The sequence below is a fragment of the Bacillus sp. SM2101 genome (assembly GCF_018588585.1).
Taxonomy (GTDB): Bacteria; Bacillota; Bacilli; order Bacillales; family SM2101; genus Nanhaiella; species Nanhaiella sioensis.
On the sequence record NZ_JAEUFG010000014.1, the window covers coordinates 57,672 to 112,301 of the forward strand.

Annotated in this window: 50 protein-coding genes and 1 pseudogene; 35 read left to right on the forward strand and 16 right to left on the reverse strand. The window is 31.4% G+C overall.

The genetic code is table 11. The features are described 5' to 3' along the window. The first annotated feature begins 394 nt into the window (after positions 1 to 394). The 3 genes from JM172_RS14765 to JM172_RS14775 all read left to right on the forward strand — a co-directional run bounded on the left by JM172_RS14765 (position 395) and on the right by JM172_RS14775 (position 3,488). Positions 395 to 643, forward strand: a complete 249-nt coding sequence (locus JM172_RS14765; RefSeq protein WP_214483135.1) for a hypothetical protein — start codon at positions 395 to 397, stop codon at positions 641 to 643. 1,092 nt (positions 644 to 1,735) lie between these two features. Next, a complete protein-coding gene (locus tag JM172_RS14770; protein ID WP_214483136.1) occupies positions 1,736 to 2,269 on the forward strand; it encodes a GNAT family N-acetyltransferase in 534 nt (177 codons plus the stop codon). Positions 2,270 to 2,936: 667 nt separating this feature from the next. After that, the gene (locus tag JM172_RS14775; protein WP_214483137.1) at positions 2,937 to 3,488 is read left to right on the forward strand and encodes a dihydrofolate reductase family protein; all 552 of its coding nucleotides are present in this window, start codon (positions 2,937 to 2,939) and stop codon (positions 3,486 to 3,488) included. Positions 3,489 to 4,032: 544 nt separating this feature from the next. Here JM172_RS14775 and JM172_RS14780 read toward each other — a convergent pair. Beyond that, positions 4,033 to 4,437, reverse strand: a complete 405-nt coding sequence (locus JM172_RS14780; RefSeq protein ID WP_214483138.1) for an NUDIX hydrolase — start codon at positions 4,435 to 4,437, stop codon at positions 4,033 to 4,035. A 266-nt stretch (positions 4,438 to 4,703) separates the two neighbouring features. Between JM172_RS14780 and JM172_RS14785 the strand changes: the two genes are divergently transcribed. From JM172_RS14785 to JM172_RS14800, 4 genes are all read left to right on the forward strand, one after another. Then, positions 4,704 to 4,904, forward strand: coding sequence for a hypothetical protein (locus JM172_RS14785; protein WP_214483139.1), 201 nt, complete (start codon positions 4,704 to 4,706; stop codon positions 4,902 to 4,904). A gap of 39 nt (positions 4,905 to 4,943) precedes the next feature. Then, positions 4,944 to 5,387 carry a hypothetical protein gene (locus JM172_RS14790; RefSeq protein WP_214483140.1) on the forward strand — a complete coding sequence of 148 codons (444 nt, stop codon included), beginning with the start codon at positions 4,944 to 4,946 and terminating at the stop codon, positions 5,385 to 5,387. 252 nt (positions 5,388 to 5,639) lie between these two features. Continuing rightward, positions 5,640 to 6,914 carry a DUF3238 domain-containing protein gene (locus JM172_RS14795; protein WP_214483141.1) on the forward strand — a complete coding sequence of 425 codons (1,275 nt, stop codon included), beginning with the start codon at positions 5,640 to 5,642 and terminating at the stop codon, positions 6,912 to 6,914. 309 nt (positions 6,915 to 7,223) lie between these two features. Continuing rightward, positions 7,224 to 7,646, forward strand: coding sequence for a hypothetical protein (locus JM172_RS14800; protein WP_214483142.1), 423 nt, complete (start codon positions 7,224 to 7,226; stop codon positions 7,644 to 7,646). Positions 7,647 to 8,058: 412 nt separating this feature from the next. Here JM172_RS14800 and JM172_RS14805 read toward each other — a convergent pair whose 3' ends face one another. Continuing rightward, positions 8,059 to 8,697 carry a hypothetical protein gene (locus tag JM172_RS14805; protein WP_214483143.1) on the reverse strand — a complete coding sequence of 213 codons (639 nt, stop codon included), beginning with the start codon at positions 8,695 to 8,697 and terminating at the stop codon, positions 8,059 to 8,061. Between the two features lie 1,720 nt (positions 8,698 to 10,417). On the opposite strand from JM172_RS14805, the gene JM172_RS14810 reads away from it, so the two are divergent. Together JM172_RS14810 and JM172_RS14815 are read left to right on the forward strand one after the other, a co-directional pair. Next, the gene (locus JM172_RS14810) at positions 10,418 to 11,299 is read left to right on the forward strand and encodes an ABC transporter ATP-binding protein (protein WP_352223568.1); all 882 of its coding nucleotides are present in this window, start codon (positions 10,418 to 10,420) and stop codon (positions 11,297 to 11,299) included. Beyond that, positions 11,296 to 12,495, forward strand: a complete 1,200-nt coding sequence (locus JM172_RS14815; protein WP_214483145.1) for an ABC transporter permease — start codon at positions 11,296 to 11,298, stop codon at positions 12,493 to 12,495. Before JM172_RS14810 ends, JM172_RS14815 begins: the two co-directional genes overlap by 4 nt. Before the next feature lie 725 nt (positions 12,496 to 13,220). On the opposite strand, the gene JM172_RS14820 is transcribed toward JM172_RS14815, so the two are convergent. Next, positions 13,221 to 13,694: a hypothetical protein gene (locus tag JM172_RS14820; RefSeq protein ID WP_214483146.1), complete on the reverse strand. Its 474-nt coding sequence runs from the start codon at positions 13,692 to 13,694 to the stop codon at positions 13,221 to 13,223. A 699-nt stretch (positions 13,695 to 14,393) separates the two neighbouring features. On the opposite strand from JM172_RS14820, the gene JM172_RS14825 reads away from it, so the two are divergent. From JM172_RS14825 to JM172_RS14840, 4 genes are all read left to right on the forward strand, one after another. Next, on the forward strand, positions 14,394 to 14,918 hold the full coding sequence (locus JM172_RS14825; protein ID WP_214483147.1) for a GNAT family N-acetyltransferase: 525 nt from the start codon (positions 14,394 to 14,396) through the stop codon (positions 14,916 to 14,918). A gap of 685 nt (positions 14,919 to 15,603) precedes the next feature. After that, complete coding sequence (locus JM172_RS14830; protein WP_214483148.1) at positions 15,604 to 17,688, forward strand: CAP domain-containing protein; 2,085 nt, start codon at positions 15,604 to 15,606, stop codon at positions 17,686 to 17,688. Between the two features lie 884 nt (positions 17,689 to 18,572). Next, positions 18,573 to 19,382 (forward strand): aminoglycoside phosphotransferase family protein, encoded by an 810-nt coding sequence (locus JM172_RS14835; RefSeq protein WP_214483149.1) that lies wholly within the window; start codon positions 18,573 to 18,575, stop codon positions 19,380 to 19,382. A 149-nt stretch (positions 19,383 to 19,531) separates the two neighbouring features. Continuing rightward, complete coding sequence (locus tag JM172_RS14840; protein ID WP_214483150.1) at positions 19,532 to 20,068, forward strand: ATP-binding protein; 537 nt, start codon at positions 19,532 to 19,534, stop codon at positions 20,066 to 20,068. Between the two features lie 429 nt (positions 20,069 to 20,497). On the opposite strand, the gene JM172_RS14845 is transcribed toward JM172_RS14840, so the two are convergent. Both JM172_RS14845 and JM172_RS14850 read right to left on the reverse strand, forming a co-directional pair. Then, positions 20,498 to 20,950, reverse strand: a complete 453-nt coding sequence (locus tag JM172_RS14845; RefSeq protein WP_214483151.1) for a GNAT family N-acetyltransferase — start codon at positions 20,948 to 20,950, stop codon at positions 20,498 to 20,500. Between the two features lie 234 nt (positions 20,951 to 21,184). Further along, a complete protein-coding gene (locus tag JM172_RS14850; RefSeq protein ID WP_214483152.1) occupies positions 21,185 to 22,504 on the reverse strand; it encodes an MATE family efflux transporter in 1,320 nt (439 codons plus the stop codon). A gap of 94 nt (positions 22,505 to 22,598) precedes the next feature. On the opposite strand from JM172_RS14850, the gene JM172_RS14855 reads away from it, so the two are divergent. The 3 genes from JM172_RS14855 to JM172_RS14865 all read left to right on the forward strand — a co-directional run bounded on the left by JM172_RS14855 (position 22,599) and on the right by JM172_RS14865 (position 24,361). Beyond that, a complete protein-coding gene (locus tag JM172_RS14855) occupies positions 22,599 to 23,330 on the forward strand; it encodes a MerR family transcriptional regulator (protein WP_214483153.1) in 732 nt (243 codons plus the stop codon). A 459-nt stretch (positions 23,331 to 23,789) separates the two neighbouring features. Further along, on the forward strand, positions 23,790 to 23,966 hold the full coding sequence (locus tag JM172_RS14860; RefSeq protein ID WP_250886682.1) for a helix-turn-helix transcriptional regulator: 177 nt from the start codon (positions 23,790 to 23,792) through the stop codon (positions 23,964 to 23,966). A gap of 2 nt (positions 23,967 to 23,968) precedes the next feature. Beyond that, positions 23,969 to 24,361, forward strand: a complete 393-nt coding sequence (locus JM172_RS14865) for a hypothetical protein (RefSeq protein ID WP_214483155.1) — start codon at positions 23,969 to 23,971, stop codon at positions 24,359 to 24,361. A gap of 500 nt (positions 24,362 to 24,861) precedes the next feature. On the opposite strand, the gene JM172_RS14870 is transcribed toward JM172_RS14865, so the two are convergent. Next, positions 24,862 to 25,200 carry a hypothetical protein gene (locus JM172_RS14870; RefSeq protein ID WP_214483156.1) on the reverse strand — a complete coding sequence of 113 codons (339 nt, stop codon included), beginning with the start codon at positions 25,198 to 25,200 and terminating at the stop codon, positions 24,862 to 24,864. Positions 25,201 to 25,698: 498 nt separating this feature from the next. On the opposite strand from JM172_RS14870, the gene JM172_RS14875 reads away from it, so the two are divergent. Next, a complete protein-coding gene (locus tag JM172_RS14875; RefSeq protein WP_214483157.1) occupies positions 25,699 to 26,154 on the forward strand; it encodes a DinB family protein in 456 nt (151 codons plus the stop codon). A 424-nt stretch (positions 26,155 to 26,578) separates the two neighbouring features. On the opposite strand, the gene JM172_RS14880 is transcribed toward JM172_RS14875, so the two are convergent. The 3 genes from JM172_RS14880 to JM172_RS14890 all read right to left on the reverse strand — a co-directional run bounded on the left by JM172_RS14880 (position 26,579) and on the right by JM172_RS14890 (position 29,369). Further along, complete coding sequence (locus JM172_RS14880) at positions 26,579 to 27,613, reverse strand: acyltransferase family protein (RefSeq protein ID WP_214483158.1); 1,035 nt, start codon at positions 27,611 to 27,613, stop codon at positions 26,579 to 26,581. A 660-nt stretch (positions 27,614 to 28,273) separates the two neighbouring features. Beyond that, positions 28,274 to 28,948, reverse strand: coding sequence for an SOS response-associated peptidase (locus tag JM172_RS14885; protein WP_214483159.1), 675 nt, complete (start codon positions 28,946 to 28,948; stop codon positions 28,274 to 28,276). A gap of 238 nt (positions 28,949 to 29,186) precedes the next feature. Next, entirely contained in the window at positions 29,187 to 29,369 is a 183-nt protein-coding gene (locus JM172_RS14890) for an aspartyl-phosphate phosphatase Spo0E family protein (protein ID WP_250886683.1), read from the reverse strand. A gap of 395 nt (positions 29,370 to 29,764) precedes the next feature. Here JM172_RS14890 and JM172_RS14895 point away from each other — a divergent pair, with 395 nt between their 5' ends. The 8 genes and pseudogenes from JM172_RS14895 (at position 29,765) to JM172_RS14930 (ending at position 37,831) form a co-directional block, all read left to right on the forward strand. Continuing rightward, the gene (locus tag JM172_RS14895; protein WP_214483161.1) at positions 29,765 to 30,145 is read left to right on the forward strand and encodes a hypothetical protein; all 381 of its coding nucleotides are present in this window, start codon (positions 29,765 to 29,767) and stop codon (positions 30,143 to 30,145) included. Positions 30,146 to 30,504: 359 nt separating this feature from the next. Further along, positions 30,505 to 30,810: a YciI family protein gene (locus JM172_RS14900; RefSeq protein ID WP_352223585.1), complete on the forward strand. Its 306-nt coding sequence runs from the start codon at positions 30,505 to 30,507 to the stop codon at positions 30,808 to 30,810. A 365-nt stretch (positions 30,811 to 31,175) separates the two neighbouring features. After that, a pseudogene (locus tag JM172_RS14905) lies at positions 31,176 to 31,592 on the forward strand (HXXEE domain-containing protein). A 462-nt stretch (positions 31,593 to 32,054) separates the two neighbouring features. After that, positions 32,055 to 34,004: a phospholipase D-like domain-containing protein gene (locus JM172_RS14910; protein ID WP_214483162.1), complete on the forward strand. Its 1,950-nt coding sequence runs from the start codon at positions 32,055 to 32,057 to the stop codon at positions 34,002 to 34,004. 407 nt (positions 34,005 to 34,411) lie between these two features. After that, a complete protein-coding gene (locus JM172_RS14915; RefSeq protein WP_214483163.1) occupies positions 34,412 to 35,104 on the forward strand; it encodes an aspartate/glutamate racemase family protein in 693 nt (230 codons plus the stop codon). Between the two features lie 305 nt (positions 35,105 to 35,409). After that, positions 35,410 to 35,955 (forward strand): GNAT family N-acetyltransferase, encoded by a 546-nt coding sequence (locus JM172_RS14920; protein ID WP_214483164.1) that lies wholly within the window; start codon positions 35,410 to 35,412, stop codon positions 35,953 to 35,955. A gap of 425 nt (positions 35,956 to 36,380) precedes the next feature. Next, on the forward strand, positions 36,381 to 36,893 hold the full coding sequence (locus JM172_RS14925) for a sigma-70 family RNA polymerase sigma factor (protein WP_250886685.1): 513 nt from the start codon (positions 36,381 to 36,383) through the stop codon (positions 36,891 to 36,893). 5 nt (positions 36,894 to 36,898) lie between these two features. Beyond that, the gene (locus JM172_RS14930; RefSeq protein ID WP_214483165.1) at positions 36,899 to 37,831 is read left to right on the forward strand and encodes a DUF4179 domain-containing protein; all 933 of its coding nucleotides are present in this window, start codon (positions 36,899 to 36,901) and stop codon (positions 37,829 to 37,831) included. Between the two features lie 126 nt (positions 37,832 to 37,957). Here the strand turns inward: JM172_RS14930 and JM172_RS14935 are convergent, their stop codons facing one another. From JM172_RS14935 to JM172_RS14950, 4 genes are all read right to left on the reverse strand, one after another. Continuing rightward, the gene (locus JM172_RS14935; protein WP_214483166.1) at positions 37,958 to 38,311 is read right to left on the reverse strand and encodes a hypothetical protein; all 354 of its coding nucleotides are present in this window, start codon (positions 38,309 to 38,311) and stop codon (positions 37,958 to 37,960) included. A 639-nt stretch (positions 38,312 to 38,950) separates the two neighbouring features. After that, positions 38,951 to 39,838, reverse strand: a complete 888-nt coding sequence (locus tag JM172_RS14940; protein ID WP_214483167.1) for an alpha/beta fold hydrolase — start codon at positions 39,836 to 39,838, stop codon at positions 38,951 to 38,953. Between the two features lie 505 nt (positions 39,839 to 40,343). Continuing rightward, positions 40,344 to 40,856: a DIP1984 family protein gene (locus JM172_RS14945; RefSeq protein ID WP_214483168.1), complete on the reverse strand. Its 513-nt coding sequence runs from the start codon at positions 40,854 to 40,856 to the stop codon at positions 40,344 to 40,346. A 301-nt stretch (positions 40,857 to 41,157) separates the two neighbouring features. Beyond that, a complete protein-coding gene (locus JM172_RS14950; protein WP_214483169.1) occupies positions 41,158 to 41,469 on the reverse strand; it encodes a winged helix-turn-helix transcriptional regulator in 312 nt (103 codons plus the stop codon). Between the two features lie 267 nt (positions 41,470 to 41,736). Between JM172_RS14950 and JM172_RS14955 the strand changes: the two genes are divergently transcribed. From JM172_RS14955 to JM172_RS14970, 4 genes are all read left to right on the forward strand, one after another. Further along, entirely contained in the window at positions 41,737 to 42,348 is a 612-nt protein-coding gene (locus JM172_RS14955; protein ID WP_214483170.1) for an NAD(P)H-dependent oxidoreductase, read from the forward strand. Between the two features lie 808 nt (positions 42,349 to 43,156). Next, entirely contained in the window at positions 43,157 to 43,345 is a 189-nt protein-coding gene (locus JM172_RS14960) for a hypothetical protein (RefSeq protein ID WP_214483171.1), read from the forward strand. Positions 43,346 to 44,111: 766 nt separating this feature from the next. Beyond that, positions 44,112 to 45,065, forward strand: a complete 954-nt coding sequence (gene sph, locus JM172_RS14965) for a sphingomyelin phosphodiesterase (protein ID WP_214483172.1) — start codon at positions 44,112 to 44,114, stop codon at positions 45,063 to 45,065. Positions 45,066 to 45,522: 457 nt separating this feature from the next. Further along, a complete protein-coding gene (locus JM172_RS14970; protein WP_214483173.1) occupies positions 45,523 to 45,933 on the forward strand; it encodes a GNAT family N-acetyltransferase in 411 nt (136 codons plus the stop codon). A 332-nt stretch (positions 45,934 to 46,265) separates the two neighbouring features. On the opposite strand, the gene JM172_RS14975 is transcribed toward JM172_RS14970, so the two are convergent. Together JM172_RS14975 and JM172_RS14980 are read right to left on the reverse strand one after the other, a co-directional pair. Next, on the reverse strand, positions 46,266 to 47,138 hold the full coding sequence (locus JM172_RS14975) for a DUF4367 domain-containing protein (protein WP_214483174.1): 873 nt from the start codon (positions 47,136 to 47,138) through the stop codon (positions 46,266 to 46,268). Continuing rightward, positions 47,131 to 47,655, reverse strand: coding sequence for a sigma-70 family RNA polymerase sigma factor (locus JM172_RS14980; RefSeq protein WP_214483186.1), 525 nt, complete (start codon positions 47,653 to 47,655; stop codon positions 47,131 to 47,133). The genes JM172_RS14975 and JM172_RS14980 overlap by 8 nt, the downstream gene beginning before the upstream one ends. Before the next feature lie 658 nt (positions 47,656 to 48,313). Here JM172_RS14980 and JM172_RS14985 point away from each other — a divergent pair. The 3 genes from JM172_RS14985 (at position 48,314) to JM172_RS14995 (ending at position 50,339) form a co-directional block, all read left to right on the forward strand. Beyond that, positions 48,314 to 48,646, forward strand: a complete 333-nt coding sequence (locus tag JM172_RS14985) for a hypothetical protein (protein ID WP_214483175.1) — start codon at positions 48,314 to 48,316, stop codon at positions 48,644 to 48,646. Between the two features lie 289 nt (positions 48,647 to 48,935). Further along, on the forward strand, positions 48,936 to 49,481 hold the full coding sequence (locus tag JM172_RS14990; RefSeq protein WP_214483176.1) for a GNAT family N-acetyltransferase: 546 nt from the start codon (positions 48,936 to 48,938) through the stop codon (positions 49,479 to 49,481). 303 nt (positions 49,482 to 49,784) lie between these two features. Continuing rightward, positions 49,785 to 50,339 (forward strand): GNAT family N-acetyltransferase, encoded by a 555-nt coding sequence (locus tag JM172_RS14995; RefSeq protein WP_214483177.1) that lies wholly within the window; start codon positions 49,785 to 49,787, stop codon positions 50,337 to 50,339. Between the two features lie 337 nt (positions 50,340 to 50,676). Here the strand turns inward: JM172_RS14995 and JM172_RS15000 are convergent, their stop codons facing one another. Then, complete coding sequence (locus JM172_RS15000; protein WP_214483178.1) at positions 50,677 to 51,198, reverse strand: DinB family protein; 522 nt, start codon at positions 51,196 to 51,198, stop codon at positions 50,677 to 50,679. Positions 51,199 to 51,655: 457 nt separating this feature from the next. On the opposite strand from JM172_RS15000, the gene JM172_RS15005 reads away from it, so the two are divergent. From JM172_RS15005 to JM172_RS15015, 3 genes are all read left to right on the forward strand, one after another. Beyond that, entirely contained in the window at positions 51,656 to 53,014 is a 1,359-nt protein-coding gene (locus tag JM172_RS15005; protein WP_214483179.1) for an erythromycin esterase family protein, read from the forward strand. A 116-nt stretch (positions 53,015 to 53,130) separates the two neighbouring features. Beyond that, positions 53,131 to 53,373: an RNA chaperone Hfq gene (gene hfq / locus JM172_RS15010; protein ID WP_214483180.1), complete on the forward strand. Its 243-nt coding sequence runs from the start codon at positions 53,131 to 53,133 to the stop codon at positions 53,371 to 53,373. Between the two features lie 846 nt (positions 53,374 to 54,219). Then, entirely contained in the window at positions 54,220 to 54,435 is a 216-nt protein-coding gene (locus JM172_RS15015; RefSeq protein WP_214483181.1) for a hypothetical protein, read from the forward strand. Positions 54,436 to 54,630: the final 195 nt, after the last annotated feature.

The window sequence follows — 54,630 nt, forward strand, 5'->3', positions numbered from 1 at the left end:
TAGTTTGTTATACATAAGGAACTAATCAAGATGATTGAAATAACACATATCGTTATGAATGAAGATACTCGGGAATTAACATGTAGAGAAAAATGTAGTCAATGAAAAAATATAAGTTAGATTGAAATATAAACTTTTGTATCACGTTGAATATTATAAATAAATACCCTTCAATTATTATCAATATATTCATATAAACGTAAGAAAAGCATAGCATTTTAAAGAATACTACATACTAATCTCCCTAAATCATCTCTCAAGACAAAATCACACTTTTCAGTATTTTGGTATGATAATAGTAACCAAATTTCCCCTTTATGCACTTATATATAGCATATTTTGCCTAGTAAAACGGTACTTTTTGGTAGCGTTTTACTACTATTTTAAGGCTAAAGTGGATAAGGTGAGAGAAGGGAGAGGAATTAAAATAAAGAATATTAAACAGTATGATAAAATTTCTGGTGAACTTTTAAAAGCTCTTGGATATGTAGATGAAACTCTAAATAACAGAGGTAACAAATCAATCGACGAAATAAGAAAAGCAGAGTATCTTTTAGATAGAATCCAACAAGATTTATCAATAATGGAATTAGCTCTTAATAGAAGAAAAAAAATCACTAACCAAGGTAGAATTGCTAAATGAGGTGACAAAGTTGAGTAACAATATTAAAAAGCCTGAGCTAAAAGGTTGGCTTTTTTGGGTCATAGCTTTAACACTTGTAGTTGTGATTACGGGATCATTAAAATAAGTAAAACCCTAGGGGAAGAAAAATATCAGGGTTTTACTTATTTTTATTTACTTCATTAAAACTTTACATCCTCCCAGATCATTTTCTAACTTCCATCAAATGATTGTGTGCACTAGTCTTCTTACAACCCTCCAAGTCGGATTGCATAGGTTTAGCAAAATGTTATCAAAAGAATTAACATGAGCTAATATTTATACTAACGTCATTCTCTCTGTTTTACGTTAACTGAAAGAGCACTTAATATCTATTCCCATCAATCTGTCTAAAAGCACATTCAACGCCAAAAAAAATAATAGGATCTCCTTAAGATGTAGTCATGATATTGTTATCTAAGTTTGGCTTCAAATAGTTTGAAGAATGGAGGAATGAACTTATCAATTTTGCCTGATGTTTGAATATTACACTTAACAACAACCTTAAATAATATTTCAGTAATAGATACAAAAATAATAGTTACTACTGATACAATTCTACTATAAGCTAATACCATCTAATAGATATAAATTAGCATATATAACTTATCAAAATGTACATACAGCAACAGTGATGGATTCAAAAACGTATTCTGTATTTGGAACAGTTCAAGAAGGTTCTAGTCAACGCTTTACATCAAATGGGTTAGTATCGTATATTGGAAAAAGTACCGAGGGTTCTGAGTCACCCGTTTTTTTTTTGAGATAATCCCATAGCTATAAGATTCACAACACTGAGAGGGTTCTTTTCCTGTAAACACAAAAAATGAAGCACTTTAAGCTGAAGGATTAATAACTTGTAAATATGTAAGCAATCGTCTTAGGGTCTTTATTGTCGATATTGTTAAAAAAATACGTATAAACTTATTATTCATTTTTTGAGCTTGGAAGATGAATAACCTTAGTATAAAACATTAATAGTTATAGCATATTGATTAATGGAATTCATTAGGAGAGTTATTATAAAAACGAGAGAAATTCTGAAGAAAACTAAAAGAAAGGTACAAAATTACCATGTCAAAAATAAGCAACCTTGAATTTACACCACTAGAAACAAAAAACTTATATTTAAAATTATTAACTCTAGATGACGCAGCAGATGTTTATAAACATTTCAGAGACGAAAATATTACAAAATACATGGATATTGAACCATGCAAGGATTTAAAAGAAGCTAAAGAAATAATTCAGTTTCATATTGATGATTCTGGATGTCGATGGGGTATACATACCAAGAGTAATAATGAATTCGTAGGAACTTGTGGGTTTCATTATTTAAGACAGTCTCATAATATACTTATTGCTGAAATTGGATTTGATTTATCTAGTGATTATTGGGGAAAAGGGATAATGTTTGAGGTGTTGCAGGAAATAATTAAATATGGATTTGAATATATGAAGTTAGATGTGATTGATGCTACAGTGGAACAACAGAATGAAAGATCACAACGATTGATGAATAAATTAGGCTTTATAAAAGCACCAAAATTACAAGATAATCTAATCTACTTTTATCTGAACAAGGAAGACATATTTATTACAAAATAATGACACATAAACGATAAATAGTCCGTTATTTTCTAAATACTATTAATTGGTGTTAATTCGAAAACGAGAATATATGTTTAATGGGATAATAGGTTTACATAATTGAAATAAATCCATCCCAAGCAGGTGGTAGCACCTAAAATGATTATAAAGTAGCTACTTATTGTTCCACTTTCCCCATCATATTCTTTTTTGTTCTTTCCAAATTATATGTCTTTAATTTTTGGTAGGGCTTTCTTATTTAGTGGTGCAATAAACTATTGGGCATATAAAAAAAAGAAAGGTATGTCAGCCGGAAGCTTATGGGACGATGAAAAACTAGACCCTTTTTTATATTTAAAACACAATACCTATTGAGAAGATTTTTTGTACTGATGGCCAAGTTAAAATTAATTCCAAATGACGCATATCTGCATTAAGGATATGCGTCATTTTTATTTTTAGAGCGATATAGTTAAATAACTGTATAGTTTAAACTGATAATAGTTAAAAGAATTGTTATTAAGAGCAAAGTTGTTGAATAAGATTTTTTAGAAGACAGTAAAAAGTGTTCTACGTAGTTTGAAAATGAGCATCTCATTGAGGCTTTCTAGAAACCACATGAACTGAAATAGAGAGTATGGTCGTGGATCTAGAAGGAAATTTATGCTTTTGGGGGTATGACAAAATGGCTGAAGTAATTTATCATGTTGCAGTGTCATTAGATAACTTTATTGCTGATCAAGGGATGTTAACGGGGAATCTTGAGGAAACTCTGTTTTTATTTGAAGGAGATCATGTCCCTGATTTTCTAACAGATATTCAACAATTTGAATCATTATTGATGGGTGGAAAAACATATGAATTTGGATTTAAATTTGGAAATAAACCGGGTGAACCTAGCTATAAGGGCATAAAACATTACATTTTTTCAAGCTCTTTGCAGTTTGAATCCAATGAGGAAGTCGAGCTTATCAAAGAAGATTCTATTGACTTTATCAAGGATCTAAAGCAGCAAGAGAACTGCAAAATTTGGCTATGTGGAGGTGGGGAATTAGCGGGATCGTTGCTTAAACATCAACTCATTGATCAATTAGTACTAAAGATTAATCCTATTATAGTTGGCGAAGGAATTTCATTGTTCGGGAACATTAAGCCTTGTTTTAAATTAGAATTAGTGGATATGAAACAATATTCTAATGGAATTATTAAACCTACTTACAATATTATTTATACTTAAAAAACTTACTGTATCATAACCATTTAATTACTATAAGAGTGATTAAATAATTTTACAGACTCTAGTCGGGATAATTATAATGTTAGCGTTGGCTGTGGTACATGTTCTGGATCTGTTGGTAGCCTAGCACAACAATTAACTCCAGCAAGTGTATATGATGGATATCCATTTTGATGGAAATAAATAAAGTATTAGAGTTTGATTAAAAGCTGATGGACCACATAAGGTAACATTGTATCTATAGGAATGAATGTTGACAACAGACTGGCAGTATTCTTATGATAAACGATTTACTACAATGACGGAGTGAAGCTATTGGTCTTGTATCTGGGGACTAAAAATGGAACAAATGTGATCTTATAAGTAATAAGATCTATCATATGTAGCAAAAGTATTATTAAAATCGTAGGTGAACAATACCTGCGATTTTTGTTTGAACAGGTCTGAATCCAGCCCTTTAATCGAAGGACATAAAATTTATTCACAATAAACAACTTAACTTATGAAAGCCCTACAAATTAGTAGGGCTAAATAGTACTAATTATTAAAATGCACGACTAGCTACATGTCCTTGAAAGTTCAAAGTGTCTGTCACTCGTATTCGTTGAATCTCGCTTAACTCAGATAAAGGGAACCATTTATGCTCAGAGTGCTCAGAGCTGAGTATAATCTTGGCATCCTGTGGAATAGAACAACGGAAAATTGCAGCCTGGGTATTTACTATACTATGGTAATAAACTCCTGTTAATACAGCATCTTCAACATCTACTCCAAGCTCTTCTCTACATTCACGGAATAATGCTTGATGAATAGTTTCTCCAGGCTCAACACTCCCGCCTGGTAAGCTCCACCCTTTATTCCCATATGTTCGCTTTAATAGGAGAACATTACCTTCCGAATTAAATATTATTGCATGAGAACCAAATCTAAAAGTATCATTGAAAGCCATGTTTTTCCCCCGTCGTAAGTCTTCGTTAGATTTTTACTAGTTATCTATTCTACACAAGTACTGTATAATCCTTTGCTTATCAATAACAGCAAACCTTGTGAAAAGAATAAATAAATTATTACTACTTCTTCAATATTTTTATGGCCATTTTTGTAACATTTACATAACCTCATCCGTATTACATATATAAAATGCTATTTCATTAACAAATGGCGGAGCAGGATCGTAACGCAACATTAAACTAAAACAAGGTAGGAGTTGAAATGATGCCTTTGTGGTTATTTGTCGTAGGTATATTTGGTGGGTTACTATGCTTAGGTTTTATTATTGATTCTAGGGCTAAGAAAAAGAATAGAAGATTTGAACCAGAAGAGGGAATAAAAAATGCTTCGAGTTCTCAGCAAATCTATACTGAACAATATCTTGACCAAGAAAGAAAAAATACAGGATACGATAATTTACATTAAACATAAATATAAAACTGCTCTAAGTTGAGGGGAAAATATTTGAAAAAGACAAGTATGACATTATTAATGATGTTAGTAGTATTAACATCTTGTTCTAAGGAAGAAATTATAACATATGAATACACATTTAGCGGAGAAGGGGAATATTGGAAAGGTACATTTATTACAGCTGGTACACAAATTTGGGGAGATGATAAGGGACAGCTCACTTATAATTATGAAGATAATGAAGAGTTTATGTTGGAGTATATTGGAGAAACTAATGAAATTTTACAAATAGAGTCTCTAGAGTATAGCTATACAACATCTTCGGGAGGTCATAATAGTAGAAGAACGTTTACAGAGCCACCAACTGAGCATATATTTACTTCATCTAGCTCTTCAAAAGGTGGTGCAAAAGTTCAAGAGAATGAAATAATACAAGTTACTGTAAAATGGGATCAGCTTGAAGAAGAATTTGTACTAATTGCTGACAATAATTAACCTTTTTTATGAAGGAGTAGCTTTGTATCAAAATAAAATACGTAACTAAAGTTCATTTTGTATGTGGTTTTATATTGATCACAATGTTATGTGAAAGAATGTATAGTTGTCATGCATCCAACACAAAATATATTTACTACAATCCTTTTTTATATAATGACTGACATTCGCTTTCTCCCTTATTTCAAAGCACTCATATACGGGTGCTTTTTATACTTTGACGAGAATACTATTTACATGGAGGTATAGCACATGGAAAAAATGATAGCATTTGTTGCAGCTTTGGTTTTTTTTCCAGCTCTTACTTATTCAGAAGACGACATACTAGCTCAAGAAAAATTTAATAATATTATAAAGGTTGAGAGTATTATTGAATCAATAAATTCAATTACCATATATTGGCATGACTATGAACATGTAAATAATATTTACAGAGATGGGGTGAAATTACACACTGGAAGTGATAATGAAATTATTGATACTAACTTAAAACCTGGATATATATATACATATATAATAGAAGCTTTAGATTCCAAAGGAAAAATATTGGATGTTGTAAAAATACAAACATCTACAGAACCGCCCGACAAAAATATCGATGATTCATTGGGAGATATGGTTGTAACAACAATCGGAAAAAATTCATATATCGCGATTGATTGGGAAGATATTCAAAACATAACAAGCTATGAAATATTTAGAAATGATGAACACCTTACTACAGTAATGAAAAGTGAATTTACAGATCATAATATTACCTTAGATGAAGAGTACACATATAAAATTGTTGGCGCAAGAAAAGTCAAAAAGGATAAAAGAGATAAAATAGACAAAGGTATAAATAACAATAGGCTTCAGAACAAACAAAAAGAAGAATTGTATATAGAAGAATTTGAAATAAGTAAACACGTTGGTGCTATAAGAAATCACATTGTTGGAGAAAGTAAAGCTGTCAAAGACCAAGACATGACTAAGCGATGGGAATTAAGGTATACGACCTTTCTTAAAGATAAATGGGTTAAGAATCCAAACGGGCTTTCAAAATACAAATGGTTTTCTGGTGATAACAGAGGGTATAGTGCTACTAGTTTAAGTTACAGAACAAGAACACATGTAAATATTTGCTTTTGTTCAGCAGCTGAATCAGTTACGTTAGAAAGATACGTTGGTACAACTCATGGATACGATGTAAACAAAAAACTCATTGACAGTGATACAGCATCTGAAGCTGGAATAGTATTAATTAATGTTGATATAGATTCAGCTAAAATAAAATTTGATGTAGATCACGGTGTTGGTAATCCATTAGTAGCTTCTCTAGATGTAAATTATGAATTAGTGGGTGAATTTTATAGTAATGGGAACTACAAACTTTCTGGAGAACATGACCAAGCTCCTCATCATGAGGTATATTTAAAAAGAAGCAACAGCTCTTCTTGGGAAACAGTGTACAAAGCAGCAAGTAAAGGCATTGAACGGCTTGCTCCACCATTTATTAATAAAAAATGGAGTAAATCAAACTTTTAATAACCTTTAACATAGTATCTCTATGTTTGGTAAAGTAAAAATAAAAAGTAAAATGCAGACTTCTTAATTATTGATACAAGTTTTTGTCGTAGTGATTGTTGTTTCGTTCTAAAATATAACCACTGTAAAATTAGCGGACCTTTTCTATGTTAAAAGTAAGAGGGTTTGCAAAAAACTCCTTTTGTAGTAAAAACCTTACGACAAGAGCCTCGGTATATATCCTGCACAGTTTTGATGTAAATTAAGGTGGAGTTTAGCAAGAAATATTTGAAACAACCTCACTAATTAAATTGTAATGGAGGGATGAGTATGTTACAAAAATTCTTAGTATCAGTTTTTTCAGCTATTGTAATAAGTCTAATTCTAGCAATCTATAGTTATACTCCACAATTAGAAAGGTTATCAAAATCAAGTTATGCTTCTTTTTCAGGTTTAGTGAGCCTTTACTTGATTTACATAACTCCTTTGTTTATTATTATTGGAGTTCCAGTATCTATCATTATTGAGAAAATTAATGAAATAAAATTAATTAGGTCTACAGCTGATAATTACTTTTATAATATTGGGCTATATACGTTGGCTGGTGGTATAGTTGGGAATATGCTCTTTTTATTTATTTCAGTTAATGACATGATTAACTATTTGCCATTGATTTTCTTCTGTCTTTTTTCATCAATTGTTTTTTATCACATCTCTTTGTTTATTCGTAAATTACTTAATCCAAAATACTAACTAGTAAGATAATTTTTTGATCTTCAAATACCTCCCCCTTAATTTCAATTCCAATTTAGCTTAATACATACCGAGATCTATACAGTCATAAAAACTAGCACAACGTATCTGTCTAGAACGGTTAAAAATGTTAACAAGCAAAATTATAGGAGCGGTAAGCCTTTCAATAAAATTTTCCGATTCCACATGATAGATATTTTTCAAAAAAAGAATCTGCAAAGCAATTTAACCCTTGTATTTAGTAATTGTAATGGGAAGTCGAGATAAAAGAATGATTTATTAGAATAAGATATAACTATAACTGTATACTGCTGTGTTTGTTAGTTGAATGACGTTAATAACAATATTTAATAATAAACCTCTTAAAAAGAGATCGAGAAAATAATAACTCGATCTCTAAGTGTACATTTAATTATTCGGAGTCATATTGAAACCCTAGTATTTGATACGTGAAGCTGAAGTTTTCTACAGCTCGAAGGTCATCAAATTCCATCATCCATGAGCCGTTACTTGTATGCTTCATGTGTTCATCATATTGTTGACCATTTATTGTATAGTGAATGATTACATAATCAGATATAAAACCTTGATTTAACCAAATCGCTCCAGCATTAGGGTTAGCTCTACTCCAACGAATATCCTCATATCCGTAATCAGTATAATCATCAGCAATAATTGACTCCATATTAGATAATGCCAATTCATTGCCTTCTTCATCTACTGCTGTCACATAATAGTATTTTGTTTCATTAGCATAAATGCCATTTGAGTCAGTGAAATCAGTTGCTGATGAAACTTCTGCTAGGAGTGTACCAGCATCACCAAGATTGAAATCCGAGTTAGTACTTGAGTAAATATTGTAGTGATCTATATCTAACGTATTACTTTCCCAGGTTAGTGCGATTTCTGATGGTTCTTCTTTTAAAGAGGTCGATAACTCAATATGATTTTCACGTATTGTTGATTCTGCGAAGGAGTGGTGTATTACAAGATTAGAAAAGAAAAGAATTACTGTTGCTAGAATACTTGTTTTCTTAATACTAGATTTCAACATAAGCCCTCCTAAAGTTTTTAACTACTACCGGTATTGTAGTTTACATATTTTAACTTAGATTATTTTGGAATAAATGTAAAATTACATAAAGTGGTATATTTTTTGGATGAAACGTTTACATTACTCATTTTCTCAGTTGTCCTATCATTATCTTAGAAATACATTTAATTGTAACTATAGAATGCATGATAAGGTTCAAATAAAGCATGCTAAAAACTCCATTGCTATATTTAAATCAAAGTATAAGGCGAGGTGATTTAAGTTAACGTACTTTAGTAGTATATGAAAGAGAGTCATAGTGGTCTAGATATATAAGCAATTTTCTTCAATGATAAATGTCCATTCAATTTGTCATTCGAAGAAATATTTATTATTTAAATAAATATATTTATATGTAGTGTTAAAATAGAGAGTATTCAATAGAATTTAGTATAATAATCTCTTAAAATCGCTTCTTATGCTGAAATCACAATAATCATTATTTTGGTACAATGATATCAGGAATTCAATTCCTAGAGTTGGATCTCATATACATCTCTTTTTGGAAAACGCTCTTGACGAACGGCGTTTTCCTTTTTTTTGATACAGAAGAATGAGGCCACTCCCTAAATCACCGCAAGCCAACATCATGCTTCATCTTATTTTAGTTTCATACATTTTAGCATCTGAATTGCTTAATTATTCTGTAGATATTAAAGCTTTCATAAGCAGGATGTCTTTTTTTATAACTATTTCTTCAAGACTGAGGTGGACAACGTATGAAAAAGGAGGAAGATGAAAGAAAAGATTAATAGTGCGCTAAAACTTGGATATTTAGCTCTACCTTATAACAGGGCAGGAAATTCAATTTACGCAATTAACTGAATATCTTTTGGAAAGAATTTAACAATATTTATCAATGACACTGTAAACTCATAATAAAATAAATATAACTAACAGAGGTAGAGAATAAACAAAAAACATGACAATGTTTAGTTACTAAATTAAAAATACAAAACTTGCGGGTTGCTACAGAATAACATTAGTATTATTAGTATTGGACCATTTTAATAGGTAAACCATGTACATAAAAACAAACAGTGTATAAAAGATCAAATATATAACACCTTGTAAACTACAACGTAATTTATTAATTATGTATGTTAGTTCAATATATATTTAAGGCTTAACTGATCAATTCAATCATGATTAGTCAAGCCTTTTTGTGATGGTGTACTTTATTAATTAGCTCCTATTTTCGCATTTCTTCACAGATGTATACGCCTCATCTCTCCATCAAAATAAGTCAATTTTCTCTAATTGCTTCAATCATCCTATACAACCAAATCTTTAAAACTAGTCACAGAGAAATCCTTTTTCCAAAGTGTGCAAGGAGAATACTATTGAATTAAGTTTTATTATCTTAAATGACTAAATTGTCATTTTAGAGTCACTGGAGAGTCATTTTAGAAAAGTATATTTAAGTTGTACCACAAATTAAGAGTGATTTTGCAAATGGACTGTAGATAGCAAATTGGATAACGAAAAGTGAAATAGTGGCTGAGGAGACTCAAGAAGGGGTGAGGAAAAAGGAGTCTAAAAATCATCAACCTTTTGATTTAATACGATATTGATTCTTGTCTGATGATAGGTATAAATTATGTATTAATTTACTCTAATTATTTTATATACTTGCTATTATTCTATTAAATTCTTTGTTTATCAAAAAATAAAAGGGGTGGTTTTCTTGAATTTAACAATTGAAAATGTGACGAAACAGTTTGGAGATAAGCTGGCAGTTAATGATGTTTCATTTGAATTAACTGCTGGTGTTTACGGATTTTTAGGTGCAAATGGTGCAGGTAAAACAACATTAATGCGCATGCTCGTGACACTGATCAAACCAACTGCTGGACGTATTTTATTTGATGGAAAAGATGTTGAGGTGTTAGGTGATGAGTATCGAGATGTACTCGGATATTTGCCCCAGTACATTGGATTATATAAAAACTTTTCCGCTGAAAAATATTTAATGTATATCTCAGCATTAAAAGGAATTAAACAACAAGCTGCTAAGAAAAAAATTGATGAATTGTTAGAGGTTGTTAACTTAACTGAACATAGGAAAAGAAAAATTGGGAAGTTTTCTGGAGGAATGAAGCAAAGACTTGGAATTGCTCAAGCATTATTAAACGATCCAAAGGTGTTAGTTGTTGATGAACCAACGGCAGGACTAGATCCGAAGGAACGGATAAGATTCCGAAATCTATTGTCTACTATTTCAAAAGATCGAATCGTTCTGTTATCAACACACATCGTCTCAGATATTGAGTTTATCGCAAAAGAAATAATAGTGTTTAAAGCTGGTCAGCTCATCCAAAAGGATAAGCCTGAAGAACTGCTGCAAAAAATAAGAGGATTTATTTGGACAGTTAATGTTTCAGAGGAAGAAGTACAAGCTTTTCAAGAAAATTATAAGGTTAGTAATATTATTCGTAATCAAAATGAAGTAGGTCTAAGAGTTATTTCTGAAAGCAAGCCTGATGAAAGAGCTTTTGAAGCATCACCTAACCTAGAAGATCTATATTTATACTATTTTGATGAGGAGGTTGCAAAATGAAGCAATTAGTCAAATTTGAGCTATATAAAATATTTAGACAAAAGGGTCTTTATGTCGGCATGTTACTAGTAGTTGCCCTTTTAACTATGAGTTCCTTAATGGTAGATAGACCTATCTCTTATCCAATGAGTAGTCATAATATAGTTGATGTAACGGGCGAAATTGAAGCAGTATCGAAAAAATGGGAGGGGAAGTTAACAGAAGGAAAATTAGAAGAAGCAAGAAATTTAGAACAATCTATATTTGAAAAATATGATAAGTTGCAAAAAGAGGCAGCAAACACATTTCCATATAAAGAAGTTGAAGTACCTGCTGAAGAGGCTGCAGAATACTTTATTCTAGACCAAATTAGATTAACTAATGATTTTGTCTATGATAGTCTTAACAGAATGGATGAGCTTGATAGTGACTTAGAATCATTAAATAAGGGTGGTGTGTCTTATAAAAATGCTTTGTTAGAAAAGCATATGTGGAATGAGCTAAAAATAAATACATTCGAGTATAATGAAGGGGCGAAGAATGCTATTTGGTTTTTAAAATCGTCAGCTCCTATTATTATTGGCATCTTAATGTTAATGGCCCTAGCTCCTATGTTTGTAAGTGAAAGCTCTTCAAGAATGGACCAGGTTGTATATAGCTCAAAATATGGGCGCAGAAAAGGTGTGACTGCGAAAATATTAGCTTCTATGATTTTTGTATTCATAATATTTGTGTTCTGGGTTACCTTTGGTATTTTAACTAATATATATGTATATGGAAGTAACGGTTGGGATTCACCTATACAGCTACTTGGACTTTGGGGAACAGATGGGTATGCTCTATCCCCTTATAACCTAACTGGTATAGAATATATTTTGGTACAGACGGTTATTATGTTACTAGTAGCGTTTGTATTTATGGCTGTATTACTAACAGTGTCTGCGCTATCAAAAAATGTATTGGTTTCATTTATTATAAGCGCAACAATCTTTTTATTACCAATAGTTCCATTAAATGGTGTTTTGTTTTGGTATTTACAACAGTATAGCTTCACAAACTTTATGAGCGCTCCAGAATTTACTAGTCCTTTTCATGCGATAAATCTATTTGGAGTACCAGTCTTAGAGCCATTTGTAAATTATCCATTAATTGTATTACTAGGTGTTATGTTTATAATGGTTCTATACAAAACAATTAAAAAGAAACAAGTCTCTTAATATGTTAAAAGAATGATTGAATTAATAACACTGAATTTACTTTAATGCTAATCACAATGAATAGAGCATAAAAAATAGGGTGAAATATACGAACTAACCCTATTAATTCGAGACAATGGAAAAATCCTACGCTACCTGTTCCTAATATATAACAAGGGTCAGGTAGTTTTATTTTCCTGAAGTCGAATTAAATTATGAAATTATTACAATTTTTATCCCTTTTTGAGTTACGCTCAAGGATGAGAGTATAAGCCCTTACAGTAGAGTGGAGGGATTCAATGCTGGTGTTGCTTAAGTAGTTGTCGTATAGAAAAAATGCATCAAATAATGCTATTTCTTGGCACAATGATGGATACTTTTTGGTTAATTGTCTAACACTGCAAGGACGCAAAGTATGAGTTGCTGTGCAATTAGATTTAGAAGATCCAGATTTAACAGTAATTAAGCAGGTACACTCACAAAACTGCATAGAAGCATATTTCTTGGAAACTGAAAACAATAATAAACATCATTATTATACGGAGGAATAGGACGCATAAATCAACAGGAACCAGATAGACTTTCACTACACTATAATTCTTATTCATCCGAGCTAAGATTAAAGTATCTTCAGTAGTAATCTTGAAAGAAATATTTACTATTGTTGCTTTATTTTAGCTACACCACTTGATTTTTTCCTTTAAAAGTAGATGTTACATAGCCTCTACCAATCTTCCAGGTCACTATTAATCTTTCTTGTCCCTAGCAATATCTAGTAGTATTTCAAATTTTCTTGTTTCGGAAATGTCTTCATCTAAGATTACATACCCTAAATGTATTTCTTGATCAAACCAGAAATACATTATTTCATGTTGGTTATGCTCTTCTTCTAGGTTATCGTTATGTCCTAAGTTTTTTATCGTTGATTCAGAAGGTAGACTGTTAATAAAATTAACTTCCTTTTCCTTCTTAATTAGAGATATAAGAGAATCAGTTTGCTTGTTTGTTAACTTAGTTTCATCAGTAATCCAAACAGCATCAAATTCTGATTTAATATCTTCTTCGTAAGTAATAAAGGTTGTAGAGTGTTGTCCTTCTCCACCATTAGTGGGAATTTCACCTATTATAGCAATAGTAATGACCTCTTTTGTAGAACTTAGCGTATTATTACATCCTACTGTTAATAGAGGAAAAACTAACATTAATAAAACTTTTTTCATAGGTTACCTCCATTTTCATCTTTATTATATACAAAAAAATCCATTTAAGAACTTAGTTTGATGCTATTGAAATATCCTATTTAATTATTGAAAGGAAGTATATCTCTTGACAATTTTCTTTCTCAATTATTGTGTAACAATGTGCATTTTGAACACTTCTTAGTTTTGCTAAAGATAAATTTTTTCAACTGAAACAGACTCCTCGAATTGAAGTTTTGGAGGTTTAGCGATTAAAAAAATTCAATATTTTCCAAATCTATTGGTATGTTCAGTTTCATAACATAAGGATTTAATACCATTTCACTATTCGCACTTGTTCTTTTTAAGGAAAGGCTCTTTTCGTAAACATTGTTGCTAATGTTACATTTTAGTACCAAAAAATGGCTTTATATTGTTGGTCATCGTTGTTTAGAAGAAAAGATGCCACGAACTTTAGTTGTACGGTGTATTTATTAATACGATAACAACAATTAATGCGAAAACAGCTTAAGGAAAAGATTTAGGTGTTTGGGAGGGAGAGTTATTTAAAGTTTAGCAACCTTTTTACTTTCTGTTCAGATTATGGAACAAGGAGGTATAATACGATATACCTATTTTACTAACAAAATATCTAAATTTTAAAAACGAAATTTTTGAACGCGTTGTTCTGGATTTGATATACTTAATTCTACAATAGTGTTGAAGAATAGAGGTGTGCTAGTGAAAACTTATTTCATCAAGTTAACTGAACCTAATAATAGCTTAGTAGAAGTGTTTAATCGGTGGGGAAACGATCCTACTTTGGTACCATTGACTCGCCCTAATCAAAACAAGTTCGAATTGGAAAGTCAGAGTAGTATAACTATTGAAAACATAATTCAACGGTTAGAACACGAACAAATCTATCTGATATATCAGGATGATCTGTTAATCGGCGAAATGAACTATATGGTCGACCCTGCCCACCTTTACAAAAAAGAGTCGGGTACTGCTTGGGTAGGGATTACAATTGGTGAGTCCGAAGGACGGGGTAAAGGGATTGGATATGAAGCGATAAAATTTTCAGAGGATAAAATTAGGGAGGAAGGTCTTAGGCGTATTGAATTAGGAGTATTTGAATTTAATAAACAGGCACTGAAATTGTATCAGAAACTGGGCTACAATGAAATCGGTCGTATTAAAGATTTTACATATTGGCAAGAAAAAATGTGGAATGATATCCGCATGGAGAAATGGATAAATTAATTTTAATGTATGGCTCTTTTCGTAAATATTGTTGCTATTGTTATCAATTTAATACCAAAAAAGTGTTTTTTTTATATTGGTAATCATCATTGTACAGTAGAAAAGTTGCCACGAACTCTAGTGGTTCGTGCTTAGCTCTTATTACGAAAAGCAACAATTAATGCGAAAACAGCCTAACTAATTCATCATCATGCTTCGGAAAAGACAGTACTATGCAATCAGACTTTCGAATATGCAAATAAAGATATTCTTGACGAATGTTTGTAAAATACAAAGTAGGTTATATGAAATGGCGCTTCTCGGCAACAAATTAGAAAAGCGTCTTTCTTTATACTTGAACTATATTATTGAAATTTTAGTAACTATAATGGATATTGGTGTACAAAAAATTAAACTGTTAAAAGATCTTAATTAGGATTCCCCCATGATAGATTTTCTTTCCGCTATTCTTCCTGCAGAGTGTTTTTGTCATTCTTCACTATCTCTTGGCATTTAATATGATGCAAATTTCCTAAGTGTAAACCGAAACTTTCTACCCGTTAAAAGAGCTCGATAAAAACCGATAGAAGTATTGTATTATTTTGTGACTGAGTTGTTGAGATTATTTACTCTTAGCTACTAACCTATCATATATTCTCTTAACTCAATAGTCATCATTAAAAAATATAGAAAAGGAGAAAATTAAATGTCTATCAATTCAAGATCTTATTATAAGTTCCTAGCGGGATCTATATCTGCTGCATTGGTAGCAACTGCAGTCGTCCCTGCAGATGCTAATGCTGAAAGTATTTTTCCTGATTTAAGCCCCAATGACCAATTTTATAATGAGATTACAAATCTTGTAGAAAAAGGTGTCATCAAAGGTTACGAAGACGGAACTTTTAAACCACATGTTGAATTAACTCGTGGTCAAGCAGCAAAATTATTCAAAAACATACTTAACTTAGAGGTGCCAGAAGAACTTGATTCTTTCGAAGATGTGTCCAGTTCAAATGACAAGGAATTGAAAGAAGCTGTTGCTGCAGTTAGATCAGTTGGAATATTTATCGGAAGCAATGGTAAATTTAATGCTGGGGATACATTAACTAGAGCACAAATGGCTACGATCCTTGTTCGAGCATTTGGTTTATCAACAAATGATGAAGTAGAAGTCACACTATCAGATCTTCAACAAATTAATGAATCTCATAGAGGTAATGTAGCAATCTTATTCCAAAATGGAGTAACAATTGGAAAGAGTGACGGCACTTACGATGGAAACGGTAGTGTTACCCGTTCGAACTTCGCAGGATTCTTATATCGTGCATTTAATCAAGAAGTTGGTCAAGTTGATGAAGAAGTCGATCCAACAAAAGAAGAAGGTCAATCTCATTCATATGTAGCAAGTGTAAGTGCGGATAACCTAAAAAAGATTGAAATTTCGTTCAATGAGGATATAAACATAGGATCCTTAACAAATTCAACTGTCAAAGTATTAAATGAGGCTAACAAAGAATTAAAGGTTGTGGAACTCACAGTTGTAGATGGTAACAAGGTAGCGGTCATACTTGAAACTGGAGAATTAGAATTTAGTGACGAAGTTACTGTTGTACTTGACGGTATAAAAACGGTTGATAACAACAATGTTGAATATGAACAAGAATTAACAGTCAGAGATGTTACCATTCCAGAGTTGTTAGATGTAAAAGTATTAAATGCTAAGCAAATTGAACTTTCTTTCAATGAGCCTGTTTCATTCTCACAATCTAACTACTCTGCATTATCGGAAATTACGATTGATGGCAAAAAAATAACCGCAAAAGCAACACCTAACCATGCAACAAACACAGTAATCTTAGAATTATCAGAAAGGTTAAATACCAAAGATTTTGAACTGAAAATATCAAACATTGAAGACTTTAACGATTATCAAATGTCTCCTCAAGATGTGAAAGTCGAAGTTGATGATGATATATTAATACCTGAAGAAAATGAAACCCAGAATTCAGGAGATGACGATAGTCAGAATCCAAGAGATGACGATACCCAGAATCCAGGAGACGACGATACAGAAGGTCCAGGAAATGGTGATACCCAGGATCCAGGAGATGATGATACCCAGGATCCAGGAGATGATGATACCCAGGATCCAGGAGATGATGATACCCAGGATCCAGGAGATGATGACACTCAGAATCCAGGAGATGATGATACCCAGGATCCAGGAGATGATGATACCCAGGGTCCAGGAGATAATGATACCCAGGATCCAGGAGATGATGATACCCAGGGCCCAGGAGATGATGACACTCAGAATCCAGGAGATGATGATACCCAGAATTCGGAAGACGATGGTACCCAGGATCCAGGAGATGACGATAGCGATGAGGTAAGAGCTGAATTTGTCAATGAAGTTGTGAATCTAGTTAATATAGAGCGAGAAGCTGAAGGACTAGATCCTCTCACATTATCTGATGAGGTGACTGATGTGGCGCAGGTTAAGGCTAAAGATATGCGCGATAATAATTATTTCGATCATGTCTCACCAACTTACGGTGAACCAGGTGATATGTTAATAAATTTCGGTGTTAATTATCGTATGTCAGGGGAAAATATTGCTGCAGGTCACACTACTCCAGAAGATGTAGTTGAAGGCTGGATGAATAGCGAGGGCCATAGAGAAAACATTTTACGTCCTGCATTTACCGAAATTGGAATTGGGTATATAGAAGGAAATGAAGATAATGAATACTCTACATATTGGGTGCAAATGTTTATTTTGCCTTTTTAATTAGAGATTTTAAATTAGGGATAGATTGAGCAAATCTTTTTTTGCTCAACTATTCTTTTTTTATGTCACACCTAATAGAAACAGGCAGTAAGCTCCTTGAATCGTCAGATAACCTTGCCAGGAAAGCAAGCAGATGCTTCTACCAGTCAAGGATTATTTATGGAAGATCTTTTAATCTCGTATGGGTTGATGCCTCACAAATCCCCCCTAATCGAGTTAGATAGTTCTTAACATTATGGAGCAAATATGAAATTAAGATATGCGTCTTTTTTTTATTGTTAAATTGAAAATGATTAGATCAATATCAACTTATGTGGTGTTAATTGAGGAAGGCTATAGTTTTAACTCATCGTGAAGAAGCTTTGTTCTAAAATGAAACAACTATTTTTGACTCAGTCTTAATAATTTGTACTGGGTTATAAGTATTTAAAAACTGGGAATTAAACGGTAGATTTTTCGTATAGAAATCAGAGTGTCTCATTAACAGTATTCCCATATCCCATAGATACATTTTTATTTCTACAAACTTATATAAGAAGGAAACTTTATATTTCATAGAGAATTAATTTTAGATGAAGTTCAATGTTGTGGAAGAATAGCTGTAATTAATAAACTAATGTGAATTTTATCGTTTAATTTGTCGTTCTTTACTAGGTCTGTAGCACAAAAATCGGTGTTTTAACAAGAGTACCTTAGCTTTTTAACTATATTTGTTTTCTTACTCTAATTTGTTATTTTATCAACAAAAGTGATAATATGTTGCAATATTTAACATAATACTAGTTAACCGATAACACCAAAATATTGGATTGTAACAATAATAGATCAACGAATATAAAAGTCAGTAATAAACAAATTTTAGAAATGATAATGGGGTAGAATGGATGATTAAAGGCAAACTAATTGGGCGTGGAAACACTGCTGATATATATTCTCTAGGAGACAACCAAGTTATAAAGCTGTTTAAGAATGATATTCCGCTTGAAATGATTGAACGAGAGTTTACAATGAATCGTATTATACAACCGACGAAGTTATCTATTCCAAAAGTATTTAAAATTATTCAAATCGACAATCTCTATGGCATTGTGTATGAATATATAGAGGGTCCTTCATTATTTGAACAAGTCTTATCCAATCCTTCAATGGATAAAGAAACTGCTCAAACTATTAGCGATCTACATGTTGATATACATAATACAACAATTTCAGAAGAAGCTCCCTCGCAAAAGTTGATATATGAGCGAAATATTCAACAATCAAACATATTGTCAAATATAATGAAAGAGCAAATAATAGATTATTTACACAAACTTCATGATGGAAATTTCCTTTGCCATGGTGACTTTCATCCTGGCAATGTCATCACTTCATCAAATGGACTAGTAATTATTGATTGGATGACTGCTATGAGAGGAAATCAGGCAGCCGATGTAGCTCGTACTATATTAATCCTTAAATTTGGCATTATACCAGACAGTATACCCGAAAGGATCAGAGAAAGTTTTAACAGAGTTCGTTGTACATTATTAGACGAATACACAAATCGTTATCTTCACAAGTCAAATATGACAATAGAGCAAATTGAACAGTGGTTTCTTCCAGTGGCAGCAGCGCGATTAGTAGAAAGGCTTCCTATGGAGGAGAAAAGTGCACTATTAAAATATATTAAAAACCTACTTAAAATATTGTGAATTTTGTTTGACTATAAATTTAGCTACTAAACGAGAAACTGAAAATGTTATCCCACAAACTAGCGCTTTTCTTGATCAAATATAGACGCTTATTTCACCTTAAATAAAGAGAAGTAGGTAAATTCACATAAAGGAATAGAGGATAAATCATGAAAAGAAAAATTCATATTTTGGGAGCTTCTGGGTCAGGAACTTCGACACTTGGTTCTTCATTATCAAAAGTTTTACCACATATACACCTTGATACAGATGATTACTTTTGGAAAACCAAATTCACAAAACAAAGGCAAGTTCCTGAAAGAAGAAGGATGCTTCAGAAAGATCTATTGCAAAATGAAAGCTGGATGCTATCAGGTGCTGTGTGTGGTTGGGGAGATATGTTTATAAACTATTTTGATCTCGTAATATTTATATGGATCCCGCAAGATATAAGGCTTGAAAGACTTAAGAAAAGAGAGTTTCAGAGATATGGAAATGAGATATTAGCTGGTGGGTGTAAATATGAACAATCTAAAACATTCTTAGAATGGGCTTCTTTATATGATAGTGCAGGACTAGAAGTTAGAAGCAAAACTTTACATGAACATTGGATGGCAGAATTATCTTGTCCAATATTAAAAATTGAGGGAGATTGTTCAGTCAATGAACGAGTTAATCTTGTATATGATTATCTAAAATCTAACTAAATTAAAAGATGCTTTTCTTCAATAGAAATATGAGTATTCCTCAACAATATTCCGCAATTATCTATTAAATCTAATTGTAAATAATTTTTTTGTGCATTTCTTAGAGTCAAAAAACAGTTCTTCCTACTTTATACAAATACATATAACCCCGACAAAAACCTTAGAGCGGGGTTATATAGGATTGAAATACTTTATTGTAGACGAAAAATGTATTCACTTATTAGGTTAAGGTACGTTACTTAAATGGTGATGCTCCTTAACTTGGGCTGTTTTCGCATTGATTACGATTATTGCTTTTCGTTCTAATATATCAACAAGTATAAACATAGCGTTCGTGGTATCTTTGCTACTTTTACAATTATTAAGGTTGCATAAAAATCTTATGTCCATTTTCATAAAAATAGCAACAAAGTTTTACGAAAAAAAGCATTAACTTTTGATATATTTTTTCATGTAAACACGGTTATCATCACGATTATACTCAGCCCATCCTAAATAAAGGTAGTAAGAAACATTCTCAGTCAATAATACATGTGTTGCTAACCGTATTTCCATATAGCCTCTGCTTTTTGCTTCTGATTCAGCGAATTCCAAGAGGCTTCGTCCTAAACCTTTTCCCTGAAAGTTAGGGTGTACCGCCACATTCGCTATAGTAGCATATTCATCTTCAAACATTAAAACCAAGCCACCAATTACCTCATTATTGGATTCAGCTACCCATACCGGAAATGCTGCTATCTCCTCTTCATAATCAACAACCATGGGTGGAAGTTTTTCTGTGAATCTATTCAAATACACTGAATAAGCTGCATCCATACAGCTTTTTAGACCTTTTGCATCGACAGCCTTAGCTTTTCTTATGATCCACTTACTTCTATTCATATTATTATCTCCTTACTGTAAATTGTTTGTGTTTTATCATAGACTAATAAAATGCTTTGAAGATGCATAATTGGTTTCTATTTATATACAAAAGCCTGACACTTTGATAGTGTTCCCTCTATCTTTTATTTATTTCCCTAATATTCCAATTCTCTAGTTTTTGACCATATATAAGAATATTTGAAATGGTTTTTTAATGGTTGATAATTTCAAGAAAGTTGTAAACATTTATGGTTACTGTTCCACATTTAACTGTGATAGGTCTAACTTTTGAAAGTAATAGATAAAACCTATAGTTAATAATATTTCTGGAATTAATAACCCCAGTGTAATTCCTGTCACCTTAAATAACCAAATCATAGTATAACTAAATATTGGAATTAAAATGAACGTTCTTATAACAGCAATTGTTAATGATTCTAAAGGTCGATTTATTGATGTGAAATAAATAGATGATTGTATTCCTACATTGGATAATACAGCTGCAAAACCAACTCCTAAATATAACATGAAAGCCACCTTAATTAACTCAGCATTATCTAAGAAAAAAGGTAATCCAAACCATGTAATTGGAATAAGACCCACATACAAAATAAATGCATATAGTGTGCTTCTTTTCAAGGAGAAAATGAAAAGTCTTTTCAAATCAATGTATTTTTTCTCGCCCATCAACCTTGAGGTTATGGGCTGTAATCCTGTTTGCGATCCTAAATATATCTTTGTTATAAATAATGTAAATATGGCTGAGGCTGCGTATGCTTCAAGATATTCATCTGGTAGGAATCTTAAAATCGATATATTAACAACATAAATCATGATTGATTCGATAAAGACACTCAAAAAGTCACTACTTCCGTTGTATAACACTCTCTTAAGTGCTTTGATGTTCTTCTTTGGAAAACTAATATTTATTGTTTTTGATTTAAATAATAGATAAAAGATATTTGCAATTAAATGGTAGCTGTGACTAATAAGAGTAGAGATAGCTAGTCCAATTACACCCTGATTGAAAACTACAACAAAGATGATATTTAAAGCAACATTCATTACTAATGTTATAATATTAACTTTAAAATTAAATTTGGGACTTCCATCGTTCATCACTAGGCTATCTAAAACTACTGACAACATTTGTGGAAAAAAGGCAATGGATAGATATTTCAAATATTCTGTAGCTATAATATGATACTCACCAGACGCACCCAATAAACTTGCAACTTTACTTGCATTAATAGATGTGAAAATTGATAATGATGCTGCTATAGCCGAGAAAATGATGATGATAAAGCTTGCAGTTTGGTTAGCCTTTTCAAATTCTTGTTTTCCGATAAGTAATCCAATATAGGAACCTAATCCAGAAGTAAACATAAATGCGAAGGCAAATATGAAGAATAACATTGGATTTATTAATGTTATCGAAGCGAGAACTGCTGAACTGATAAAAGTTGCTGCTATAATGTGATCAGCGCTTGATGCAAGTGCCATGACCAATTTTGTCGTTATTACCCTATGGGAATACTCTTTGTAAATTTTAGTAAATTCTATTTTATTCATTTTTTTCACCTCAAATAAAACCTTAAGGTGTTGACCAAGTCAACAGTCAATGATAATTATATGTTAAAATATCCCAACGGAGGTAGGCTTTCGTATGCATAAAAGATATAGAATGGGCCAAATAAGCAGATATATAGGAATTAGTAAAGATACGATCAGGCATTGGCAGAAAAAAGGGATTCTTGATATTAACAAGGATGATAATAATTACAATGTTTTTACAGATGAAGACTTTTTCAAAACCTTTAAAATTAATTTATATCGAGAATTGGGGATGAGAATTTCAGATATTAAGGAACTGTTAGATAAAGAAGATATTGATGAAAAAATAGACATCATTGGTAATTACATTAAAGAAATAGACAATGAAATAGAAAAATTGAGTTATCAAAGAAATGTGTTAAAGCGTGCAATAGACTTGCCAACTACTAGAAAATATCATTTTGAAATTATTAAGAAGACATTTAAGTTGAAGAAGGTGCATACAAATATTCCTCCGAAATTCTCAGATGGGGAATTTATGAAGGATAAGCAAATTTTCATAACCAATTTAGGAACAAAGTCTTTAGAGAATCATGATATGTATATTGAAGTAACTAAGAATGCAGACGTTGTCTATACGGATGCCACTTTTATACATTTTTTCTATCCTAGAGAAAAGCTTGAGGAGGGTAACAAATTCACTGAACGAATTATGCAGTTTGCATTGACAAAAAATCTTCAGTTAATGGGGGAAATTATAGAAATACATGATCTAAAACAGCTTTTAATCAATGATTTTGATTATATAGAATTCTATATTGCAGTAAGAGATAGTGGTGATTGATACTACTATTTATTGTAATGATGTAAACTAAACCGTTCAACAAAATGGCTCGGTTCCAGTAATAATACTTAGAGTGCAAAATTAGGTGGAGTGATTTAGTCTGAGAGAGAAAAAGCTTTTGTAAATCTTTTAGGAGCATTACTTTGTTTTATAGTATTTCTTTTTGGAATGATTTTCTCTACGCAATTTAAACTAATGTTTGTACTAGGGGTTTTGGGATTCAGGATTTTTATTTTTTTCAAGAATCTTTAAATAGAGCATTCAATGTGGCAGTTAATAACTTTTTAAATGGGTGTGGCTTATGAGCCTCATCTTGTCAGTATTTACATGATTAAAAGCCCTTAACAGTTTTATTTATGTAAAGCTAGATTGACTTATATTCAAATTCAATGTAAAGTAAACTTGACGTAAAGTTAACTTTACATTGAGGGTGGTTGTGTGAAAAATAATATTAGGGAAATGCGTTCAAAACATAATTTTACTCAAGATGAATTGGCAGAACGACTAGATGTATCAAGACAAACGATTATTTCACTAGAAAAAGGGCGATACAATCCTTCAATTACTTTAGCCTTCAAGCTATCAAGAGTTTTCAACAGCAAAATTGAAGATATTTTTATTTATGAGGAGGAATAAGGATGATAAGTAATAAAAAGTCAAAAGAATATCGAATTATCTATATATGTTCAGGTTTTTTATTGATTATATTAGGTATTTATTTAAACTATGAAGACATAGTAAAAGGTGAATTTCCTGATGCAATAATGTTACTTGCATTGGGAATAAATCAGTTGCTTCTAGGATATTTATCACCTCATATTTTTCTTAAAGATGAACGGGCAAAAGAAATAATAGGGAAATCAATGACCATAAACTACTTTGTTCTATTCGCATCAATATTAGTTTTATTTCTAGCTACAGGTTCTTTTGGATTTTTAACCTTAGATGCAACAGAGGTGCTAATTTTACTTTTTTGCATCATGATAATTACTATTCCAGGAACAATGGTGATCTATTCGAAAATCATTTAGTTCATTTATTTGTAAACACAGAACGATTCTTTTATTTGTAAATCGTTCTAGTTTTTATCCAATCCTTCTAATCCGCTATGTTAGTGTTTTGCAGAGCGTATAATATTAATTTAGTCGTTAATGATATAGTTTGGTTTGCTATTATTGGGGGGAGTAATTAATGAGTGAAAATGTTAGGAAAGATTGTGAAATTTATCAATTTTGTGCTGAGAAATGGATCACTTCATAAGAAGAACTGAGCAATAAGTTGTTCTGGTTAGAATATACATACTCACCTTTGGGCAGATTTGCGCTTCATTGATAAGGCTAAATTGTGGCAAGTGTCTACTTCTTCCAATGGTTATTAGGAAACTTAATGATTATTTGAGGGTATTAAAGGATACAAACAATCATATTTCTTTCATTTAATTTACACAATGGAGTAAAAAGTACATTATAAATAAGAAAACCTCTCAATTTATTACTGAGAGGTATCCTTTATTAACCATGGAAATAGATTATTATTCAACTCTTGTATTTGGATCACCGATGGATAATCCATATTCTAACCTACAAGGTTCATTATCAGGAGTGTTTATGCAAGTGGCTGAAATTTCACGCACATGATTACCAGCTAAAACAGTAGCATCAATGCCATTTAGTGTTACCGAAGTTGAGTCGATAAGACCTGTCATCGTAATTTCTACTTCACAACCTTCTGAAAGGGCTTCTACATATATAGAAACTGGCTGAGCGAAATCCATTGTTTTGAACAACGTGGATGTTGGGTTTGTGTTTTTATCTAGACTTAACAATTTAAAATTATATGCTATATTTACAGGATTTCTGAAAATTGTCAAATATATCACCTCCTTATCATTAATAGAATATGAATGAAAATTCAAGATGCTTGTACAAATGACTTGATTAATTCAATTGTTTTATCCAATATAAGTGAGAGGCTAAGAGTCTATGTAGAAGCAAAGGCTGAATTTAAAGTTGGAAAAATATGAAGGATGCACAAGATATTTGTTTACATCTTACACGTTAGAATCAAATAGGAAATAAATATAAGGTGGTAGGTGTATTTTACACATAAGGAATGCATCTTTAAGCAGAAGTGATTCGAATAGAATTCCATATAAGCTGAGGAACAAATATTTACACTTAATAGATTTACTAGAGAAACAAAATACGTGACAAAATGTTTTTCTTAGCAATGTTTTTTTTCAGCAGTAAATTCCGATACTTATAGACTCGAATGATAAAACCAAGCTGATACAGTACTGGGATATTATGTTATTATTAGATCGTATAATAATTTGGCAAATAACAGGAGAATGAAGGAGAGGGAAGTTTTGAGAGAAGATCAATTATTTGAACAAATGAAAATGTGGCGTAAATGGTCTGTTCAACTACTTTGCACAATTTCCGATGAAGTTGCTGACATAATTCCGCATGGTCATAATAACAGCATTCGCTGGAATGCTGGTCATATTTTAGTAGGTTGGGATCATACGATGTTTCCTGCTGTCAATGAGAAGAGACAATTGCCTCTTACATATCACGAAATGTTCCCAAGAGGTAGTAAACCACAAAATTGGACAGAACAACCCCCATCGATGGAAGAAATCATTAACAAACTGGAGGAACAACCAGATCTTATTGTAAAAGCATGTAAGGGACATCTTGATGACCCTCTTCATGAATCTTTTTTAGGCATGAAAACATTAGGAGACATGGTTGTTTTTCATATGAACCATGAAAATCTACACATAGGAATGATTAAAAGTATGAAGAATTTACTTGAGTAAAGATGACATAGTTAGCAAGTTTTTAAAAACAATGATTTTTGAGATTGCTAAGGGCTGAAAAAACCAGTCCTTTTTGTTTTGAGACAGTAGGAAAGCTTTTTTGTGTTTGATCAAATGGTATAATTCGTTCTAACAAAATGATGAATATGACATAGTTTGAATCACCTATATAAGTATTGGAATAAATAGTAAATTAAAACACATACTTTCCTCAACATAAAAGATTTTTAATAATCATTGTTATTGTTAGTTGATGCCACATTAGAAAAGGTGTCATGACCTCTTATAAAGTCAAACTCCAGAAAGTTATTCTTCATTTCTATATCTTAATAATGGCATGTCCCTAGTATTATTATCATTACCATTCATATAAAATCATCCTTCTTAAATCTTGAGAAAGAGTGCTATCCAGCTCTTGGCATACCTACCCTTTAATCTTGGTTTTTATTGTTTCCAATGGTGAAGTTAAGAATTTAGTGTATGATGCAAAAAAGTTTGATCCTAGGAAAGCTGTGACTATTAAAGCAAGCGTAAGGTTAACGATAAACTGTGTATCCAGATTCCAGTCGTTCATAAAGTTATTTTTTTTCCACATAAATACGAAGGCTGGATGAAATAGGTAGATTCCTAGTGAATGGTCGCCCCATTTTGTAAAGAAACATTTTTTGCCCTTAATCACAATGAGTATTAGTATAGAAAGCCATGTAGATAATAGAAAGTGTGATAGTATTTTTGTTACATAGGTATCATTGTCTGACAAAAAACGTGATGTGCTATAACTTCCTTTATAAAGCCATTCCAAGTTAGGCGTAAATTCAATAAAAAGAAACACACCCACCGCTGTAAGTAGCAATAAACCTTTTGCTATATTTGGAGATAGGCTAGTATAAAGTTTCTTTAGCGCATTGTTAGACATAAAAAATCCAGCAAAGAAAAAAGGTGCAAATGTAATCGTACGCTGATAACTAAGTGTATAAGAAGAAAAATTAGGATAAAACTCTCTTGCAAAATTCACGAGGGGATCTGTGTATAGACGTGAAAAAAAGCTTATTAAAAGTATTAGGGTAAATAGAATTAGTTTACTAATATTGTTTGGGTTCAACTTTGCAATTATTCCCGCTAAGACATACCAAAAAGAAATACTAACGATATACCAAAGATGAAATCTTGGCTTCTCGTAGTTAAACCCTATCGTCTCGTACTCTCCAATGAAGTAGAAAAACAAGGTATATAATGTCTGAAAAATGATATATAACATTAAGAGATTGACAACTTTCTTCAATTGTATTCTTTTTGCTAAAAATCCACTTATGAACACAAAAAGTGGCATGTGAAACGCATAAATAAAAATAAAAGTTTGAAGATAATGCTCTTTATTCAATTCTAAGAAATGTCCAAATACCACAAGGAAAATTAGTATACCTTTCGTATTACTTAACTTTATATCCTTATCAAACAATTCAACCTCCCCCTAATTGCCATGGATTTTATGTCTTTAAATATACCTGTCTTAAATGACTTTCCAGTGACTCGAATATGACAAATTAGTCACTTATGTTGAATCTGATATATTGTTTATAAAACTTAATCAGAAACGTGTTTTTCTTTTTCTTTATACTAAACAATGAAATTTAAGCAATAGCGAGACCTTTACGGGTTTATCGTGTTATTTAAATAAGACAGACAGTTTTTATAACTTTTGTGACTAAAGGTTGTTGAGTAGTATGGTACGAGGATAAGGGAACTGCTTAACAGTGACAATTTGTGAAGTTAAGTGACATCTCGACATTTAGAGGAATTTAGGTTGTGATAAGTCATTAGTTGTTTTGTTATACAAAAAAGAGCTTTAGAGAAATATTGATTGTTAGAGGGGACAGTAGTGGGTGAAAGAATAATGTTAAAGATTATTAAAACAAGAATTGGGTTGACGGTTCAATAGTATTACTATTGCATGGTTACATTGTAATTTAATCGAAAAATTTAATATATACAGTTGGTAAAAAAAGTAAAAAATCCATTCAATTCAACAATACACAAGAAATAGGGGAAGCCCCTAAAATAGGAGTTTCCCCAGAATCCATTTACAATTATCATTATGATGACTATTAAAAAAGCCTTCCTAGCATACTTGCTCAATTAAGTTAGGAGAGTTGTTCTTTGGCGAATTTACATCTGATGACACTTCAAAAGCTTCCATAAGTTCCTGGTCAAAAGGTATTAACAACTTCTGAAGATAAGCTGTATCATTTATAGATGGATCTAACCAAATTTTTTCATCATCTGGTTTTAGAATTACCGGCATCCGATTATGAATCGAGGACATTAGCTCGTTAGGTTCGGTTGTGATGACTGTGCACGAATAAATAGTATGCCCATCTGGGGATTGCCAAGATTCCCATAATCCAGCCATTCCAAACGGTTCATCTGATTTAAGCTTAATACGCATAGGAATTTTGCGCTCTTGCGTCTTCTTCCATTCATAGAAAGAATCAGCAATAACTAAACAGCGCTTCTTTTTATAAGCATTTCGAAAACTATTTTTATCAGCAAGTGTCTCAGCTCTAGCATTAATCATTTTATAACCGATTTTCATATCCTTTGCCCAACGAGGGATGAAGCCCCATCTAAGATATCCAAGTCGATTCTTTTCACCGTCGTTGATTACAGTTACGACAGAATGTGAAGGAGCAACATTATAATTAAAGCGGTATTCATCTTCTGTAAAAGCTGCTTTGATGTCAAAGCGGTCAATAATCTGATCAAATTGAGTGAAAAGAGCAAACCTACCACACATCATATCACCTACATAAAATTATTACGACGATTGTAGCAAATATTGTAAAAATAGGCAAATGAATCATCTAATAAAACGAATGTCAAAATTACTTGAATAGGAGATTTTTAATTCATTGAAGTCCAATATACTAATGAGTTGATAACTTGGATTGTTTTGTAAGAAATACACTTTAGGAGCTCTATAAAGGTGGAATAGATTATTTGAAAAATAGCAAATTAAATCATAGTTTAATAAATTATCTACAATTCTTATATTTATTCGTTATCATGAGTTGATATTTATACAGCAAATCATCTAGACGTTGACTGAGGTATTTTGTTTCACAGTGATTCAACCCTTTTTGAATGCCAGATGTAATCATTTCTGATCTTAGTTCTTCGATTTGTTGTAATAGCTGTGATTCGCGCTGATTATTCATCATTGTATAAAAACACCTCAATAACTAAAATATGGATAAAGATAAGTAGACAATAATTATATAGATTAATAGATAACATTTAAATAGATGTAACAAAATTGTAACGTGGTAAATGTTTACATTTAAAAGGAAGAGAGGCCATAAGCTGGGGAACTGCTGTTAAGCAATGAAAAATAGTCAGCTTTTGAGAAGAGGGCTGTGAGTTAGATGCCTTAATGGCAGCCGGGTAAATGTAACATTTAGAGGTGAATTAGCTATAAATTGAGAAAGGTGATTTGTTTTAAAAACGGGAAAAAATGATGAAGTTATTTTTTTCATTCTTTTATCTATTGAACAACTATAGCACCTTCATTATAGTCGAATTATCAGATTAAATATGAGGTGGCATGCAAAAAGTGAATCAGACAAGGTATGAATCATTTAAGGCTTTAATGAATAACAATATGAAAAATTATGGACAAAAACTACTTATAAGTTTATTAGTGATCTCTGTAATAATTAACTACGTCCAATACAATAAGAATCAGGATCAAGATGATTTATTACGTGATTTTTACATGGAATATATCTCTGATATTTTTTCTATAAATAGAAGTTTTTCTTATCTTGAAAATTTAAATATAGAAGAATTGAAAGATGCTGAACGTTCTTATTCTCAAATGTTGCAGTACATTTCTAAATTGGCACACAGTCATGAAATAAATGCATCGTTTGAAACAAAACTACTCATAGATAATGCTTACGGTCTAGTAAAAAAGTTATATTCAAAAACTTAATCAGGAACACCCTTCACTGAAGAAGATTTGTTAGAAATTAAAGAAATAAACAAATATTTCGAACTTTTTTCTAAAGGAACCAACTATGACATAAGAAATAAGTCCTTTAAGGAGCTTAAAAAAGAGCTATACAATAGAAATCATAGATTAATAGATGTAAGGTATGGCAAACCTCCAGCCAAAAATTAAAGTTTGCTTAGTACATATTAACACACTGCCTAAATACACCCCGTCTTAATTATGTGACGGGTGCATTTTTGATGGAACCTTTTTTATTTATCATTGTATAATTGTTTAAAGCTAATGTTTAAAATAAAACCACTAGTGAAAACTTTTAAAGGGAGGTTACGCATATTTCTATAAAACAATATTTATATAAGCTCAGCTTAAAACCTGCTCTATTAGACGAAGAGAATTGGACTGATAGAGAACATCATATTATACAACAACATTTCGACATGTTACAGCGGTTACTTGAAGAAGGAAAGATGTTATTAGCAGGGAGAACTCTTAATATGGATTCATCGGGTTTTGGCATTGTCATCTTAGAGGTAGCATCGGAGGATGAAGCGAAAAAAATTATGCAAGACGACCCTGCTGTTAAGGAAAAAATAATGACTGCAGAGCTGTTTCCATATCGAGTCGCCTTATATAGAAATAAATAAACAACTTTATGACGATGAAAACAAATCATTCCTATTGTTCAAACAATCTACTTTTCAAAACAAGCACTATAAAAAAGTAATAGGATAATCATAGAAATCTTTATAAGTAGTTGTTACACATATGATGATTGTAATTTGTCAATCATTTTACAACATATGTGTGCATAAACTGAATCATCATTAATAAAGGCTTTTGTCGTAAACTTTGTTGCTAATTTTAATGAAAGTGGACTGTATGATGCGTTATAAGAAGAGCTCATTAATTGTAAAATAAGATGCCACAAACGCTAGATGTATACGTGCTTATATCTTATAACGTTATGCAACAATCAATGTGAAAACAGCCTAAGTAAAAAGGGGGAAATATGGATCTAGAGTTATCTAATGCTATATGGTTATTCGTTGTAATATTTATGCTCCATGATTTTGAGGAGATTATTACAGTTGAACAATGGGCGAATAAATATCAACATAAAGTAACTGGGAATAATATTTGGATCAAAAAAAAGATATAACAATTTTGGAACTTAAACTCTAATAGTTTTGCAAAGAGAGATGTCATTATTTTCATCATTATGTGTAGTATTACATTTATCAAAATTCAGTTTTTACATGGCTCATGGAGCTCAATTTTGTATTTGTCATTTATAGTTTTTGTCTTAATACATAACATTGTCCATGTTTTGCAAACGTTGGTACTAAGAGCATATACCCCAGGTTTATATACAGCAATCTTTCTAGTAACCCCTTATATTATTTACCTACTAAGTCGTTTGTTATAGAACGTTTTTTATACTCCTTGAACAAGCATACTTTATTCGAACGTACGTTTTGTTATATTCTTTTTTAAAACAAGAACTACATTTTTGTAATACCAACATTAAAGTGATTATTTCCTAGTGATGAGAAAATAATAATAGAAAAATGTGCAAAACTTAAAACCTAAATTTCTTATTTTCTATATTAAGAAATTAGGTTTTTTATTTTTATCATCATCTTAAAGAGATAACCCCTGACCATCATTAATATTAGTTAATAAAGTATTAAACAACCCCAAAAGTTGTATGACTTGTTTCACTATTAAAAACACATTGAACTTTAAAGAAAATACTTAAGAAGGAATTGAAATTTCCTTTATACAGGAGATTTACAATAATTTTTTCGTGGTTAACACTATAAAAAACGTGGTAATATTAATATGTGAGTGTAATGTATTCTAACATCCAGAAAGGACGATGAGGGGAATGGATAGGCTAATAAAGAAATTATTAATTGTTACATTAATCTTCGCTATAGTTTCACCTTCTTTTCAAACAGGATTTGCAGCTACACAAGGGGAAGTAGTAATAAACGAAATAGCTTGGATGGGCACCAATGTAAGCAGTAATGACGAATGGGTTGAATTATACAATAACACAAACACAACGATATCAATTGACGGTTGGACATTGAGTTCGACTGATGGTACACCTACAATACATTTAAATGGAGATATTTCACCTAATGGATATTTCCTTTTAGAGAGAACAGATGATAGTACAGTTTCAAGTGTTGTGGCTGATATTGTTTATACAGGAGCTCTAAGCAATACAAGTGAAATTTTAGAATTAAGAGATGACCAAAATAACTTAATAGACTTAGTAGATAATTGGTATGCTGGAGATAGTAGTACAAAGGCTACGATGGAAAGAGTTGATTCAACCGTTAGCTCAATTGCTTCAAATTGGAAGAGCTCTACTACGGCTTATAATGAAGGTTTAGGAACACCAAAGCAAAAGAACTCTATTGAAACAACTGAACCATCAGGTTGTAATACTACTGATGAGCAATTAAACAATGTTTCTAATGAGATAGGTGCTATTAATGTATATTTCAATAAATGTGCAAATGTAGAAGATGCAATTACTGGAAATCTAGCAAACTACAATGTTAATTTAGAAAACAGGTTGATTCAACGCTTAAATGAGGCTACAACGAGCATAGATATGGCAGCCTATGAAATTAATTTACCTAGAATTGTAGATGCTTTAATTGGGAAAGCTGCTGAAGGAGTAGAGATTAGGTTTATTGCAGACGCTAAAGATAGTGATGACCCGAACAACTTAGAACGTTTTCAAACAATGAGGTTGTATGTAGAGAAAATGGTTAGAGGACTAGATGGAGTAATTGGTACACCAGATGATATACGTGTATTCTCAGATTCACCAATGTTTGTTGTTGAGGATCTAGTCAAGCGAGCTGAATTTGGTTTACCTTCTGATTTTACCGACTTTCCGGAAGTAACAGTTCAAGTTGGAAATACAAATGAAACTGGCTATTTATTCGTAGAAGCTGAACAAAAAGATATTAACTCATACTACTCTCCTAATACTCAAATGCACAACAAATTTGCAGTAGTGGATGATAGTTGGGTGTATACAGGCAGTTGGAATTATACTGTTACCGGTTTGTATGGTACGGAGGAAAATATGCAAAATGGAATCTTAGATGGAAATCAACAACATGTAGTTGAAGTGAATAGTCCAGAACTGGCAAGTATCTATGAAGTTGAATTTAATGAAATGTGGGGGAGTACTTCACTTATCCCAGATCCGGTAAATGCTAATTTTAATACTCGGAAAGCGGATAATACTTCCCATAGTGTGAATATAAATGGAAAAACGATAGAAGTCTATTTTTCATCTGGTGATAATGCATTAGGTCGCGTTCAAAATATTATTAAGAACGAGGCAGATCACAGTGCCTACTTTACAATTTTTGCTTGGAGTGACCAATCTATTCTAGATGAACTGAAATATAAATGGGAAGGTTCTTATACTGATTTAGTTGGTTCATTAACCGGGTTCGATGTGAAAGGCGTCTTTGATTCGAGTTATTGGAATCAGTGGTGGTCAGCAAGTGTCGATATGACAGGTAGAACTGCAACACAGTCAAGTGTCGGAAATCCAAATACACGTTGGGCAAACCCTGCACCAGTGTATCAAGACAATGAATCTAGAAAACTACACAGTAAAACAATGTTGATTGATGCCAATTCTACAAGTGATCCTACTGTGATAATTGGTTCAACTAACTGGAGTGAGAATGGTAATAACGTGAATGATGAGAATATGCTTATTATTCACGACGAAGCGATTGTAAATCAATTTCTTCAAGAATTCAATGCGCGCTACGAAAATGCGAGTGGATTTTAGCTTATAAGCCTCGTTTCGTAAACAATGTTGCTAGATTATTTATGATTTTCATCGTCTTAGTAGAAAAGTTGAGTTTCTTAGTAGCTAAAACAGTTAATAGATAAAGTTTAATTGCCCTTGTAGAAGATAAGAAATTTTTATCTACTATAAGGGTATTCAATTATATATGATCAAAGGGAAACTATTTACAAATAATTATCATATCAATGTCATTATTTTATTTACGTTACATGTAATCTACATATGAACTTGTTGAGGTAGGCTACCTAAATAAAAAGTACGGTCTTTGGAACTAAACATAAAATTGCGGTTAACATATATGCATCTTGCTATTTCAATTTTCTAGGTAATGAAATTCAAATATTTTCATATGACTTTACAATTAATTTAATTAGGAGGACATCGCTATGATAGGTATTTTAGGAGGGATGGGACCAAAATCTACTGCCCCCTTCATTGACAATGTGGTTGACCAGTGCCAAAAGATATATGGGGCGACAAACGATGTTGATTTTCCTCACATGATGATCTATTCGTGTCCAACGCCATTCTATATTGATAGACCTATTAATCATGAGGAAATGGCAAATGCTATTATTAATGGTGCAAAAAAACTAGAAACTACTGGAGTAGATTTTATTGCAATGCCTTGTAATACAGCACATCTTTATTTTAACAAGTTGAAAGAATCAATTTCAGTACCCATACTTAACATGGTTGATGAGACTATTAATGAAATACCCAATAACACAAGGAAAGTAGCGCTGTTAGCTACAGATCCCACAATTCAATCTGGTTTATATCAGCAGACTTTTTCTCAAAATGATGTTGAGTATGTTCATAAAAACAGTTGGCAAACATGTGTAAATCAAATTATTTCAGCTGTGAAATCAGGTGAAATGATTGATGGAGCTCGATTGTGGAGTAAATTATGTTGCGAAATGAATGAGGCTGTAGATACAGCAATCCTAGCATGTACAGACTTAAACATAGTGTCGCACCATATACCAGACAATACCAATATTACTATTGTGGATTCATCAGATTGTCTAGCTCGTGCTGTTGTAAACAAATATTTATCATTTTCAAAGCATACGTAAAAAATACCTATTTATAATAGAGGAAAAAGCGACGCAAGCATTAAAAAAATCTGTTTTGTCATGACAATTGCAACAAGCTATCCTTCTAGACCTAATTAAAAGAGCAGAGTATAGTATTTACTATGTAAGTTATTCATGAATTGCAAAGGCTTGCCGTTATTTTTTTGAAATGGACAGTAAGATGGGTTTTTGCTCGAAACCAAAAAATTATTAAAGGGGTAAACGTGCTTATGTCTTAGTACAAAAAGCAACAATTAGGACGAAAACAGCCAAATTAAAATAAACATAAATATTAGAGGTAATATATGATTTTGAAAACGGTAGATGAAAGAGTATATTTGAAGTTAATAGAAATGAAGGATGCTGAAAAGATTTTTAAGTTAACTCATAACTCAAGAAATTATTTACGAAAGTGGCTACCTTGGGTCGACACTACTACGGGAATTGAGGACACAAAAGCATTTATTCGGGCATGCATAAGTAAATATGATGAAGATAAACATATGATAATGATGGTTATATTGTATAAAGACGATGTCGTTGGAGTAGCTGGTTATAATCAAATCGATTGGCTTAATAAAACAGCATATATCGGTTATTGGTTAGCCGAAGAATGCCAGGGATTCGGCATAATGACAAAGGTAGTTAAAGCATTAACAAATTACGCTTTTACAGAAGCTGAACTAAAAAAGGTTGCAATTAGACCAGCTGAAAATAACGAAAAAAGTAGAGCAATTCCAGAAAGATTAGGGTTTATAGAGGAGTGTAGAGTTAGTGATGCAGATTGGATTTATGATCATTCTATAGATCATATAGTTTATAGTATAACGAAAAAAAGCTTGAATAATTAAACTATTATAGACCAAATGCTGTCTGACGTAATTAATCAACAAAGGAGTTCAATGAGAGAAATTGTGTATATTTATAAAATCTTGAAGCAAAATACAAAGTAACAGGAGTTCCACCTATGATACTCCTGCAGGCACTCTCTGGCCATGGAGTGCCTATTTTAGTTTGAGGAACAATCAAATAACGGGTTGTCTTATTATACATTTCTTTTGGTCAAATGACGCTTTTTCCTATTTTACTTTTCTAAGGTACTTGGCTTTTTACAGAGTCAGTATTTTTTATAGTAATAAAAATGATCAATTTCTCCCCTTCATATAAAATATCCAAAAAGCTAAATGACAAATATTAGTTGATGAAAAAATGAGACTTTTTGCTTAAGTTAGCAGTCTAATTAGTGCTATTGAAATTTCATTAAGGAAGTGAGAGTATGGCCATTGGTTTTAGAAATAAAAAATCAAGTAAGGAGATGGAGGATAGATTTCTTTATTTGATAAACAATAACCAAGAAAAAATGTATAAAATTGCATATAGCTATGTCAAAAATAAAGATGATGCTTTAGATATCGTTCAGGAGACAGTATATAAAGCTTATATTTCATATGATAAAGTCAAAAAAGCACAATATGAAAACACTTGGTTAACGAGAATCTTAATAAATGTATCTATTGATTTTATAAAGAAGAATAAAAGAGTCGTATCAATAGATACGAACTTGATCGAAAATATAAGTGATTCAAGGAAAGACCTTGTACATGAACAAATATTTGTAAAAGAAGCGCTAGAAAAATTAAATGAAAAACAAAAAACCGTAATAATATTAAGGTTTTTTGAAGATATGAAGCTGGAGGAAATTGCCCAAATTTTGAACTTACCAACTAGTACGATAAAATCCACTCTTTATAGAGCTTTAAAAGAAATGAATATTAATTTAAAGGAGTAGAGGATATGGATAAAAAAATGTTGTCTGATTTACAAAAAGAATATCAAGAAATCCAAATTCCAACAGAGCTTAATCATATGGTGCAAATAGGTTTAGAAAGGGGCAGAGCAAAAAAGACAAAAACTAACATAAATATGATCTTCAAAATTTGTGCTAGTTTTTCTGTAGCTTTAATATTATTTATCGCTGCTGTTAATGCATCACCAACTTTTGCAAATATATTGAAAGATATTCCTTATGCAGGAAAGTTAGTTAAGATCCTTCAATTTAATAATGGTAATTCCGGCGGAGGTTTTATAACTGATGGAACAGATATAAGTCAAATAGATTCATTTGAAACAGATGGGTATGAAAATATTTTTATAAACTTTTCACAAGGTGATGAATTACAGGAAAATGTGGGAGCTTTTAAAGTTAGGTATGATGAAAACCCATATACAATGACCTTTGAGATTGGTGGTGCTAGAAGATTTTCAGCTGCTGAAAACTTTGAAAAAATATTGGAAAATAAGTATGTGAAAGATATTTATACAATTATTACTTTAGATGATTCTACCATTAGATTTGTTATTGAATTTGAAAAGCCTGTTGAATATATAGTAGAAGAAAGAGAAGCCCCTGCAAGCATAGTAATAATGTTTAAAGAAGATAAAAAGTTTGAGGAAAAGAAGACTTATTCTTTAAGAACAGAGTCTTACCCTAATGGACCAACTATTGGTTCATTAGAAGAGGCGTTTTTCGTTAAAGATGAAACACGTATTCTTAAGGATGAGGATGGTCTGTTTTTTGTAGAAATCCAGTCCTTTAATACTAAAGAAGAAGCAGAAAAGAAATTAGAGGCATTAACTAAAATAACAGATAAAGCGATACTTATTGAAGAAAAAATAGGAGGAAAGGATTCACAAAGCTATCCAGCAGAAATAATGAATAAAAACTAATAGAATCAATGTAGAAATAGCAATATTACAAGAAAAGCTAGCCTAAGTTTTAGGCTAGCTTCTTGAATAGCTACTTATATAATAAGGATAACTTTGTAATAATAGCTTAACTACAAGTCCAATTATTTAATCACAAACATTTACATAAACAAACTCTTGAGCAACAGGTTGACCGGTTTCTTTTAAAGTTACGAGAATTTGAAATCTATATTGCCCTTTTTCAGTAAATTTAATTTTAAATTCGCTACAAGAAACAACAGACAAAGTAGTTTCAAGAATTGCTACACCGTCAGTGAATGTTATTGGAACGAACATTCCTGGATCATTTGGTACGAAAATAAAAGATTCAAAATTATCTGCTTGATCCATATCTCCAACTGAAACAAAAACATCAATATCCGCACCATCTAGAGATGGATCAGTATTAACAAAACAGACAGAAAAAATCTCTTGTACATTTTCTATAACAGTATCAGCCAAAGTGTTAAAAATACAGACTGTCAATTCAACTACACCCCCTATTTGATTAGTTTGCTTTTCATATTAGAAGAGCATTATATTTTATTCTATAAACTATAATTAAGCTTGGACTAATCATGTGATACAAAAGAGGATTTTTCAGGAGAATAAACAACAATACTATCCAATGATGACAAGACAAGAATGCTAAATTATGAATGAGTGATTTGGGTATGATGATAAGAAATTGGGCGCTTACCCAAAGTTGGAGGTAAAACTAAAAGAGTTTAACGTTTAATAGCAAACAGGGAAAGCTAAAATGCAGGAAGGTTTTAGTCAAGCATGACATTTTATCGGAAATAAGATCAAAAATAAAAGAAATCCCTCCAAATTATTCATGAAAGGAGGAATAAATGAGGAGGGTAGGGTGAAAATGGTTGTATTTTATAGTATGCAATATATTTGTTTCAGGGATGTACTAATGTACCATGTCATTTACATTAATTTTTAAAAAATATGATGACAGTCAAGGTTCATGCATTGAAGTATCTATTTTTCTCCATGATATGAGCACATTTTTCCATCATGAGTTTGGAAATTGATATTATCAGGAAGAAAATAAAATTAACCTTATTTGTTACAATAAATGATGTTTTTATCTTATCCGATTAAGTAACCAGTCATTTCTTTATTTACGATGTCCCATTGATCTTGATTGATTGAATGTCCAGCATCCTTAATTATTTTGTAGTTAAAATGATTGGCTTTAAAAAAGTCAATATAGGAAGGATGATAAACAATGCTGTCTGAATCTCCAATAAGAAATAATGCTTTTTGTTTGAAGGAAGACAAGGCTTCCATTTCATACGATGTAAATTTTCTTCTCTCTGGTTTACTGTATTTAAGAATAAAAAGGAAATGTTTTAAGAGTTTATTATTCATAGTATGAGTGTCTGATATGGGACTACCTAGTTTGCGAAGAAGCTTTAAAGCATTTTTTTCTGATGGCTTTAATACTTCTGGAAAGAATACCATGACGCTTTTTATTCCTAATAGTGTGTATTTTAGACCTAAGCCTTTAATAGGGATAAAGCTTGCCATGCAGATAATTTTATCTACCCGATGAGGATTTCTAATTTCATAAGAAAGTGCTAAATATATTCCATATGATACTCCAGCCATGTGTGCTTTACTAATGTTATAAGTTTCAAATATATCATCTATCCATAAATGGGGTTGAAAATTGTTGTAATATTCATCGTTAGGTTCACTCTTACCTGCCCCACCAAGAGTGTCTATTGCAATCACATAGAACTGTTGTGCTAATTCTTTAATATTGTAGATCCACATAATTGCAGAGTTGTCGCCTGTGCCATGAAAAAGTATTAGAGGGGGGTTTTTCTTATTTCCTGTGATTATTACATGTGTTTTCCCAAACCTGGTGTCAATATCTTGCTCCTCAAGATCAACATCCCACAAATTCAACAAGTGGTCATAAGATTCATAAAGTAATTGTTTGCCTTCTAAGCTTCTAAACCTACTTTTCATAATAATAACCTCTTTTCTTGATGAAATTTCAGGAGAAAACACTATTATCATAGTGTACATCTAAATGATACTATCATTTGAAAATCTGAATATATAATGATGTTACAATTTAATAACAATAAAGGAAAATAAAAATATATAATCCATCTTTTGGCAAACAGATGTCTAACGTCAAAGGATCTTTAAATAAGATTTTTCGTAAATTTGTGATGTTATAGCTCCTAAACAAGAAGGTAAAGGTATTTTCGTAAAAAAACAGCCTAATATATATAATAATCCCCTAACAAATTTGTTAGGGGATCCATAAAAGGAGAAAAAAAACATACTTACACAGAATGATATTGGTTAGGTCATCAACCTTAGTAGTTGGTCATCGGTAAACGGTAAATTTGTAATTGGTCATAGGTAATTGGTTTACTATAGCCATTTCAAGTTTGATTTAGAATTAACGAATAACAAGATTTCCCCTTTTATGCCCTGAAGTGGAGTCTCACCTCTTCAAGGATTAAAAATATTTTTCACTATCAAATGCTAATTCTATTTCATAGTTTTTGGCGTTTATCAGATTAGATAGCCTATTAGCTTGACGTTCAATTTCGATTGATTTTAATCGATATTCCTCTGGGTTAAACATAGCTAATTTAACTATCATTACATTCTCCCCGTAGGAATAAGGGTATTCTTCTTTGGAAGCCCCATACTTTTTATATGTACGTGCTTTTGCACGTAACTGGGTAGCCAGCTCTATAGCTTCGACAATAGTTAAAGCTTCATCGTTAAAAACAATTTCATTTTGAATATTTGCTTGATACATGAGTTTATCTAGTAATCGTAAATCTTTTCTAACCTCTTCTAGTTCTTTTTCAACTGTAGAGAGTGTACGAGTTTGAGCAGGAACTTCACTACCTTTTTCAATTTCTACAAACGCTACACGCTCCATCTCATTTTCTAACTCTCGAACTCTATTAGAAAGAACACTTTTTAACTTTACAGCCTCTGCAAGTGAAATATTAGGCATGATGTTAAACCCCTTCAATTAAAATATTATTTCTAAATAATACTATATCATCTTTTTTTTAGCAAATGCTATTATCACATGAATGATTGTTTTCTTACTAATAACTATATACGAAAATGAGAGTCCCATTTATATTTAAATAACTAGCGTGTGTCTAAAAATAAGATTAACCTTTGCCATTGCTATATGATAAATAGTTTGTGAGTATAGATTTTCTTCGCACTTACACTGTTTGTGTTAGCCTCCTACTCAACAATTATTTATGTGTTAGGAGCTTTGTTGTAGTCACCATACGACAATCCTATATGATCTCTGACATTTGCAATAGGATTCCTCGGATTTTTTTACCTTTTTCAGTCAATCCATATTCGATATGTTGTGGGGCAGATTCTTTAATAACGTCTTTGAAGACTATTTCGTATTTCATCAGTTGTTTTAACGTAGTTGACAAGCTTTGTTTATTAGCATCAGGTAACCGCCTCAATAAATCGCTAAACCTATGATTTTTTTCAAGCGCTAATATTAAAAGTGGGGAATATCTACCGTCTATTGAAATAAGGATTTTTTCTAACTTGCTGAGCTGCGCACATGGTTTTTTCCTCGATAATGCCAAAGTTATAGCCCCCTTGTATGGTCAAAAAAATTTGACTTATTTACTAAGCAAACTTTTATATTTACAATTTACCGTAGAAGGATTAAAAAAACAAATCTTTCAAGTAATTGAGAATTGGTACCATTTCTCTTTTGATGTATTCTTGTTCAATTGCATGCATGAACATTATCTAAATATTACAGGATGATCACTGTAGGAACTTATTTTAATCAACATTGATGAAATCTTATACTTTATTACATTATTAATGAGAGGGGATTATAATATATGCAAAACTTTTCAGAAGCGTTAAATTTTCGCCATGCGACGCGCCACTTCCAATTAAATAAAATGATTCCTGAGAAAGATTTAAAGTTTGTCTTAAATAGTGCAATAAAAGCTCCATCTTCTTTAAACCTTGAGCATTGGGAGTACGTAGTTGTACAAGATAAAGATACAAAATCAAAACTTAAAGATGTGTGTTATAGTCAACAGCAAGTTGAAGATGCTAGCGCAGTTGTTGTGATTTTAGCTAAAAAAGAAAAATTACTAGACCCTAACTCTCCGGAAGTAAATCAATTAATACGTGAAAGGATTCCTGAAAATGGAATTCCAATTGCAATAAATTTCTTGCAATCGTTTCCTAATAGTGATGCATTTACAGCTTGGTCTAAATCCCAATGCTATATTACTGCAGCTTTCTTAATGATGGCTGCTGCTACACTAAAAATCGATTCATGTCCAATGGAAGGGTTTGTAAATGATGATGTCTTAAAATTACTAAACTACTCTTCAGAAGAATATGAAACAGCTTTAGTCATCCCTTTAGGATACCGAAGAGAACCTAGTACACCTGCCAAGGTAAGAGCGGCTCTGGAAGATAAAGTTACATTTGTTTAATACTAAATGGTTGATGGGTATACACAATTTAGCGTGATGCTTTTCACTCAAATTGTTAACGAATAGGTATTTGGAAAGTCAGTGAAAGCTGGCTTTCTCGTATCCTCTTTTCAAATGCACAAATTAGTAACTAATGAGCTTTTAACTACTATATTATCAACCTAACTCTTAGTATCGTTCAAGGTGATATGTATTGAGCTAAACAATTCTAAATTTCCTCTATAATTCAAATATGCTGTATACTTACGTGGAATGGCAGTCAACAAAGAAAACCGATTATTCATTTTCATTCTTTAAGGGTACGTTGTAGTGATATCATTACAAAAGACTGTTTTTGCATTAATTGTTGCTTTTGTACTTAAGAACTAAACACGTACACAACTGGAGTTCATGGAATCTATTCTTCTGTACAACAATGACTAAGCATGTTAAACAACGTTTTTTATTACTAATTGGATAACATATGCAACAAAGTATTCGAAAAGAGCCTCACAAAAAGATAATTGATACGTATTGGTTAGCTTATTTCGTGCTTTTATTGTACAAAATACACGGTGAAAAAATAAATATATTAATAAGTGCTATAAAAATATATAGAAATTTGAAGAAAAATGCTACAATTTCTCTCTAAATCGTCTCTCAAGCCAAAATCATCTCTTGAATAACTTTGGTAAAATGATAATAACCCCACCTTGCACTATAGGAAGAAAATCACTATAAAGTGCTCTTCCTATTTTACGGAGTTTAGGTGGCTAGGGCATGAGAAGGGAGAGGATTAAAGATTAGAGATGTAAAAAAGTATGAAAAAATGTCTGGAGAACTATTAAAAACCATTGGCTATGTAGATGGAGTTCTTGATAATAGGGCGAGCAAATCTATCGATGAAATAAGGAAAGCGGAGTATCTTTTGGACAGAATTCATCAAGATTTATCCCTTATGCAATTATTTATTAATAGAAGAAAGAAGATCACTAATCGAAGTAGGATTGCTAAATGAGGTGAGATGGTTGTCACAAAATATAGAAAAATTAAAACTTAAAAGCTCCTTATTGGTAGTAAAGGATATAGCTATTGTCTTCATGCTTTTAAGTTCATTAAATTGGTAAAGCCTTGATTAGTACATTGACACAGGGTTTTACCTATTTTTATTTTAGCGTTACATTAACGTATGTGTTGCTCAATTTTCGTTTTAACTCTCCACTTTTTACTATAACCTTCAAATTTCTCTCAAAATGCTATTACTCTTTAACATAATAGAGAATCATTTCTAAATCTTACGTTGAAGAAAGAAGAAATAAAGAATATCCCGCAGTGTGTTCCTAGATTAAATGAAGTGTAACTGACATTCCTGAATTTTGCTATTTACTTAGAAATTGTGATCAAATGGATGATCAAAAAATGTCCATAAATGAAGAATGGGATAAAAACGGTAAAAGTGACTCTACAGGTTATGCCCATGATTAACTATAGCTTTGCGGTTATTGTCGAATATATATTTTTCGATCTCAGTCTAATAAATTAGCAGTAGTTAGTAGAAAGAGTCATATTGGTACTATTTACATAAATTTTTCTATGACTATTTAATTTCAATATATGTATATTTAACTATTTTGAATATTTTTTATTGTCTAATAATATAAAAAATTGTAGGATAAAAATCTAACCTTGAATAATTCTTTTATTCGATCCTAAGCATTTGAATCAATGAAACTGGAGAGGAGAAGAATTTGACAAGTAAGAATTCTGAATAAGGAGTGAAATAAATGAAGAAGTGGATATTGGCTTTAAGTTCGATACTTGCAATTGTTAGTATTTTTCCAATCAGTGTGCCAAATGCAAACGACAATTATCCAAATGATTTTAAACTGTTGCAACATAACGTCTTTCTATTACCAACGTATATAACTAGTTGGGGACAAGCAGACCGTGCAAAAATGATCGGTGAAGCTGACTATATGAAAAATCAAGATGCAATTATACTTAATGAATTATTTGATAATTCAGCATCTGAGACTTTACTTTCAAAGCTTGAAGAAGAGTACCCTTTCCAAACTCCTGTTTCTGGTCGAAGTAAGGATGGCTGGGATGAAACGTTAGGTTTTTATTCTAATTTTGTACCTGAAGATGGTGGAGTTTCAATTGTTAGTAAATGGCCGATAGTAGAGCAGATTCAATATGTATATGAAAAGGGATGCGGTGCGGATTACTTTGCTAACAAAGGCTTTGTATATGCAAAAATTCAAAAAAATGATTACTTCTATCATATCATCGGAACGCATGCACAAGCAGATGATACAGGGTGTGGCGATGGTGAGGATGCATCAATCCGTCAAACGCAATTTCAAGAAATTAGTAATTTTGTAAAAGAAAAAAATATTCCAATTGAAGAAGTTGTATTTTTGGGTGGAGATTTCAACGTTATAATGGACAATGAGGAAGAGTACACTGAGATGCTAGAAACCTTAAATGTTGATCCACCAGGTGAATATACAGATCATTCATCTACATGGGACCCTGAGACAAATGGTATTCTTGGATATGAGTACCCTGATTTCGGCCCTCAACACTTAGACTATATTTTTGTAGAAAAAGATCATGCACAACCATCCTTATGGGTAAATGAAGTGTTGAATGTAAAATCCCCAGTATGGACTGCGATTGTAAACGAATATAATGAGTACTCTGATCATTATCCTGTTGCAGGCTATTCTAGATAACATTTATGTGAATGACACAATAAAGGAATTAAAGCTTTTTTAATCTTAAATATTGTAATTACACCGTGACGATCTTGTGCAATCGAGGGGTCAACATAGCTAGTTAAAGCATTCTTTAACAAAACGTTTAATACTTTATTTTACCCCCATCTTAAACAGATGGGGGTATATGCATTTTAGTTGGTTAATGATGAAAACGGCAAATATAAAAATTATAAATTGTATAAAAATCATGGCAACCTGTGAAAATCCATAGTTATACCTCAATAAGGCAGATTGTTAAATAACTAATTGTACAAATTAGGGGAGCTTGAAAATAACTATTATGATGTTATTTTGTTTTCTAAAATATTGTAGTTTTAATATAATAACAAGATGGCTGTGAAATTTTACGTTTATATAGGGTAATGAGGTTATTTAGAAAAAGGTGAAGTTAAGCAAGAAAGGGTGGCTTCTTATGAAGGAAATTAATTCAAATTTCATTCAACCTAGTATGAAAGAACTTTTATCCTTCGCAACTTCAGTAAAGAAAGTAGATCGAGAATATGAACTATATATCAAATCTCCAGTTCGAAGATTGTATGGATATGACTTTGAAGATAATGTTATTGGTTGTATAGGAATAGAATTACTAGGTTCAAAACGTAGTGAAATAAAGCATATTGCTGTAACTACAAAACATAGGGGAGAAGGTATAGGTAGTAAAATGATTAGTTTTATCAGAGATAAGCATTCATTATCTTTTATATCTGCTGAGACAGATAAAGATGCTGTTAATTTTTATAAAAATTATGGATTTAAAATAATTAGTTTGGGAGAAAAGTACCCAGGTGTAGAAAGATTTCAATGTATTTTAGAAAATAAATAGACCTATTCCGCTTAAACCTTTTGGCGCCTTTCCCGAAGAAGAGTGTTTTCCCTTAGTTAAAAGGAAACACATTCAGGACGACCTATAGTAGGCTAATCGACTCATTAATGGGTTCGTACCAGCGTCAAGGTTATAACTCGCAAAGTAAGTTGATACTTTTGTTAATCAGTAGACAGGTATTCGATTACCTGATTAATACCTAACCAAAAGCAACACGTTAATAAAAACTAGTTACATAAAGAAAAAGCGACTGCTTCTATTGGCAATCGCCTCATTAAATACAATATGAGGATGTCCTAATTATAAGAACCTCATACCGAAAAGTTCATTTACTATTCAAGCATCGATAATAGTATTTTTTCCATTTCTTCTTTTGATAAGATATCTGCTATCAGTATCATTTTGTATCCTTGTTCTGGAACAGTTATCCTCATGCCAGTTTTATTTATTTCTTCAGAGTTTCCAAAAACAAATTCAATTTCATACCCACTTAAAGAATAGGACTCGGATTTTGCAAAACCGCTCCACACATATTCTAAACCAGGAGTCATTTTTTGATTTATTTTCATCTGTGTAGTAAAGAAATTATTCTCTCCATTGCTATAATCTAATGAAAAAACTGATTCTTCACCTATATTGTAAATATGACCCTCTTCATCAACTAGTGAATAGCCCTCAGGTATATACTTTGGTTTTTCAAAGGGAAAACTGGCGTAATGTTGGGCTACAATTAGTGTAAATTTATCTTCGTAAAATGATATTTCTCTACCAATTTGATGTGATCTCTTTGCTTCTTCCTCATTAGGGGATCTATTCTCTTTTTCTACTTTACTTTTTATCTCGACCAATTCCTTTAATAATTGAGTATAGCTATTGAACTCTTCTTCTGTTAAATGCTCTTCGGCTATTGATAAGGAATATTCAACATAATCAAGCTTTTCTATATCCTCATCAGGATAAGTTTCCATTAAATTTTCTTTCGAACCAAATAATTGATTAATAAATGATTCAGCAGCATCTGCAATGTAAGTACCACCAAAAGTAATACCTGCCCCAATAATTATTAATGAAGCAACCGAACCAATCATCCAATTAGGATATCTTTTCTTTTGTTCAATTTTAGCTTGCTTGACCCCTAAAGCAACTCTGTTATTTAGTTCCTTTGGAATTTTAATCTTTTCTAATTCTTGTTTTATGTTATTCACAAATCTGAGCCTCCTTAAACTCTTTACGAAGCTTATGTAATGCACGATAAAAGACTGATTTTGCTGTTCCTAATGGTATCTTTAATAAATCTGCAATTTCCTTTAATGAATAACCTTGGTAGAATTTTAAAATAATGATGCTTTTTTCATCTTCATTTAATTGATTGAGCAATTCTTCAAGGGTAACCGATAGGGAAACATCTCCATCTTCAGACCCGATGAACTCTTCATGCTCTGGTTCTAATTGAATTACTTTGTTATTTTTTCTAGCTAAGTCAATTGCACAATTTATAGCAATTTTAATTAACCACGTTTTGAAATATTTTGGATTTTTCAATGTATCTATCTTTTTGAATGATCGGTATGCTACCTCCTGAACGACATCTAATGCATCATTTTTATTTTTTACATAAACATATGCGATACGGTATATATCTTCCTGGTAGAATTCAAATAGTGTTAGGAACGCTTTATCATCCCTTTTTTGCGCTTTCTTTATTAAACGTATTATGGTTATTCATCCTCTCAATATATGCCTTATATTTATTAGACAAATGAAAGCCTGTTTTGGCTTAAAAAATTTCACAAAATAAAATTTTCTACCATATTAGTAACTATTTGTAATTAATAGTTTCTTATTATAAAAACCTAATATCATGTTGGTTCAAGTTTAATTTTAAAAAATCGTTAGTTTTCATTTTGATCCAATGTGCTAAAGGTCAAAAAAATTAGTAAGTCATTAGGATAATTTAGTAAAGCTGCATGGACATTGTGGTTACTAGTGATCAATTATAATTATTGTTTTGTAGAAACGGAAAATTATAGTATATTATTAAATAAATATTTTTCCAAAAAATTATTAATTTATAGAGGTTACCGAAATGATTTTAAAGACAAATTACAAGTAAAGGATTAAAGAAGTTATCATTGGTTTTATTTCTGTTTTCTTTTATATTCCCTTATTACGCTAGTAATCCTTGCAACTGTTAAAGAAGTAAATATCAGGACATTTGCAGGAGTTATCGTGTTATTAGGATGGGCATTAATTTACAAATTACTGCTTTGATATTAATAACAATGGAGAAATACTTGTTAAATAAAGTGATATTGAGTTTCTAAGATGATAGATGCCTAAATTATAGTTAAGGGGTGGGATTGTTTGAAAAAATCTATCTATGCTTCTGTTTTGCATTCTTATTATTTTGATTAGTGGATGTGAGGCAGAAAATAAAACTGCAAACATTAATGGACCAGAAATGAATGTTTTTTACTTTGGTGAAGGTAAGAAGTGGTTTGCAACTTTTTCAGTAGCTAAAGTTAGAAGTTCTTATTTTGAGTCGATGTATATACAATACATCCAAGATCGTAACCCACACGAATATCAGTCGCCCACTGAAATTGAATATGTTTTAGATACTGGCTTTAGCAGTTTTAAGAGTAATTACCCTGTATCTTTAAAAGGTATTAAAAATTTTCATATAGCATTTGAAACAAGCCCTGAAGGATAGACCTTACACTACCTGAAGAAGTTACATTAGAAATAACTTGGGGAGAAGAAACTGAGACCATTTTGTTAAAAAAATCAAATTAAACATATTATTATGAGTCATCATTATAGTGGGTATTATTATAGGCCATATCTATAGATTTTATGATGTCCTCTTCCTAGAACATTTAATACAGGGAGGTACGCATTGTTAGGGATTATTTTTTCACGATTGTTCTCCGGAAGATTTAGTTAGTGGATGGGTATAGAACGTGTATTCTTATTATGTTATTTGAGGAGGAGTGTATAGTATGATTATTTTCAATCCTTTTCCTACTCTAAGAACGAACAGATTATTACTAAGGAAACTTGAATTAAGTGATTCAGATTTGATTTTTCAATTTCAGTCGAAAAAAGAAAATTTTAAGTATGTTGATATGCCCGTATACAAAAGCCATAAAGAAGCCCCAAATTATATTCATCGTATGAATAAGGGCGTTGAGAACAATAAGTGGATTATTTGGGCTATTGCAGATGTATTTACAAATAAAATATTAGGTACCATTACTATCTGGAACATTTCAATGAATCAATCAAAAGCAGAAGTAGGATATGTATTATTTCCTGAAAACGTAGGAAAAGGAATTATGACGGAGGCACTAAATAAAGTTATTGAATATGGCTTTAATGATATGAAACTTAAATCCATAGAGGCGTTTACGAGTTCATTAAACGGCAGATCAATAGCATTATTAGAAAAAAATAAATTTTATAAGGTTTCGTCATTTAGTGAAGAAACATCAAACGGAGAATCGGTAGAAATGGATATATATATCATAAAGTCTACTGATGAATGATAAAAGTATAAGAAACTAAAGAAGTGGCAATCCATAAATATATAAGCATGAAGGGGTTGTTACAAGTACAAATTTTCAGCTAGATTAGAAAAAAATTCACTATAGACTTGTATGGGGGTCTTTATGCCTACAATTTATTAATTTTCTTTTGATATTTATATACTATATTTTTACATATATAAACTAGGAGAGTGCATGTAGTAAAAATACATAAAGTAGCAATCCAAAATGTGATGTTCACCTGTGTATTAGACATATAAAAAAATTACTATGTGTGTTCCTTCACATCAAGGAGGAAGAACTATGGAACAGCGAAATATGGAATTTAAGATAGACTGTGGGGATATTTATTTACGAGAATTGAGAATTGAAGATTTAGATGAATATTTCGAAATAACTACACACCCTGGTGTTGCTGAGTTTTTACCAGATTGGATCTCAACGAAAGAACAAAGATTAGATTGGTTAGCAAACTGGGAAATCCCTGGTGGGAGAGAGTTCTTACAGTCCGTCCCTCATATTGGGACAAAAAGTTTAAAATTAGGGATAATTTTAAAAGAAACTGAAGAATTTATTGGCTGTATAACGACTTCTATAAAGGAAGAATTGCCGGCTCCAAATAGGGAGATTGGTTTTGTTCTATCAATGCACCATAGAAATAAAGGCTGTACAACTAAAGCTGTGAAGGCATTTACTAAATTTTTATTTGACAATACGAACCTGAAATCCCTCAATGCTATTGCTTTAACAAATAATGTAAGCTCAAATAGAGTAATAGTAAAAAGTAATTTTACTTTTATTGATACTGTAGTAATTGAGAACAAAAAATACTATCACTATATTCTTTATAACAAATAAATAATAATAACATAACAACTTAATTTTGGCAGGTAAGATAACAACTTAAAACATAAGTTGTTATCTAGCCAGCTGAGTCACAAGATACTAAAAAATGTATACTTTCCGACTGATGGGATTGTTTATCAGTTGCAGTTGAGCTCTATATATGATTTAGGGTTTAATCGCCCTTGGGCATTAGGTAAGGTGCGTTGACAATAATTTGTAACGAAAAAAACACACGTAACAACGTGTGTTTAAATAAGAGAGGGGAAAACAATATGAAAAATTGCTATAACCCTATTAAATAATAAAGTTGTGTAATTTCTGTGTGTATAATATGTGATTTTGTGGGAGTTTAATTAGCTACTGGTACATAAAAGCTATCAATGATTATTTCATTCAGCTGTTCCCAATGCCTTAATTCATGTAAGCCGATAAACTCCACAGATTGAGCCAAATTTAAATATTTAAATACCGGATTTGGAATTCCTTTCGTATAGTTGTCTTCGTTATCATTCATCTCATTGAGTACTTTTAACAATCCTTCTCTCGATTCTGATAAACATTGTAATAATTTATCTTTGGTCATAAAGTCATCTGTAGGGCCAAGTTCATCAGGAACTTTTACTTTTTGAGATCTGTCTAGCATTAATAATAGAGGTCTTTTTTTTGCTTCTTTACTTTCAGGATTTTCTAAGCCAGCTTTTATTAAAGATGTAAACCCTAGTTCACTCGTGTATAAATGATTAAGTAGTTGAGCAACGCTCCAACGGTCTTCAGATACTTTTTTATTCAATTGTTCATCAGAAAGACCATCGATTGTTGCTAGAACCTTATTTCTGATCATTTCAATACTCTTTAATTCAAATTCTAACATTTACCTCACTCCTTAAAAAAATTTACCAACATTAACCTATTCTATGTGTAATGAGATTATTCCTCTTTGGATGTGGATAGATTTTAAATGATAAAGTGACAAATTTAGCAGCTAACAACTACAGAATTGGCTTTCGCTTAAGATGAGGCTACTATAAAACGAAAATGGTATCAATCGAAGAAGTAAGTGAAGTAGAATCAGACGTAAATTTAGATGTCGAAATTAATGTAATTGTATAAGGAATTAATAGCTTATAAGATTACCCCTACTCTTTTGAGTAGGGGTTTTACTTTACATTTATGTCAGAAAATGTATTATTATGATAGAATTAAAATGATGTTGTGATTTGCAGTAATTCTAGTAGCAATTTGTATTTTTTAATGGAAGTCCATTTTTATCTATTAAACTAAACTAATACAAAATGTGATATCAAATAAATCAGGAGGGGATGAATCTTTTGAAGTTTATTAAAAAAAGCTCAGGTTTGATTATTATTTTTGTATGTATTAATCTAGTATTAAATTCTGGCTGTGCAAATAAAGAATTACTGAATGATCAACGAGAAAGTAGTCAAGAGGTCATTAATGAGGCGCAGATTAAACCAGGTTTCTATGAAGCAGCCAACGAATTTAAACGGATTGAACTAGAAAGTGATGATTATGGTGATCTGAATTTTTTAAAGGATGTACTTAAAGATAAAAGAATAGTCATGCTAGGAGAAAGCTCACACACGGTAGCTGAATACAATTTAATTAAAAGTAGGCTTATTAAGTACTTACATGAAGAATTAGATTATAATGTTATCGCATTTGAAAGCGGTTTAGCCGATGTAAATATTACAAATGAGATGCTTGTAGATAAGAGTGCAACTGAGGCGTTGAAAAATGCATTGTGGGGTATATGGTATACTGATAATAATATAAAGTTATTACAATACATAAAAGAACAGAAAACTTCAAATACCCCTATTGAAATTGCAGGGGTTGACATACAACCACAACAATTCACAAGTCAAGTACTATACAATTTTTTTGAAGATAAAAATAGAGATTTTGCAGAAGAACTTAGAGATGTAGAAGTTGAATTTTTTAAATTAATTAGATCAGATTTTAATAATGTTGAAAATCATGAGTGGGTTAAAAATACAGAAGAATTGATTGAGAAGTATAATGTATTATCTAGCCTTGTGAATCAAGGAGAGAATCAAACATTTCTAAAAGATGACATGAAAAGTTTAATTCTAATGATACTTAAGCAAAGAATGAACACCCTTATTGATGTCTATAATGATGAATATTTTAGTAGTAATGAGAGAGATAATGAACCGAGAGATAAACTAATGTCAGAAAATTTAGTGTATCTTCTTGAAGAAGTGTACCCGAATGAAAAGTTTGTTGTATGGGCTCATAATGGTCATATTATGAAAAATAGATCCAAGATTAAAGTAGAAAGTAGTGATGGTATTCCACCTTTTGTTACCTTTGTTGAACATTTACCTAAAAAGATTATAGAGGAATCATATGTTGTAGGACTTTATATGTATAGTGGGAAAAATACATATCTTAATGGCGAGGTTGTTGATGTAATTACCGATCATAAAAAAAATTCAATTGAGCAACATCTTTATCAGTCTGGACATCCAGTTACTTTTTTAAATATTGATATTAAAAATGATATGTCAAATAAGTATTGGTGGAATACTGAAGCAACGAGTAAGCTTTGGGGGTTATATGAAGAAACCTTTATCCCTAGTGAACAATATGATGGACTCATTTTAATTAAAAACGTTAATCCTGCTAAATTTCATCAAGATTAAATTTGTAGGAGTCTATTCGTTATAGCAGAGCTAAGAACTCTCATATAAACACAATAAAATGTTCATTTTATTTGGGTACAAACTACAAATGGAATATAAAGGAAGATGGTAGAAGTATGAAAAGTAATAAAAATCAAATTAATCAACAAGATACGCAGCTTTTAACAGCAAAAGAAAATCAATCACTTGTCACAATAATCTTGGTTAGTGGTTTTCAGTTTCGATGTAAGGTAATCGATTTTGACATTTTCACTGTACTTGCTGAAGTAGAAGGAAAACAACAATTAGTTTATAAACATGCTATATCCACAGTCATGGAAGGCTCTTCTATAGTAAAGAAACAAGCGACAAGGAAATAGCCTATTGCAGCTAAATATAGGTTGACATTTTAAACTAAAATAACATGCTAATTAACAAGAAAAACGTTCAGGTTAACCTGAACGTTTTATTATCGGAAAGTGTTATTTACTACCTGTTTTGTTTCGGACCGATGCGGGTTAGAAGTTTATCAAGCTAACTTTATTAGTTTTATGAAAGGGTTTAATAGCTCTGGAACAATCAAGAAAGAAAGACTACTATATAATATCCATGTTTCTGTTCAAATCTTAATGTAACTAGCACTACGCACAGTTGTCAATTATGAATATTATAGATAAAACACACATTGTTATGAATGAAGACATATTGGAACCTCAATGTTGAGAAAAAGATATTGTCACCGATATTAAAGATAAGGTGCTGTGAAACGTAAATGTTGAGACACAAACTGTTTTTAGCGAGATTTGTGGGTTGCATTATGATGAAAATGATTGGAAACCTTGATAGTTAAGGTTTCGCAATCATTCATCCGAAAAACAACATTAAACATTAACGCAGCCAAAGGTAAAAAAGATAGTCAAGATATAAACTATTGCCCCACCAAATTCTAAAATTATAAAACAAAATTTAATTCATTATAAATATATTTATATAAAATAAAGAAATACATAGTATATTAAAGAAAACTAGTATATTATCTCCCTAAATCGCCTCTCATGCTAAAAGCGTACTTTTTATTATTTTGGTAAAATTAAATAAATATCCAAATTTCCCCTCATGTGCTTATATAAAATATCTTTTCAATAGTAAAACGTTACAAGAAGGTAACGTTTTACTACTCTTTCAAGGCATAGAAGGGTAACGGAAGAGATAGGAGAGGATTTATATTGAAAGATGTAAAACAATATGAAAAATTATCCGGAGAACTTTTGAAAGCGCTTGCTTATTCAGATGAAATACTTAATAATAGAGCACACAAATCTATCGACGAAATTAGAAAAGCAGAATATCTTTTAGATAGAATCCAACAGGATTTATCAAAAATGCAATTAGCACTTAATAATAGAAAGATGAAATCTAACCGAGGTAGAATTGCTAAATGAGGTGACAATGTTGAGTTACAATATAAAAAAGCCAGTGTTAAAAGGTAAAGTGTACCCTTTGTAAAGGACATTTTAAAAAAAGCCTAGGCTACATTAAGAAGGTGATCTCTGTATTGAACGAGGGCACTGAAAAACTTACAGTTTTTTATTCTTATAATCTGAACACAAAAAAAGGCAATTTATCCTCTAAAATGA

Bases quoted from the DNA above. Each gene is read 5' to 3' on its own strand.
- JM172_RS14940 (WP_214483167.1), bottom strand. From the start codon at position 39,838: ATGAAAAGTAGGTTTAGAAGCTTAGAAGGCAAACAATTACTTTATGAA.
- JM172_RS14890 (WP_250886683.1), bottom strand. From the start codon at position 29,369: ATGAATAATCAGCGCGAATCACAGCTATTACAACAAATCGAAGAACTA.
- JM172_RS14835 (WP_214483149.1), top strand. From the start codon at position 18,573: ATGATTAAAGGCAAACTAATTGGGCGTGGAAACACTGCTGATATATAT.
- JM172_RS14795 (WP_214483141.1), top strand. From the start codon at position 5,640: ATGGAAAAAATGATAGCATTTGTTGCAGCTTTGGTTTTTTTTCCAGCT.
- JM172_RS14830 (WP_214483148.1), top strand. From the start codon at position 15,604: ATGTCTATCAATTCAAGATCTTATTATAAGTTCCTAGCGGGATCTATA.
- JM172_RS14990 (WP_214483176.1), top strand. From the start codon at position 48,936: ATGATTATTTTCAATCCTTTTCCTACTCTAAGAACGAACAGATTATTA.
- JM172_RS14960 (WP_214483171.1), top strand. From the start codon at position 43,157: ATGTCTGGAGAACTATTAAAAACCATTGGCTATGTAGATGGAGTTCTT.
- JM172_RS14785 (WP_214483139.1), top strand. From the start codon at position 4,704: ATGCCTTTGTGGTTATTTGTCGTAGGTATATTTGGTGGGTTACTATGC.
- sph (WP_214483172.1), top strand. From the start codon at position 44,112: ATGAAGAAGTGGATATTGGCTTTAAGTTCGATACTTGCAATTGTTAGT.
- JM172_RS14925 (WP_250886685.1), top strand. From the start codon at position 36,381: ATGGCCATTGGTTTTAGAAATAAAAAATCAAGTAAGGAGATGGAGGAT.
- JM172_RS15000 (WP_214483178.1), bottom strand. From the start codon at position 51,198: ATGTTAGAATTTGAATTAAAGAGTATTGAAATGATCAGAAATAAGGTT.
- JM172_RS14860 (WP_250886682.1), top strand. From the start codon at position 23,790: ATGCGTTCAAAACATAATTTTACTCAAGATGAATTGGCAGAACGACTA.
- JM172_RS14970 (WP_214483173.1), top strand. From the start codon at position 45,523: ATGAAGGAAATTAATTCAAATTTCATTCAACCTAGTATGAAAGAACTT.
- JM172_RS14845 (WP_214483151.1), bottom strand. From the start codon at position 20,950: ATGAATAGAAGTAAGTGGATCATAAGAAAAGCTAAGGCTGTCGATGCA.
- JM172_RS14775 (WP_214483137.1), top strand. From the start codon at position 2,937: ATGGCTGAAGTAATTTATCATGTTGCAGTGTCATTAGATAACTTTATT.
- JM172_RS14995 (WP_214483177.1), top strand. From the start codon at position 49,785: ATGGAACAGCGAAATATGGAATTTAAGATAGACTGTGGGGATATTTAT.
- JM172_RS14850 (WP_214483152.1), bottom strand. From the start codon at position 22,504: ATGAATAAAATAGAATTTACTAAAATTTACAAAGAGTATTCCCATAGG.
- JM172_RS14820 (WP_214483146.1), bottom strand. From the start codon at position 13,694: ATGAAAAAAGTTTTATTAATGTTAGTTTTTCCTCTATTAACAGTAGGA.
- JM172_RS14920 (WP_214483164.1), top strand. From the start codon at position 35,410: ATGATTTTGAAAACGGTAGATGAAAGAGTATATTTGAAGTTAATAGAA.
- JM172_RS14945 (WP_214483168.1), bottom strand. From the start codon at position 40,856: ATGCCTAATATTTCACTTGCAGAGGCTGTAAAGTTAAAAAGTGTTCTT.
- JM172_RS14885 (WP_214483159.1), bottom strand. From the start codon at position 28,948: ATGTGTGGTAGGTTTGCTCTTTTCACTCAATTTGATCAGATTATTGAC.
- JM172_RS14910 (WP_214483162.1), top strand. From the start codon at position 32,055: ATGGATAGGCTAATAAAGAAATTATTAATTGTTACATTAATCTTCGCT.
- JM172_RS14865 (WP_214483155.1), top strand. From the start codon at position 23,969: ATGATAAGTAATAAAAAGTCAAAAGAATATCGAATTATCTATATATGT.
- JM172_RS14855 (WP_214483153.1), top strand. From the start codon at position 22,599: ATGCATAAAAGATATAGAATGGGCCAAATAAGCAGATATATAGGAATT.
- JM172_RS14985 (WP_214483175.1), top strand. From the start codon at position 48,314: ATGCTTCTGTTTTGCATTCTTATTATTTTGATTAGTGGATGTGAGGCA.
- JM172_RS14915 (WP_214483163.1), top strand. From the start codon at position 34,412: ATGATAGGTATTTTAGGAGGGATGGGACCAAAATCTACTGCCCCCTTC.
- JM172_RS14840 (WP_214483150.1), top strand. From the start codon at position 19,532: ATGAAAAGAAAAATTCATATTTTGGGAGCTTCTGGGTCAGGAACTTCG.
- JM172_RS14780 (WP_214483138.1), bottom strand. From the start codon at position 4,437: ATGGCTTTCAATGATACTTTTAGATTTGGTTCTCATGCAATAATATTT.
- JM172_RS14815 (WP_214483145.1), top strand. From the start codon at position 11,296: ATGAAGCAATTAGTCAAATTTGAGCTATATAAAATATTTAGACAAAAG.
- JM172_RS14770 (WP_214483136.1), top strand. From the start codon at position 1,736: ATGTCAAAAATAAGCAACCTTGAATTTACACCACTAGAAACAAAAAAC.
- hfq (WP_214483180.1), top strand. From the start codon at position 53,131: ATGAAAAGTAATAAAAATCAAATTAATCAACAAGATACGCAGCTTTTA.
- JM172_RS14800 (WP_214483142.1), top strand. From the start codon at position 7,224: ATGTTACAAAAATTCTTAGTATCAGTTTTTTCAGCTATTGTAATAAGT.
- JM172_RS14955 (WP_214483170.1), top strand. From the start codon at position 41,737: ATGCAAAACTTTTCAGAAGCGTTAAATTTTCGCCATGCGACGCGCCAC.
- JM172_RS14930 (WP_214483165.1), top strand. From the start codon at position 36,899: ATGGATAAAAAAATGTTGTCTGATTTACAAAAAGAATATCAAGAAATC.